This is a genomic window from Bacteroides sp. AR20, assembly GCF_964250605.1.
Classification (GTDB): Bacteria; Bacteroidota; Bacteroidia; order Bacteroidales; family Bacteroidaceae; genus Bacteroides; species Bacteroides uniformis.
Map to the genome: position 1 here is coordinate 57,672 of NZ_CAXUGK010000014.1, position 47,562 is coordinate 105,233.

Sequence of the window (47,562 nt, forward strand, 5' to 3'; positions counted from 1 at the left end):
GATGTATCAGTATTATACGCTGCTTTCGGAAATAAGTAAAGTACTTTTTGATGATGAAGTGGAGTGGAGCGGTAAGTACTGGAACCGTACTGGTGAAGCTTATCAAGGAAAGATGATGGGCTATGAAGATTTGGTCGGTGAATGGAAAGTAACTTCCAGTAACTCCCTCTTTACCTATGTGGATGAAGAAGGCAATCCTCGCTGGTGGGATTGGAAAGGCAGTCAGGATTTTGAGAAGAATGTAATTATAGAGAAAGATGAAGAAGGTACCGGATATGTGGTTTACAACTGGGGTACTTTCCCCGAAATTACCGGTAAGTATCCGATGCATTGCGATTACTATAACGGTGCACTGCTCATCTATCCGCAAACCATTCATGAGGGCGATGCTGAAGACCCTGCTACCTACAAGATGCATTTCGGTACTTATAGTAATGCCTTCCAGTGGAAAGCATATCCTAAGTATGATAATTATTCCATGGATGGCGATATTGCTCCTAACGGTGATATGCGTATCTATGGTTTGGGCAACAGATGGGCTATCAACCCTTATAAGTATGTAGGCGGTGAGATTGAGAACGACATCTTCCCCGATGTTCCTTACTTCGTGAGTGAGAACTATACGATGAAGAAGGTACGCTGATGCCATGTTTTCCGTAAACTGAGGTTTCGGAAAAATGGATGCTTGAACCTTTTCATACATGAAACAAAGGAGGGCTTTGCTCAAAGTAATGGGGCGGCCCTCCTCAAGCATTCTCATATAACAAGATTCTATTATGAAGCTATACACTTACTTATACAATAAACAATATGAAGAAAAACATGAAATCTAGTTCCATACTGTTGGGCGGACTTTTTCTGCTGGGGGCGGTTTGCAGCTGTACCCAGACGGCACCGGACTATGCGTCTTACGTCAATCCGTTCATCGGTACGGGCGGACATGGGCATACCTATCCCGGAGCGGTAGTTCCCAACGGAATGATTCAGCCCAGCCCCGACACGCGTATCTACGAGTGGGATGCCTGCTCCGGATATTACTATGCAGATACTACTATCAACGGATTTTCACATACTCACGTCAGCGGTACGGGTTGTGCCGATTACGGGGATGTGTTGCTGATGCCCACTGTAGGGCGGCAGGATTACCACTCTATGGGCTCGAAGAGCCAGCAGATGGCGTACGCCTCTGCCTTTTCCCACGAGAATGAAACAGCCGAACCGGGATATTATTCCGTATTTTTGGACCGCTACGGGGTGAAAGCCGAACTGACCTCTACCAAACGTGCGGCGATTCATCGCTATACCTTCCCGAAAGCGGAAGATGCAGGCTTTATCCTCGACTTGGATTATAGCATTCAGCGCCAGAAGAATGAACAGATGGAGCTGGAAGTAATCAGCGATACTGAAATCCGTGGACGCAAGAAGACTGTATATTGGGCTTTCGACCAGTATATCAACTTCTACGCCAAGTTCTCCAAACCATTTACCTATACGCTGGTCACGGACTCCATGGCATTGGACGAAGGCGGTCCGCTTCTGCCTACAGCTAAAGCTTTACTGCAATTCCAGACGGAGCCCAATGAGGAGGTATTGGTAAAGGTAGGTGTGTCTGCCGTGGATATGGACGGTGCCCGCAAGAATGTGGAAGCCGAAATCTCCGGATGGGATTTTGACGGTGTGCGCCGTGCTGCCCGCCAGCAGTGGAACACTTATCTCTCCAAGATTGACATCGATACGAAGGACAACGACCAGCGTACCATGTTCTACACGGCACTTTACCACACGGGCATGCAGCCCAACTTATTTACCGATGCCGACGGACGTTACTTTGGTATGGACTTGAAGCCCCATCAAGGCAGGGTGGACGAGCCTGTCTACACCATTTTCTCTTTATGGGACACTTTCCGTGCCTATCATCCGCTGATGACGATTATTGATCCTGAACTGAACGAGGCTTTCATCCGTTCGCTCATCCAGAAGTCCCGCGAGGGCGGCGTCCTGCCTATGTGGGAACTGGCCGGAAACTATACGGGTACCATGATTGGTTATCATGCAGCTTCCCTCATAGCGGATTCGTATGTAAAGGGATACCGTAACTTCGACGTGCAGGAGGCCTATAAGGCTTGCCTCCGTACGGCAGAATACGATACGATGGGCATTATCACGCATCCTTTGGTTGTGCCGCATCTGATGCCGCAGGCCAAGTACTGGAAGAACAAGATTGGCTACGTGCCTTGCGACAAAGACAATGAGTCCGTGGCAAAAGCGCTGGAGTATGCTTACGATGACTGGTGCATCTCTGTACTGGCAGGTGCCTTGGACGACGAAGTCAACCGCGACAAGTATGCTGCCTTTGCCGAGGGATATAAAGTTTATTTCGATCCGAGTACCCGTTTCATGCGTGGACTGGACAGTGAGGGCAACTGGCGTACGCCTTTCAACCCCCGCGCATCCAATCACCGTAACGATGACTATTGCGAAGGCACTGCCTGGCAGTGGACTTGGTTCGTTCCCCACGATGTAGACGGATTGGTAGAACTGATGGGAGGACGCGACGCTTTCATCGGCAAGTTGGATTCTCTGTTCACTGCCGATTCCAAGCTGGAAGGTGAATCGACTTCGGTGGATATTTCCGGTCTGATAGGCCAGTATGCTCACGGCAATGAGCCGAGCCATCACATTGCCCATCTCTACAACTACGTAGGCCAGCCCTGGCGTACGCAGGAGATTGTGGATGAGGTGCTGCATACGCTTTACTTCAACAACCCCGACGGACTTTCGGGCAATGAAGACTGCGGACAGATGTCTGCATGGTACATTCTGAATGCGATGGGCTTCTATCAGGTATGCCCCGGCAAGTCGGTATATTCCATCGGACGCCCGCTGTTCAACGAGGCGACCGTTCATCTGAAAGACGGCAAGTCGTTCAAGGTGATAGCCCACAACAATAGCCGCGATAACAAGTATGTGCAGAGCATTGTGCTGAACGGCAATAAGCTGGAGACTCCATTCTTCACGCATCAGGATATAGTGGACGGCGGTACACTGGAACTGACTATGGGCAGCGAACCGCTGAAGCCGGAAGAGTAAATGGATTATTATGCTCACAAGATTCCCTGATGAGCAATACCTTTAATAAGGTGGAGTCCTACCGGGGAATGAATAGCAGCAGCAACGGCATGTATTCTTTTAGCTCGTTGCGCAGAAATTCCAATGTTTTTTGTTTATAGCGGTTGACTGACTTCACACTAAGGTTCAGCTCTTCCGCTATTTCTGTATGCGTTTTTCCCTTGAAGAAGCTCTCGATGAAGACAATGCGGTAGCTCTCGGGAAGCTTGTTCAGGGTACCGTACAGCATCCGGTACATTTCGTCTAAGGTATATACACTGTCCGGTTCCGTTTCGTAGACAGGGGTTTTCTTTTTGACGACTTCCGCATAATTCCATTCATATTCCTGATGCTTCAGGTAGTTCAGGCAATTGTTCCTCACGCACATCTTGAGGTAACCCAATATCGTTTTCGGGTCTATCTCGAAGTTGTCCATGTTGTTCCATAGGGAGGCGAATACTTCGGAAACAATGTCTTCGCGAGTCTCTTTATTGTCAACAAAACGCTTGGCATACAAGCAGAAGGGAGCATAGTACTCCTCGTAGAGCTGCTTGAATACTTGTTTCTTGCTTTGTTCATTAAGAGATAGTTTCATAATATATCTACAGTATTTCGAAGGCAAATATACAATAAGAAAGTCAAATAAAAGGTTCTTTTTGAAATTTAAAAGAACAAAGCTGTGGCAATAGGCAAGTAGTATTTTGTTATTAAGGACCCAATTGAAAAAACTTTGTTTTAGCTGTCCCTTTTTGATTTCCCGATTGTATTATCTATGTAATTGCAATTATAAATAGGTTATAAGGTTTAGAGATTATGGAAAAATTAGATTCGGATTTATTGTTTCGGAAAGCACAAGCATTGGGAGATGATATCCGGGAAATGGAATCAATTGATGTGGCCAAAGCTTTTGAACGGACACAGCAGTTGATAAGGAAAAAGCGGGGTAGGCAGATGTATGATAGCTTGATGCGCTATGCCGCATTCTTGACGTTACCTTTGCTGATGATTTCGCTGACGTTGGGCTACTTATATTTCAGTGGACCGGAAGCGGTAGACTGCTACGCCGAAGTCACGGCTGCCAAAGGTTCGGTCATCCGTTATGAGCTTCCTGACCATTCGGTGGCGTGGCTCAATGCGGGAAGTACCTTGCGTTATCCCATAGTTTTCAGGAAAGACAATCGGAGCGTGGAACTGAAAGGGGAAGCGTATTTTGAAGTGCAGGCCGACAAGAAACGTCCTTTTTATGTGAACACACCAGATGGATTGAGTGTATATGTATACGGAACGAAGTTCAACGTGGCTGCCTACGAGGATGAAGAACTTATTGGTACGGTGTTGGAGAAAGGTAAGGTAAATGTGATAACCCCCAATCAGGAGACAATGGAATTGTTACCCGGAGAGCAGTTGCTTTACAATCGGAACAGTCGGAAATGGATTAAAAATAAAGTGGATGTCTACGAGAAGGTGGCTTGGAAAGACGGAAAGCTGATTTTCAGGAATGCGACGTTGGAAGAGATATTCAAAAGGCTTTCAAGGCATTTCAATGTGGATATTGAGTTTGACAATAGGTTGGGAAAGGAATACAAGTACCGGGCGACTTTCCACAAAGAGACCTTGCAGCAGATTTTGGATTATCTGGCAAAGTCGGCAGCCTTGAAGTGGAGGGTGGAAGATGCTGCGCAGCAGGCAGACGATACCCTTACGAAGGCTAGGATTATAGTAAACTTATATTAGTAACCCTTAAAACCATAAAGAGCCTATGATATAGCATAAGAAGAGCAAAAACAAAAAAGGAAGAAAACTGTCCCCACAGCTTTCTTCCCTACTCATTAAAAAACTCACGGATTTTGGTTTAGCAGACAAGAAGCCGTGAATCAAACCTTAGTTCATTTAGTAATAAACTTTAGTTAACCGCAAATGTATGAAAAATAATCATTCATTTAGTGCAGTATGCCTTAAATATACCTTAAAATTAAAACTTCCTTTACCTATGAGGATAAGTCTAATACTACTTTTTGCTGTTGTATTACAGCTTCCTGCCAGTAACGGGTACGCCCAGCGGACGCGAGGCTCCTTTTCTATGTCGAGTGTTTCCATAGAAAATGTATTGAATAAGATAGAGGAGAACTCCGACTATGTGTTCCTCTATAATAACAAGACGATTCAGGCAGACCGCATTGTTTCGGTAAACAGCCGGTCGGGAAAGATAACAGAGATCCTGGATGACATGTTTCGTGGAACAAATGTCACTTATACATTGGTAGACAATCAGATAATCTTGTCCACGAAACAGATAAAGCAACAAGAACCCAAAATCAAGGTGGACGGCGTGGTCAAGGATGCTACCGGCGAACCGCTGATTGGCGTCAACGTGAAGGTGAAGAATACCATTGCCGGTACCATTACTGATTTGGACGGCAAGTTCAACTTGGCGGTAAACAAGGGGGACGTTCTCGAAATCTCTTATGTGGGATATACTACTAAGGAAATCAAGATAATAGACGATCGAATCCTGAATGTGCTGTTGGAAGAAGATTCGCAGAAGCTGAACGAGGTAGTGGTCACTGCCCTGGGTATCAAGCGTGCCGAGAAAGCGTTGAGCTACAACGTGCAGCAGGTGAAACAAGACGAGCTGGTCCGTGTGAAGGATGCTAACTTCGTGAACTCGCTGAGCGGAAAGATTGCCGGTGTAAGCATCAACAAGAGTGCTAGCGGCGTGGGAGGAGCTACCCGCGTGGTGATGCGTGGAGCCAAGTCCATCGAGGGCGACAACAATGCACTCTACGTGGTGGACGGTATCCCTTTGTTCAACACCAATATGGGGAATACGGACAGCGGTATCATGGGTGAGGGCAAGGCCGGAACGGAAGGTATTGCTGACTTCAACCCCGAAGACATCGAAAGCCTCTCCGTGTTGAGCGGCCCTTCGGCAGCCGCCTTGTACGGTAGCAGCGCCGCCAACGGGGTGATTCTGATTACTACCAAAAAGGGCAAGGAAGGAAAACTTTCCGTCCAGTTCTCTTCTTCCACGGAGTTTAGCAAAGCCTACATGACACCGGAGTTCCAGAGCACCTACGGCAATAAAAAGGACATGTACGAAAGCTGGGGAGAAAAGCTGGCTACCCCTTCTGCCTACGATCCGAAGGACGACTTCTTCAATACCGGAACCAACTTCATCAACTCGTTGACATTGACCACGGGCACCAAGCAGAACCAGACGTTCGCGTCCGTATCATCCACCAACTCGGCCGGTATTGTGCCCAATAACTCTTACGACCGTCTGAACTTCACTATCCGCAACACTGCCACCTTCTTCAAGGATAAACTGCAACTCGACCTGGGCGCGTCGTATGTGAAGCAGAAAGACCGCAACATGGTGTCGCAAGGACAGTACTGGAATCCGGTGATGGCTGCCTACCTCTTCCCGCGGGGAGAAAACTTTGAAGACATCAAGACTTTTGAGCGTTATGATGACAGCCGTAAGTTTCCCGTACAATACTGGCCGGTGTCCGAACCTACCTACGCTTCGCAGAACCCTTACTGGACTGCCTACCGCAATGTGGCTACCAACGAGAAGAGCCGCTACATGTTCAACGTGGGGCTGACCTACAAGATTACCGACTGGCTGAACGCCGCCGCACGCTTCCGCATGGACGATACGCATGTGCTCTTCGAACGCAAGATTTACGCCACTTCCGACCAGAAGTTTGCCGAGGGAAAGAAAGGACATTATGGCTACAGCAACTATAACGACCGCCAAGAATACGCCGACTTCATGCTGAATGTCAACAAGCATATCCGGGACTTCAGCATTGCTGCTAACTTGGGCTGGAGCTATTCTAACTATTGGCTATTGGAGAGAGGATATAAAGGAACATTGAGCCTGGTGCCCAATAAATTCGTGGCAGTCAACATCGACCCGGCCAATGGACGTGTCTCCGAAAAGGGCGGTGATAGCCGCGTGCGCAACCATGCCGTCTTTGCCAATGTGGAATTAGGCTGGAAGAGTATGCTTTACTTGACGCTGACCGGACGTAACGACTGGAACTCCCGTCTGGTGAACACCGACGAAGAGTCCTTCTTCTATCCTTCCGTAGGTTTGTCGGCCATCATTTCCGAAATGGTAGATTTGCCCCGGTTCATTTCTTACTTGAAGGTACGTGGTTCCTTTACCGAAGTGGGCGCTCCAATTTCCCGTTCCGGTCTGACTCCCGGTACGGTGACAACTCCCATTGACGGCGGTACGGTGAAGCCTACCTATATCTATCCGTTTACCGACTTCAAGGCAGAGCGTACCCGTTCGTATGAATTCGGTTTAAGTTTGCGTTTGTGGAACAAGTTGAGTGCAGAAGTCACTTACTACCATTCCAATACCAAGAACCAGACTTTCTTGGGTAACTTGCCTGAATTTACCGGTTACAAGCAGATTTACTTGCAGGCCGGTAATGTGGAGAACCGCGGATGGGAAGCCTCTTTGGGTTACAATGACAAGCTGAAGAACGGACTGGCATTCTCCTCCACATTGACATTTTCGCGTAACGTCAACAGAATTAAAGAAATGGTGGATGGTTACCATACTGATTTGTTGGACGATCCCATCCAGATTTCTGAAGTTGTGAAAGATGGCGGACGTATCATTTTGAGGAAAGGTGGCAGCATTCACGACATTTACGCCAATACCTTCTTGAAGAAAGATCATCAGGGTTATGTAGAGATAAAGAGTGACGGTACGTTTGAACTGGATAATAGCGGTAAGCCCGTCTATTTGGGCAAGACTTCCCCCGACTTCAATATGGGATGGAACAACTCCTTGTCGTACAAAGGACTCGGACTCAGCTTCCTGCTCAACGGACGTTTCGGAGGTGTGGTTACCTCCTCTACCGAAGCATTGCTCGACCGTTTCGGCGTGTCGAAGCGTTCGGCCGAGGCACGTGACAATGGCGGTGCATTATTGCCGGGACAGGGCAGGGTAGATGCAAAGACCTACTACCAGATGATTGGTACAGGAGGTTACGAGACCTCCGGCTACTATGTCTACAGCGCTACCAACATCCGTTTGCAGGAGTTGACACTCAGCTACACCATGCCCAACCGCTGGTTTGGCAACGTACTGAAGGACGTGACGGTTTCCTTCATTGCCAACAATCCCTGGATGTTGTACTGCGAGGCTCCGTTCGACCCCGAACTGACTCCCTCTACCGCCACCTACGGACAAGGCAACGATTACTTTATGCAGCCAAGTGTGCGTAGCTTTGGCTTTGGTATTAAATTCAAATTATAACAGACCGACTTTTAATATGAAAAAGATAAATCAATATAAGCTTTTAGCGGGAATATATGCCCTAGCATTGTTGGCATCCTGCGATTACGAGGAAATCAATACCAATTGGGCTGAAATGAACGAGAAGGAAGAAGCCATGGACGGTGTTGCCGTCGGAGGATTGGTGACAACGATGGAGCAGACCGTCTTCCCGGTAGGGACACAAGCCGACGATACGGACATCATCAACATGTACCAGACCGACTATCATCTGTCTGCCGACTGCTGGAGTGGATTCTTCTCACAAAACAACTCTTGGAACGGTGGTAACAACAATACCAGTTATTATTTGATTGACGGATGGATTAAGGGTACTTATGCACGTTCTTATACCAATGCACTCGACCCGTGGAAAAAATTGAAAGCCGCTTCTGAAAAGAACGACACTCCCGAAGTCTTTGCCTTGGCACAAGTATTGAAGATTTCGGCTTGGCACAAGGCGTTGGAGAGTTTCGGGCCGATGCCTTATTCACATGCAGCCGATGCTACGATGAACATTCCTTTCGACTTGGAGAAGGACATATATGCTGCCATGTTCAAAGACTTGGCCGATGCTGTGGAGGTTTTGACCAAGAAAGCGGATGCCGGGGTGACCATTATGGGAGATTATGATGCGGTTTATGCGGGTGACTCTAGGAAATGGGTGAAGTATGCCAATTCGCTGATGCTTCGTCTGGCGATGCGCGTACGTTTTGCCGATGCCGAACTGGCAAAGCGGTATGCGGCTTTGGCCGTGAAACACTCCATCGGAGTGATGACCTCCAAAGACGAAGAGGCGCAGATGAGTTCGGGTGCGGGCATCACTTTCCGCAACAACATCGAGTGGTTGGCCGAGCAGTACAATGAATCGCGCATGGGGTCGTCCATGTTCTCTTACCTGATGGGTTACGAAGACCCACGTCTGAGCGCTTACTTCAAACCGGTGGATGACAAATGTACTTTGGGACAGTTGGCATTCGATGGCAAGAAATATCAAGCCATTCCTGCCGGGCATCTTTACGGGCAGAACGATGTCTATACGACATTCTCAAAGCCGAATATCAAAGGTGACACTCCGACCTATTGGATGCGTGCTTCCGAAGTCTATTTCTTACGTGCTGAAGCTGCTTTGGTGTGGGGAGGTGAATTCGGTAATGCCGACGAGCTCTACAAGCAAGGTATTGGGATGTCGTTCCAGGAAAACGGGGTGACAGCTTCGGTCGATGATTACATGAACTCCGGCAATGTACCAATCAAGCATGAGTTCGGTGGTTCTTACTCTTGCAGTTTTTCCGCCCCTCGTGCCGTTACAGTCAAGTTTGAAGGCAGCCGGGAAGAAAAATTGGAGAAGATTATTATCCAGAAGTGGCTTGCGCTCTTTCCCAACGGTCAAGAGGCTTGGACGGAGTGGAGAAGAACTGGCTATCCCGACTTGAATCCGGTGATGGCAAACAGAGGTTCGTTCCAAGGAGCCACCATTGAAAAAGGAGTGCGCCGAATGATTTATCCGACCAGTTTCCATCAGACAACGGAGGACGAGGCCAACTATCAGGCCATCCTGAAGTTGCTCAATAATGGGAAGGGTGGTGAAGACAAATCTTCTACCCGTCTGTGGTGGGATTGCAAGTGATAAACAATGTCTTACGTTAGAAATAAGAAAAATATGAAAAAATTGAAGAAACTATTATATATTGTTCCGTTGCTTGGTTTGATGGCTACTGCCTGCACGGATATTGAGAGCATTGAGATAGATCATATCGGTGGTAACAATACCAAAGATGACGTGGAGAGCGAAGCGTACTATGCCGACTTGCGCGCGTATAAAGAAACCGCCAAGAATTATGGCCGCCCCGTTGCGTTCGGCTGGTTTTCCAACTGGGCGCCGACGGGAGCCATGCGGAGGGGGTATCTCACTTCTGTGCCCGATAGTATGGATATCATATCTATGTGGAGCGGTGCCCCAGGACGTTATGAAATCACTGAGGCGCAGAAGAAAGACAAGGAGTTTGTGCAAAAAGTGAAAGGCATCAGGTTATTGGAAGTCTGCCTGCTTTCACACTTGGGCAAAGGGCGCACCCCTACTTCGGTATACGATGAAGTGGAAAAAAAAGCCATAGAAGAGGGTTGGAGCGAAGCTAAGCTGACAGAAGAAAGAAAGTTTGCTCGCTGGGACTTCTGGGGGTTTACTTCGCATGACTTGAACAACAAGGAAGAGCTGGAACGGGCTCTTTCCAAATTTGCCAAAGCCATCTGTGACTCGTTGGTGACCGGCGAGTGGGACGGATATGATATCGACTGGGAACCGGGTAACGGTTTCAATGATTCCGACGGTACTATCGGCAGCCATAACATCGGTTTCGTGGTGAAAGAGTTGGGCAAATACATCGGTCCTAAGAGCGACCCGGAGAACAAAGGGCATAAACTGCTATGCATCGACGGGCATATCAATGATTTCTTGCCTGAGATAGAAGATTATGTGGATTACTGGATAGCTCAGGCGTATGGGCAAGCTTCTCCTTATTTGCATTCGCCTGCCAATATCAATGAGAAACTCATTGTCACGGAGAACTTCGAATCGTTTGCTTCCAATGGAGGGCAATTGTTGAAACAGGCCGCCTGGATGCCGGAAGAAGGGTATAAAGGCGGTGTGGGAGCTTATCGCTTTGATAATGACTATGACAATGCACCCGATTATAAATGGATGCGTCAAGCCATACAGATTAATCAGCGTGTGTTCAACGAATGGAAAGAAAGCAAAGGAAAAAATAAGTAGTGAATCAAATTTTAGAATATGAAAGATATGAATAAATATTTGTTGAAATATATGGTGTTTTGCTTCATAGCCATGCTGTCGGTCAGTTGCAATGATAGCGAAAGTGATTTGCTGGAACCTAAGGTCTATTTTGAAGAAAGGGAGTACCGGATAGAGGTGGAAGAGGGCGAAGCGATGACCCATGAGTTGCGGGCACGTGTGTCATCCTTGTGTGCTTCGCAGGTAGAGGTGTCTTATGAAGTGGCCGATACTTCTGTAATTGAGGCTTATAACAAAAAGTATGGAACGGAATATGAGATGTTCGATGCTACTGCCGTAGATTTGGGAAATGCTGTTGCCACTGTTCCTTCCGGAGAGGTGTATGCCGGATCGGTATCGGTGAAATTTTCTAAGTTGGATAAGGTGGAAGAAGGTAAGTCTTATCTGCTTCCGGTGCGTGTACGGTCTGCTTCTCTACCGGTTTCCCAAGGGGGAGATGTGGTTTATTTTATCCTCCACAAGCCCGTGCGGATTATGAAGGTGGCTCGTGTGTATAACAATTATGTGAGGATACCTTTGCTTCCCGGTACCCAATTCACATCCGTTACTTACGAAGCATTGATTTATATTGATTTCTTTGGAAACAATAATACTGTTATGGGATGCGAGGGAACTCTGATTTTCCGTATCGGTGATGCACCTTTGCTGGAGAAAGACCATTTGCAGATTGCAGGCAAATCGGAATACAGCGTTTCTCAGGCTTTGGGAACCGGGAAATGGTATCACGTGGCGTTCACTTACAATCAGTCTACCGGCAAGACTGCCATCTTCATCAATGGAGAAAAAGCTTCCGAAGCGGTTTGGGATATTCCGAGCTTCGATTTCGGTAAGGGCGACTTCTTTATCGGTAAGGTGGCCGGATTCATGTGGGGCGAACGTCCGTTCTATGGTCGCATGAGCGAAGTCAGACTTTGGAATGTGTCGCGCACGGAGAGTCAAATCAAGGAAAACATGATTACGGTTGACCCGAAATCGGAAGGCCTTGCTGCTTATTATAAGTTGAACGGAACCGACCAGTTCCAAGACGGAGAGACGTGGAAAGTGAAAGATGCTTCCGGTCATGGAATGGACGGATTGGTGAATGGAGGCGATAAAGCCCTCGGCATCGTGGAATTGGATGAACCGATAACTATTAAATAGCAGGATTCCGGTTTGGATATGAATGCAAGTTCTTGCAACTACCAATTACAAGAACTTGCATTCTTTCTTTTACCGACATGTCTTTATTCTTTATCCTTCTATTCTGCTAATTAAAATTAAAAAATAATCTGCAGTATTAGTGTTTTTGCCGAGTGAATTGTTTTATTAACCAATAAAAGGCAAAAGAATGTGTCTCAATAAACTTAAATTTAGGATGAAAAACATGAAATCTATTGCATGGCAAGCCGGATGTCTCTTGTGGTTGGGCATGGCGGTATGCAACTGTACTCCGGCTTCTTCAGGGGAAGACTATGCATCTTACGTAAATCCGTTTATCGGTACGGGTGGGCACGGACATACCTATCCGGGCGCAGTGGTACCCAACGGGATGATTCAGCCGAGCCCCGACACGCGCATCTTTCAGTGGGATGCTTGTTCCGGTTATTACTATGCCGATTCCACCATTAACGGATTCTCGCACACGCACCTCAGTGGAACGGGTTGCGGTGATTATGGCGATGTGCTGCTGATGCCCACCGTGGGCCGTCAGGACTATCATGCGATGGGGAAGAAGAGCCAGCAAATGGCATACGCCTCGCCTTTCTCGCACGGGCGGGAGAAGGCAGAACCGGGATATTATTCCGTATTCCTCGACCGTTATGGCGTACAAGCCGAGTTGACCTCTACCAAGCGCGCCGCCATTCATCGCTACACGTTTCCCAAGTCTGGGAAAGCAGGATTTATCCTTGACCTTGACTACAGCCTCCAGCGTCAGAAGAATGAAGAGATGAAGCTGGAAGTCATCAGTGATACAGAAATCCGCGGACATAAGAAAACCGTTTACTGGGCTTTCGATCAATACATAAACTTCTATGCCAAGTTCTCCAAACCGTTTACTTATACAATGGTGACCGATTCCATGGCATTGGACGAAGGGGAACCGCTGCTGCCCACCGCCAAGGTGCTATTGCAATTCCAGACGGAGAAGGATGAGCAGGTGATGGTGAAGGTGGGTGTTTCAGCTGTGGATATGGACGGTGCCCGCCGGAATGTGGAAGCGGAGATACCCGGATGGGATTTTGACGGAGTGCGTCGGGCAGCCCGCCAATCATGGAATGAATACCTTGCCAAGATAGATATCGAGACGGAGGATGAAGACCAGCGTACCATGTTCTATACGGCGCTTTATCATACGGGTATGCAGCCCAATCTGTTTACCGATGCCGACGGGCGTTATTTTGGCATGGATTTGAAAGTGCATCAGGGTAGCGTGGAAGAGCCCGTCTATACCATTTTCTCTTTGTGGGACACGTTCCGTGCCTACCACCCGTTGATGACGATTATCAATCCGGATTTGAACCAAGCCTTCATCCGCTCGCTCATCCAGAAGGAGCGCGAAGGCGGTGTATTTCCCATGTGGGAATTGGCGGGCAACTATACGGGCACGATGATAGGCTATCATGCTGCCTCCCTTGTGGCAGATGCCTATATGAAGGGCTATCGCGACTTTGATGTACAGAAGGCATACCGTGCTTGCCTGCGTGTGGCGGAGTATGACACTACTGGTATTATCACCCATCCTTTGGTATTGCCTCATTTGATGCCGCAGGCCAAATATTGGAAGAACAAGGTCGGTTACGTGCCTTGCGACAAGGATAATGAAGCAGTAGCTAAGGCCTTGGAGTATGCCTACGATGACTGGTGCATCTCTGTGCTGGCCGGTGAGTTGGGCGACACGCTGAACCAACGGAAGTATGCTGATTTCAGCAAGGGCTATCAGAACTATTTCGATCCAGTTACCCGTTTTATGCGTGGACTGGATAGCAAAGGCAATTGGCGTACGCCGTTCAATCCCCGCTCTTCCAACCATCGCAGTGATGACTATTGTGAGGGGACTGCCTGGCAATGGACCTGGTTTGTTCCTCACGATGTGGAGGGACTGGTGGAACTGATGGGAGGCCGTGAAGCTTTTATCGGTAAGTTGGACTCGCTGTTCGTGGCCGATTCTTCACTGGAAGGTGAACTAGTGTCTGCCGACATTTCCGGCCTGATAGGGCAGTATGCCCATGGTAATGAGCCGAGTCACCATATCATTCACTTCTACAACTATGTGGGCCAACCCTGGCGCACGCAGGAGTTGGTGGACGAGGTACTGCAGACGCTTTATTTCAACAATCCGAACGGGCTTTCGGGTAATGAAGACTGTGGGCAGATGTCGGCATGGTATGTACTGAATGCCATGGGCTTCTACCAAGTTTGCCCAGGCCGTCCGCTCTATTCCATCGGTCGCCCGTTGTTCGACAAGGCGACAGTGAACCTTAAGGATGGAAAGAAATTCACGGTGGTGGCCACGGACAACAGTTGTACGAACAAGTATGTTCAGAAGATGTTGTTGAACGGCGAGGAATTGGTACGCCCGTTCTTTACGCATCAGGACATAACGGACGGTGGCACTTTGGAGTTGATAATGGGCGACAAGCCGGTAAAGACAAACAATTGATAACGTGCGATTAGTTATGAATCACAATAATTACCGTAACCCGGTTTCCTGGGTGCCTTCCGTTTATTTTGCCATGGGGCTGCCTTTCATTGCAGTCAACCTGGTCTCTACGTTCATGTTCAAGGATTTGGGCATATCCGACACGCAGATTGCCTTCTGGACTTCTATCATCATGATGCCCTGGACGTTGAAGTTCCTTTGGAGTCCGTTCCTGGAGATGTACCGCACAAAGAAGTTCTTTGTGGTTATCACCCAGTTGTTGAGCGGATTGCTGTTCGGACTGGTGGCTTTTTCGTTGAAGTTCGATTACTTTTTTGCCATTAGTATTTCGACAATGGCAGTCATCGCTTTCAGCGGAGCCACGCACGATATAGCCTGCGATGGCGTGTATATGGCGGAACTGTCACCTGCCGACCAAGCCAAGTACATCGGTGTGCAGGGGGCTTTCTACAACATCGCCAAATTGGTGGCGAACGGGGGACTGGTGGCGATGGCGGGTATGCTGGCCCAGAGTTTCGGGGCGATGGAAGGCCGTTCTATGCAGGAGAACATGTCTGCTTATAAGGAAGCGTGGATGATTATCTTTATCGTCATTGCCGTGTTGCTGTTGCTGTTGGGGGGGTATCATTCACGGATGTTGCCGTGCACGCAGAAGCGGCAGGACGCCAAGCGTTCGGGCGCGGAGGTGATGCGGGAACTGTGGGCGGTGATAAGGAATTTCTTCACAAAGCGCCACATCTTCTATTACATTTGCTTCATTATCCTCTACCGCTTTGCTGAAGGGCTTGTGATGAAGATTGCACCGCTCTTCTTGCGCTCCTCGCGTGAGGTGGGGGGATTGGGGCTTTCGCTTACTGAAATCGGTACGTTGAACGGTGTCTTCGGTTCAGCGGCTTTTGTGCTGGGATCCTTGTTGGCAGGCATCTACGTGTCGAAGCGCGGGCTGAAGAAGACGCTGTTTTCGCTCTGCATCGTGTTCAACTTTCCGTTCGTGGCCTACACGCTACTCGCCATTTATCAACCGGAGAACCTTTATCTGATAGGTGCGGGCATCGTGGCGGAGTATTTCGGTTACGGCTTCGGCTTCGTGGGGCTGACGTTGTTCATGATGCAGCAGATTGCTCCCGGCAAGCATCAGATGTCACACTACGCCTTTGCTTCCGGCATCATGAATTTGGGAGTGATGCTTCCGGGGATGATGAGTGGTTTCTTTAGTGATTTGTTGGGGTACGAGAAGTTCTTCACTTACGTGCTGTTGGCCGCCGTACCGTCGTTGCTGATAACATACTTCATTCCCTTTACGCATGACGATGAGGTGAAGTAAGCTTTGCAGCATGAATGAGACTTGTTGCATAAAAAACTATTGAATAAAAGAATATAATCTGTGCCCATCTGTGTAATCTGTGGTGCAAAGATAAAAATCCAAAATATTATGAACAATAAATTTACTTCAATCCCTTGGGAAGAGCGTCCGGCAGATTGTGCGGACGTGATGTGGCGTTATTCGCAGAATCCCGTTATCGGACGTTACCATATTCCGACGTCCAACAGTATCTTCAATAGTGCAGTGGTGCCTTTTGGCGACGGATTTGCCGGTGTGTTCCGTTGTGACAACCGGGCGGTGCAGATGAATATCTTTGCCGGTTTCAGCAAGGACGGCATCCACTGGGAAATAGAGCATGAGCCAATCAAGTTCAAGGCCGGGAATACGGACATGATAGAGTCCGAATATAAATACGATCCGCGCGTGACATGGATTGAGGACCGCTACTGGATTACGTGGTGCAACGGCTACTACGGTCCCACCATCGGCATCGGCTATACTTTCGATTTCAAGGAGTTCTTCCAGTGCGAGAATGCTTTCTTGCCTTTCAACCGCAACGGTGTGTTGTTGCCTCAGAAGTTCGATGGCAAATATGCGCTCTTGAGCCGTCCCAGCGATAGCGGACATACTCCTTTTGGCGACATCTACATTAGCTTCAGCCCTGACATGAAATTCTGGGGCGAACACCGCCATGTGATGGCTCCTACGCCTTTCCCCGAAAGTGCCTGGCAGTGTACCAAGATAGGGGCAGGTTCGGTACCGTTCCTCACGGACGAGGGTTGGCTGATGTTCTATCATGGCGTGATAACCACTTGTAACGGTTTCCGTTACTCCATGGGAGCAGCTATTCTGGATAAGGACAATCCTGCCAAGTTGCTCTACCGCACCCGTGAGTATCTGCTTGCGCCTGCTGCTCCTTATGAGTTGCAAGGTGATGTTCCCAACGTGGTGTTCCCTTGCGCAGCGTTGCAAGATGGAGAACGTGTAGCTGTATACTACGGTGCAGCCGATACGGTAGTGGGGCTTGCCTTTGGGTATATCCGCGAGATTCTGGAGTTCACGAAGCGCACAAGTATTTTGTAAGTACCAAGCAGTTGGCAGGCGCTCGGTATTGCTGAAAAGCGCCTGCCGTAACTGCCTTATACTTAGTGTAATATCACTGCAAAGATACTGCATGCTTTTTGCAGTGCTACTGCAAAGCCGTTGCAGCGCCACTGCAAAGCTGATGCAGCGCTACTGCAAAGTAGTTTGCAGTGTCACTGCAGACCGTTTGCAATAACTTTGCAGAGTGCATGCAATGACACCGGCATGGGTAGCGTGCTCACTAACTAATAAAGAACAAATCCTTACTATATTATGAAACGACTGATTACTTTCTGTATCATCTCCTTTGGAATGCTCACGGCATCTATGGCTGCGGAGAAGCATCCTGCGGACTATGTGAATCCTTTTGTCGGTACCACTAACTTCGGTACCACGAATCCGGGAGCCGTCTGTCCCAATGGAATGATGTCCGTAGTGCCCTTCAACGTGATGGGTTCGGAGGACAACAAATACGATAAAGATGCCCGCTGGTGGTCTACTCCCTATGAGTATCACAATTGTTTCTTCACCGGATACTCGCATGTCAATTTGAGCGGTGTGGGCTGTCCGGAATTGGGTTCTCTGCTGCTGATGCCCACTACGGGAGAGCTGTCCGTAGATTATAAGGAATATGGAAGCCGCTATAAGGACGAGCAGGCATCCCCCGGATATTACAGCAACTTCTTGACCCGCTACAATGTGAAGACGGAAGTGACGGCAACTCCTCGCACGGGTGTGGCGCGTTTCACCTTTCCTGCCGGGCAGAGCCATGTGCTGCTGAACCTGGGCGAAGGCCTGACCAATGAATCGGGAGCTTTTCTGCGCCAGACGGGTAAATGCGAGTTTGAAGGTATGAAGCTGCTGGGTACTTTCTGCTACAACCCACAAGCCGTTTTTCCCATCTACTTTGTGATGCGTGTCAACAAGCAGCCCGCCGCTTCGGGCTACTGGAAGAAGCAGCGCCCCATGACCGGTGTAGAGGCCGAATGGGACCCCGATAACGGACGCTACAAACTTTACACCCGCTACCAGAAGGAACTGGCGGGAGATGATATCGGCGCCTATCTTACATTCGATACCGAAGAAGGCGAGCAGGTGGAAGTACAGATGGGAGTCTCTTTTGTGAGCATGGAGAATGCCCGCCTCAATCTGGATACCGAGCAGCAGGGAAAGAACTTCGGTCAAGTGCTGGAAGAAGCCCGTCGCCGCTGGAACGATGACCTCTCGCGCATCCTTGTGGAAGGAGGTACGGAAGAGCAGAAAACCGTTTTTTATACGGCACTCTATCATACGCTGATACATCCCAATATCCTGCAAGATGTGAACGGGGAATATCCCGCTATGGAGAGTGATAAGATTTTGACTACCCAAGGCGACCGTTATACCGTCTTTTCTTTGTGGGACACTTACCGCAATGTGCACCAGCTTCTTACGCTGGTATATCCCGAACGGCAATTGCAGATGGTGCGCTCCATGCTCGACATGTACCGCGAACACGGCTGGCTTCCCAAATGGGAACTCTACGGACGTGAGACGCTGACCATGGAAGGTGACCCTTCCATTCCCGTCATCGTCGACACCTGGCTGAAAGGTCTGCGCGACTTTGATATAGAACTGGCCTACGAGGCCATGTGCAAGGGAGCCACCCTGCCGGGAGCGGAGAATCTGCTCCGTCCGGACAATGACGACTACGTGTCATTGGGATATGTGCCCCTGCGGGAGCAGTATGACAATTCCGTTTCGCATGCCCTGGAATACTATATTGCCGACAATGCCTTGTCGCGCATAGCCGCTGCGCTTGGCAAGAAGGAGGATGCCCGTCTGTTCCACGAACGTTCGCTGGGCTACAAGCATTATTACTGTAAGGAGTACGGTACTTTCCGTCCTATCCTGCCTAACGGTGAATTCTATGCTCCTTTCGACCCGAGGCAGGGAGAGAACTTTGAGCCGAACCCTGGATTTCACGAAGGTTGTGCCTGGAACTATACTTTCTATGTTCCCCACGATGTGAAAGGGCTTGCCCGGCTCATGGGTGGAAAGAAGCCGTTCGTAGACAAGCTTCAGCGTGTGTTCGACGAAGGACTGTACGACCCTGCCAACGAACCGGACATTGCATACGCCCATCTTTTTTCTTATTTCAAGGGTGAGGAGTGGCGCACGCAGAAAGAGCTGCACCGCCTTTTGCAGAAGTATTTCAAGAATGCCCCCGACGGAATTCCCGGCAATGATGATACCGGAACGATGTCCGCTTGGGCTATCTTCAATATGATGGGCTTTTATCCGGATTGTCCCGGAGAACCGGCTTATACGCTGTCTACTCCGGTATTTGATAAGGTGACCATAAAGCTCGACCCTAAGTATTGGGGACGCGACCAACTGGTGATAGAGACGGAACGCCCGTCGGCAGAGTCGCTTTATATCCGTGAAATGGAACTGGGAGGAAAAAAACTGTCCCGATATCGTATCACTCATGAAGAACTGGTGCAGAGTGGAAAACTGCGATTTAGGCTTCGATAGGTATTGTGAGTCAGGATAGCATCGGTGATGGTTTAGGTTGCCCGTCGTTGACAGAGTTCATGTCAGTGGCGGGCTTTTCTATGCAGGTTGGCTTCCGGTAGGTTGATAGGGTATTTCGAACCAGAATTCGGAACCTTTCCCCGGAATAGAGCTGACGCCCACTTTTCCGTTCATTTTCTCGGCAATCATGGTGCAGATGGAGAGTCCGAGACCCGTGCCTTGTTTAAAACTGTTTAGCTTGACAAAGCGTTCGAATACATCCTTTTGCTTTTCAGGAGGAATGCCGCAACCGGTATCACGGACAAAGAAGCGAATCCTGTCTTCTTGCGGCAGGTGATAACCAATGTCGATGAAACCTTCTTCCGTATGCTTGAGGGCGTTTGACAGATAATTGTTCAGTACTTGTCTTACCCGTTTGGGGACTGTGTGAATAATACAGTAATCCGCACCGGGCAGGAGACGTATACTGACTTCGGACGGAAGTTTCAGTTTTGCCATCGTCTGCATTTCATCAAGCGTCTTGTTTACATCCATATCTCCTTCTGTGAATTCGAGAATGCCAGCTTCGATGCGTGACAGGTCGAGAATATCGTTAATCAGTTGCAGCAGCAGCTGGGTGTTTTCTTCGATGATATGTATGTATTCCTTTGTATCTTCGTCTTGTATTGCATCGGAAAGTATGGAGGAGAAGCCGACAATGGCGTTTAGCGGAGTGCGTATCTCGTGGCTCATATTGGCAAGAAAAGCCGATTTCAGGCGGTTGGCTTCTTCTGCTTTCTCTTTGGCTGCCAGCAGTTCGGTGATGTCCAGTGCAGAACTGACAATCCACCTCTCTTTCCCTTTGTTGTAGGACACCAGCGTTTTGTGAAACGACAGAATATACTCTCTGCCTTTGGGATTGACAAAGTGTTTGATGTAGGACTGGGGAGTTTCCGACTCTTCAACTTCTTTGTCTGTCTCTTGGATGAAATTATCTTGCATTAGGGGTTTGAACTCCTCTTCATAGTGTCCCACAATATCCTCAGCGGGGACTTCCATCATCTCTGCCGCTTTTTTGTTCCATATCAGGTAGCGTCCTTCATCGTTTTTGTCTTTTACTGTCGTGGCGATGGGAAGGTTCTCCAGAATACTTTCAAGGAAGAAACGGTATTTTTCGTTTTCCCGGCGTTGGACTTCATCTTCCGTAATGTCGCGTATGAAGGCCATGACATTATTTCTGTTGAGGTAGACCATGCGCACTGCGATATATAGTTTCTCACCACTTTCTATTCTTATCTTTAGGGTCAGGCTGTCCGAAGTGCGGGTATTCAGTACGCGTAACAGCGACGTCATGTATTTCCGGCATTCATCGGCGTCTGTCACCAAATCTTTGATGTTGAGAGTTCCCAGGTTTTGGAACGGAAGTCTGTTCGCCTTTTCGGTAGGTGTATTGAGCAGTTTTACGACAAAACCTTGTCTGTTCAGCAGATATACCGGAATGTCTATTGCCCGGATAATCTGCCTGTTCAGACTTTTGTATTTATAATTTATCCAGTATAGAAAGCTTGCAGATGTAGCGGCAATCAACAGAAATAACTGTATTTCTCCAAATAATGTAAGATGCATACGCGGTATCTTTCATTTCGTCTGTCCCCGTTGACGAAGGTTATTATATAAAAAGCGCGAGGACTGTTATTGCCTATCTGCATTCGAGGCTCTGGAAAATGCCCACGTCATAAATAGACAACAGTCCCCACGCCTAAGTATATAATAACATAGACGTGAAGAAACTGTTGCTATCATCCCATGACGTTTATTGAATTTTCCAGATTCCGAATAGGCAGGGATAATAACTTTCGCTTCTTGCGTTCTTATCGAATCAAGTCAAAAATGGCCGTTATCACTATAACTGCCAAGACTTTGGTGCAAAAGTAGTATATTTTTTTTGGATGTACGATATGATGAGGAGAATAAAGTGTATATGCAAACAAAGCGTGATGGTATTTGACCGTCACGCTTTGTATAGTCTGCCATTAAAAGTTGTTGTTAGAGAGAATTGTTAGAGGATTTATTTCATGGCTTCTATGGTATATCCTTGTTGTTTCAGAAGGTTCAACACTCCATTGTCTCCGGGCAGGTGTCCGGCACCGACTACGAAAAGGGTGGGGGCTTCCGTCATGATGGCAGGCATCTTTTCAACCCATGCCTTGTTGCGGTTATCCAGCATGGCTTCCATCTCACCGGGCAGCGGGTCGCATGAATTGCCGTCGCGCTCTTCCATCAGTTGCAACATGGCGTCCAGGTCTTGCTTTTCATAAGCGGTAATCAGGCGTTTGCTTTGGTCGATACCTTTCTCAATGTCGCTGATGGCGCAGTAGAGGAGGCTTGCCTGGCGTTGCAGCGTCTGGCTGTTGAACAGAATGTCTATTTGTGACTGGGCTGTTTCCAGACCGCCAATTTTCTTGCCTTGCTGTGCGGCCTGCTGCTGGAAGTAAGTGTCAAGCTGTTCTTGCGGGTTGAAGCCCGGAGTGTGTTTCATGTAGAGCAGGACGACAAGCTGCTGGTTGATGGCAGCCGGTTTCAGTTGTGCCAGCATGGCAATGTCCACCATCATGTTTTCCTTGATGGCTTTGCCTACTTCTTCGTATTGTTCGGGAGTAAAGAGGCTTTGCAGCGTGGTGTCTTTGGGCATCATCATCTGCTGTTGCATGCTTTGCATGAAGGCGGGAGTCGCCATTTCGCTCATCACAACTTCCCCGTAGACTTGGGCGGTTTCGCTCATGGCCTGCGGCATGGCGGCAATGCTGTCCTTTATACTGAGTGGAGAGAGGTGATAAGTACCGAAAATATAGGATGGTTTCTCTAATCCTTTACCGGATACTTTCCATAAAAGTTGTGCATTGGCGCTCAGCGCAATGCTGATGAATAAGAGGATGCCTAAAAGTTTCTTCATTGTTTTCTTCTTTTAATAGTTTCTGGACTATCAGTCGGGACAGAGTAAAGAAAATCACAAGAAGGGAAAAATTAGTATTATTTTATTCTTCCTCCGCAGAGCCAGTGTTGGGTGTAATATTTTTCCCGGAGGTTGCTGACTATGACTCCCTGGCTGGTGCTGGCATGTATAAACTTGCCGTCCTTGAGGTAGATGCCTACGTGTGCCACTTTTTTGCGGGAAGCACGGCTGGTGAAGAACACCAAATCTCCCTCACGCAAGTTGCGGCGGGAGATTTTACTGCTCTCTTTCAGTTGCCCGTCTGTGCTTCTCGACAGACGGGTGTGGTAAACTTTCTTATACAGTTGCGATACCAGTCCGGAGCAGTCCGTTCCACGTTTGCTGTCGCCACCTGCGCGATAGGGGGTGCCTATCCATTCGGAGGCATGGATGTACAGCTTGTGGTTGTCCTGCAGTTCAATATCCACTCCCAAACGGACGGATGCTTGCGCCAGGGCTTTGTAGTCCAGGCGTGGCGCGGAAGTATGGCAGGAACTTAAGCCTATCAATATGATGGTAAGAGCTACTATATAAGAAAGATATTTTTTCATGCTTCCGAATTTTTTTCTTCTACCGTTTTATCTTCTTTTTCCGTTATTTCTTCTACGGCTGCTTCTACTACCGTTTCTTCTACCACGGCTTCTTCCTCCACACCGACGTTGAAGTAAGCTTCCAATTCCTGCTCGGCAGAGTTGTTCTCATTTCGTATATCGCGGATAATAACACCGTTTTCTAACAATGCAATACGTGGACAAACGTCTACTGTGTGATTCAGGTTATGGCTGGAAATGATGACGGTGGCTCCGTGCTCTTCATTGTATCTTTTCAGCAAGTGTTTGATTACAGACTGTGAACTGGGGTCAAGGAAGTTGAACGGTTCATCCAGAATCAACAGTTGCGGGTGATGTAGCATAGCGGAGATGATGCCGATTTTCTGCTTGTTTCCGGCAGAATAGTTGCGTATGAATTTTTTCTGCCCCATCACTTCGCCGTTCATGAAGCGTTCGAAGGGAAGCAGGCGTTCGTCTACCTCCTCTTTCTTCAGACCGTACATCTTACCGATGAAGTAGAAGTATTCTTCGGGGGTGAGGTAGTCTATCAGGAAACCGTCGTCTATAAAGGCTCCCGTGAAGTTCTTCCAGTCCTCGCTTTTGCTGACGTCAATGTCATTGATGGTTACATTGCCCCGGTCTGCCTGCAGTAAGTCAAGAATAAGCCGGAAGAGGGTGGTCTTGCCTGCACCGTTGTTGCCTACCAGTCCCAGCATATCGCCTTGCCCGATGGTGTAGTTCTCTATATCTACGGCTTTTTTTGTGCCGAAATTCTTTTGTAAATTGTTGATGCGTATCATGTTAGTGATTGATGTTTAATGATTTCTATTTCTGTCTACTGTCCCTGAAGCCTTCCATATTCTTGTAGCGGCGTTTCATGAGTCGGTGATATACATTCATCAGCCAGAATTTGGAAGTGGCGATGAATGCCACGCCGATGCCGATAAGTATCCAGGGGGTGACCTCTTTGCCAAAGATGGCATTCAGTGCAAAAAGCAGCAGTAAAGGTATGCCGAAAGCACCTCCTGAAATCAGATTCTGCAGACCGGTGCCTATATTCTGCCGGCTGGTCATCTTTGAATTCAGGTCGGTAGTCTTGTTGTTGTAGACTGCCAGTTGGAACAGACAGCAGTATACGGCTCCCGGAATGAATATCAGCCATGCAATGCAACCGAGTACGGATACCTTCCCGGTAACCATACCGGGAATCATCAGAATCGTAGGAATGAGCAATGCAATGCTGTACAGTATGTATTTGGCACGCAGCAGCGAGTAGATAGATTCCTTGCGGCTCATCAGTCCGTCAATGTAATTGCCTTCGTAACCCATCAGTGTGCTGAGGAACATGATGCCGAAGATAATGTAATTATAAAGGACGAAGAAATCTCTCAGACCTCCGTCATACACATCGGAAAAGCTAATGATACTACTGAACATTATCACTACACCGGTGATGGAATAGAGCGAACGCTTACAAATCTTGTTGCGTAGCAATAACTTGAGTTCCAGTCTCATGTATTCGCCTATTTCGCCGTAGCGGTCGAGGAATTTGTATTCGGATACATGTTTTATCCGTGTATCTTCCACTTTGTTCAGTTCATTGTAGATGAGTTTCTGCATCAGGGTGCGGTTGATGAACCACATGAGGGCGATGGCAGCCAGTACACCGATGAATGACAGTATATTACCGGTGATGAACCCTTCTCCCAGATTGACAAAACAGTCGAAAAGCGGACTGTTGTCCGGAATGAATAGTGCGGCGGCAATGCCACCATATACTACTACCGGTAATGCCAGCCACCAGATGCGCTCACCCATCAGTGTGCGGCACAACAAGAACCAGTAGTTATTGAATACCATCAGCAGCCAGATGCCAATGCAATAGGTCAGCACACCACTGATTCCATAGAATTTGGTGACGGTGATGATGGAAAACGGAACAAACAGAAACAGCCAGAACAGATTGAAGCCATCCAGTCCGGAACGGATCAGCAGGAAGTCTATAAGACGATTCCGTTTGATGGGAAGCAGCAGGTAGGGCTTCACTTCCTGGGTGGGTGTTTTTTGGAAAGGCAGGCGTATCAGGAAATCCAGCACAAGGACAAATATCAATCCGGAGTTCATTACGTGATAGGCTTCTGTGGCACCACCGTCAAAGGCGAATGCAAAGGTCGTACCGAAGAATATCAGGTAACCGGCCCAGAAGACGAACATGAAGTACATCCAGAATTTTCCAAATTTACTTTTTTCGTACATCGGATTTCGTTTTTCCGCCAGTTTTCCGTGCTTGCGCAAATCTAAGAAAAGACTCATAGTATTTGTATATATAGAGTTTGTATAAAAAAAGCTGCGCTGCCTTTCATCGAACAACGCAGCCTTCTGTGTGTATGGCTCTCTTATTCTTTGTCAGGAGTTTCAGGACTGATCATTGATACCTCAATCTCATTCTTCTGCTTGAACAAGTCGTCGGTGAACTTTTGGATGTCCTTCACGGTGATGCTGTTGACAATCTGTTCGTAATCCTTTATCGGATTCATACCGGTGAACAGGTATTCGTCAATGCTTCCCAGCCAGTAGCTGTTTTCCTTCAAGTCTTCGGCGTGTTTTTTCAGCATGAACTCCTTCACTTTATTCAGGTCTCCTTCCGACGGACCTGCTTTGGCGATGTTGTCGAGTTCTGTAAAGATAATCTGCATCAACTTTTCTCTTTTTGCCGGAGCGGTTTCGAATATAATTTGCAGAAGGGCCTTTTCTTTCGGATATTTGCTTAACTGGCCGCCTACATATACACCGTAAGTGCCACCTTCGTCTTCACGTACCTTGGCTGTATAAACCAAGTCAAGAATCTGGCTGGTCATATCCAGCAGGATGTTATTTTTCAGGTCGTACTTGCAGTCACCGTTCAGCAGGACAAAATTCGACGCTTTAGCAGTTTCCTGCTTCCTTACGAACTCATTCTTATAAACTCCCTGGCGCATGTCGACTTTATTGTCCTTGAATGTTTCCTTGCGGTTGATGGCAGGCAGTGAACCCAGGTACTCGGCGATGAGTGGTTTCATTTCCTCCACATTCACATTTCCTACAAAGATAAAGGTAAAATCGCTGGCATCTTTGTAGCGGTCTTGATACATGGACAGAATCTTGTCATAATCCATCTTGTCAATCATGTCCGCCTTTATTCTGGCTCTTCTGGGATGGTGCATGTAAATACCGGCCGAGACAGAGTCACTGAACGCCACCTGGGGATTCATTTCCATATTCTGCAAAGCAGCTTTGTTGCGGTTCTTGTAGGATGCGAAGGCATCGTCGTCACGGCGTGGAGCGGTGAACGTCAAGTAAGTGAGCTGCATCATTGTTTCGAAGTCTTTCGGTGAACAGCTGCCATTGACGGTTTCTGTCTTGTCACCGATACCATAGCTGACGGAAGCTTTCTTGCCGGCCAGAACTTTTTCCAGGTCTACGGCACTGAAATTACCCAGACCACCGACACTCACTGCATCCAGTCCGTTGATGTTGATGATTTCCGAGTCGGGGAACAGGGAACTACCGCCTAGGCTGACTCCCTTCATGCGGATTTCGTCTGCCTTGAAATCTGTCTTCTTGATAATGACCTTGACTCCGTTGGAGAGTGTCAGCGTTGTAGTGCCGAATGTATCATCTGTCTGCTCGGATACAATCTTTCCGCCTTTCGGGGCTTCGGCCATCAAAGGTTCATCCGACACCTTGTCTACGTAGGCAGTCAGTTTTTCAGCTTTAATATCTTTCAGAATCTTCTTGATTGCATCTTCTGTCGGCATTTTCAATCCTTCCTTATCCGGACCGAGAATTGCGACTACCTGGTTACTGTCTGTCACGAGGGCTTGCATCATCTGGTTCAGTGCGGCAACCGGAATGGCGGGAGCTATCTGATTGATGATGGCGTATTCGTTTTCGATGCCCGGAATCGGTTCGTTATCGAGGAAATGACGGACATATTCATCCACGTACTCTTCATTCTTGCGTTTGTCACGCTCGTTATAAGCAGATTCCAGTTGGCGCAGATATTCGGCACGGGCACGGTTGTATTCCGTTTCCGTAAAGCCGAATTGGCGGGCGCGTTCTGTTTCGCGCAGGAGAGTGGCTATTCCATTTTCTATGGCATCTTCCTTGCAGACAACGACACCGGTGAAGGCATCTTTGGTTTTGGCAACAAAGAAATCATCGTCATAAGTGGCGGCATATATATAAGGAGGATTGGCGGTCTGTACCAATTCGTTCAGACGCGCATTCAGCATATTGTTGATGAGCGTGGTTGCATAATTCTGTACCAGATAGCCCATGTCGCCTTTCTGCTCGTCAGGAGTGGCTTCGTGCTTGTTGAAGATGAGGGCTTGTACATTGGACTGTTCCTTGTCCTGATAAACCAATACAATAGGCTCCTTGTTGTCGTTTACCGGATAGTACTCGCGTTTGGCAGCATTGGGCTGGGCGGGAATATCAGAAAACATTTTCTTGATTTGGGCTTCGATGGCGTCCACATCTATATCGCCAACTACCACAATACCCTGAAGGTCCGGACGGTACCACTTTTCATAGTAGTCTCTCAAAGTTTGCGGTTTGAAGTTCATAACGACCTCCATCGTTCCGATAGGGAAACAAGTGGCATACTTCGTTCCTTCGAACATGACTGGAAGCATCTTCTCCTGGAAGCGTTGTATGGCGCTCATACGGGTGCGCCATTCTTCGTTGATGACTCCGCGTTCCTTGTCTATTTCCTTCGGGTCCAGGGTCAAATCGTTACTCCAGTCGTGCAGAATCAGCAGGCAGGAGTCGATGGCTCCCGGAGTAGTGACCGGCACATTGGAAATGTTGTATACGGTTTCGTCTACGGAAGTATAGGCGTTCAAGTTCTCACCGAATTTCACCCCGATACGCTCCAGGTATTGCTTCAGTGCATCACCGGGGAAGTGGGTCGTTCCATTGAAACACATGTGTTCCAGGAAGTGGGCAAGGCCGCGCTGGTCGGCTTCTTCCTGAATGGAGCCTACCTTTTGGGCAATGTAAAAGTCGGCCCGGTTTGCAGGCTGGCTGTTCTTGCGGATATAATAGGTCAATCCGTTGTCCAACTTTCCGATACGGACATTTTTGTCGACCGGGATAGGCGGCATTTGCTGTGCAAATACCTGCTGAAAATTGCAGCAAAGAATTAACGCTACAATCCATAAACCACGTAATAGATGTTTCATATTATTATGAATTTAAATTGTTCTTGAACTATCTGTCGGACAGCCCTTGGATAAATCACAACTTCTGTTGTTTTTTTCGGATTCCATTCCGGATAAATGGAATTTATCTGACTGCTTCCCGGATGCGGACCAATTTGGTCAGCAGGTCTTCCAGCAGGTCGAGTTTCAGCATGTTGGCGCCGTCACTCTTGGCTACGGCGGGATTTTCGTGGGTTTCGATGAACAGTCCGTCTACACCTACGGCAACACCGGCTTTGGCTACGGTCTCGATAAGTTGCGGCATACCTCCCGTGACGCCACTGGTCTGGTTGGGCTGTTGCAGGGAGTGGGTTACATCCAGGATGACGGGGAAACCGAAGGTCTGCATTTCGGGGATGCCGCGATAGTCGATGACTAAATCCTGATAACCGAAAGTAGTTCCGCGTTCTGTCAGCATGACGTTCCTATTGCCTGCTTCCACTACTTTATCAGCCGCAAAGCGCATGGCAAGCGGAGAGAGGAACTGCCCTTTCTTGATGTTGATGGTTTTTCCGGTTTTGGCGGCGGCTACAAGCAGGTCTGTCTGCCGGCAGAGGAAGGCGGGAATTTGCAGAATATCCACATATTCGGCAGCCATGGTGGCTTCTTCGGCGGCATGAATGTCGGTCACGGTAGGTACTCCGAAAGTGTCGTGTACCTTTTGCAGTATCTTCAGCGCCTTTTCGTCACCGATACCCATAAAGGAATCCAGACGCGAACGGTTGGCTTTACGGTACGACCCTTTGAATACGTATGGGATTTGCAGTTTTTCTGTGATGGTCACGATACGTTCGGCAATGCGCATTGCCATTTCTTCTCCTTCGATGACACATGGACCTGCCAGTAGGAAGAAGTTTCCGGCAGGATTATTCTTTAATTCAATCATAGGTTGTTACTGATTAAGTATTTTCAATTGGGTATAATCAATGTTATTGCTTCATGCAGTACGCTGATGTCCAGTGGAAAATGACGGTCGAGAATACGTCCGTCCAAATCGACAGAGGCATTTTGCGCACGCAGCACTTTTACTTTTTGCGTACGGTAGGGCATCACTACCTTATGGTTCAGAATCCGCCCTTGGATAAGCATCCACAATCCCGACCATAGTTGCAGCAATTCGGGACGGTAAATGACGGAAACATCCAGCCAGCCGTTATAGGGCACTGCACTAGGCGCTTGTCCGTATCCCCACGCACTGCCTATGCAGACAGTCATGATGCGTCCGCGTATATGCTCGCCGTTTATCTTGAGATGCATGCGGTACAGCTTCCGTTCGAAGATAATGGATAGCAGTGCCATGAAGTAAGAGAGGAACTTCACTCCCCAGAAACGCTTGCACTGGTCGGTGATTTTCACGATACGGGCTCCCAGGCCTATGTTGATGGCATTGAGAAAGTAGCGTGTCAGATGCTTTTCACCGTCGTAATAATAGCAGGTACCCACGTCTATTTTCCGGCGGCGGTTGTTGATAATGCAATCCACCGCTTTCTTGTAATCCGAACTCATTTCCCAATAGTCGGCAAAGTCATTTCCTATACCATTGGGGATGATGCCGATGGCTATATTCTCCTTGTCCGGTGCATTGGAAAGCATGATGCCGTTAATGACGTCATTCAGTGCGCCGTCACCGCCTACTACAACAATGGTGCGGTAGCCGTTGTTGGCGAGGATGCCTGCCAGACGCTCTACCGAACCGAACCCTTCGGACTGCACATAGTCGTAAGGCACACCTTTGCTGTCCATGTATTCTTTGATTTCTTTCCACCGTTTCTGCACTTTCCGTGTTCCGGCTTTGGGGTTGTATATCACTCCCAACTTTTCGGGTTCTGCACTCATGATTCTATTTACAATTTGACTATTTACTATTTACGATTTAAATCACCCGGTCACTTTATCATTTCATCATCCTTCCAACTTCTTCTTTACAAAAGCTATCTTTTCTTCCATCGGCCACCGGGCATTCATCCAATGGATGGTAAATCCACGCCGTTCCATACGGCGGAACCAGGTCATCTGGCGTTTGGCAAACTGGTGGATGGCTGTTTCCAGTTGCGTGAACATCTCTTCATAGGTCAACTTGCCGATGACATAAAGTGTCAGATACTTGTATTCCAGTCCGTAATAGATGAGGTCATCCGGTTGGATGCCTTGCTCTATCAGACGTCGCACTTCGTCTATCATTCCTTCTTCCAGGCGCTGGTGCAGGCGGCGGGTGATTTTCTCCCGACGCAATTCCCGGTCGATGTCCACACCTATGATGAGACTGTTCATCTGGGGGAAGGAACGTTCGTCTACTGGGGTATGGGCATAATACTCTTCGATTTCGATGGCTCGTATGGCACGTTTGGCTGTGTCCACATCCGTAGTATTGTGCAGGCTTTTGTAACCTTTCAGTATGTCGGTCAGTTCTTCCAGCGATTTGTCCGCCAGACGGGTGCGCAACTCAGGATTCTCGGGTACGGGCAGCAGACGGTAGCCTTTCAGCACTGATTCGAGATACATTCCGGTTCCTCCACATACAACGGGCAGGCAACCTTTTTGTTTAATAGTCTCGTAAGCATTCAAGAAATCACGCTGATACTCGAAAACATTGTACTTATAGCCCGGGTCGGCTATGTCGATGAGGTGATAGGGAATCTGTTTCCCGTCGACGGTATAGTCGGCAAGGTCTTTGCCGGTGCCCAGGTCCATCCCCCGGTAGATTTGCCGTGAATCGGCACTGATGATTTCCGTATGGAGTTCGGCGGCCAAGGCGGCTGCAAATGGAGTCTTTCCTGAGGCGGTAGGCCCTAATATGGCGATTAAATCATAGTCTGGCATATATAAGTTCTTGTTAATCTCATTACAAAGATAGTGCAAACCGAATGCAGAATAAAATGAACTCGTTCATTTTTTATGCTGAGGTGCAGCTTATCTTCGTGTTAGTGCAAAGATAATGCAAACTGGGAGTATAATGGAAAGAACTTGCTTATTTTTTTACGTGATGCTATACCTCCTTTTCTATTTTGAAGCAGAAAAAGTGAAAAAGGACGTGAAAACGAGCATTTATCTTATTAAAATGTGTTATGAAAAATGCTTTTTTTCTTGGAAAGTTTGTCAATGTCCCAAAAGTCCGTACCTTTGCAATGTGTTTTTCATAGTATTAGATTTAAGGTTAACAAAGGTTGGAGTACAGCGGTACTCCTTTTTTTATGCCCTAAACTGAACTTTGGCACATTTTTTTCTGTACTTTTGCACTATATCTTGAATGAACAAACATATTCACCTTTTATGAAGCTCTGTATATAGCTACGCTCAACGAATAGCCCTGCTTGATAAAGCTATTCAGCTATCTGGCAAGCGATGCCCCGTTTGCCATAGAGATTGTATATCCTTTTATTCATGAATTTGCAGGATAGCATGCTGTACTTGTACAGTGTGTTGTTTTGTGCTATTTTATTGTTGAGCAATGCATTATACATATAAACAGATATGGCTTATCAACTTTCCGGTAATGATGAGCATTTTGATGGAGCAGCTGATAAATATAACCGATGCTGTTTTCTTAGGTCACGTTGGCGAGGTGGAATTGGGAGCATCTGCCATTGCAGGGATTTATTATTTGGCGATCTACATGCTTGGGTTTGGATTTAGTATCGGATTGCAGGTGATGATTGCCCGAAGGAATGGAGAATGTGATTATGGTAAGGCTGGGAAGATATTCTTTCAAGGTTTCTTCTTTTTATCGGGATTGGCCATTTTGCTTTGTCTGCTGATGCAGGCAAGTTCTCCTTTCATATTGGGAAGGTTGATTTCCTCACCGGAGATTTATCGGGCTGTAATTCAGTATCTGGACTGGCGCAGTTTCGGTTTGCTGTTTTCGTTTCCGTTTTTGGCTATCCGTTCTTTTCTTGTGGGAATAACATGCACTCGGGCATTATCGTGGGCTGCAGCCGTTGCAGTAGTGATTAATATTCCTTTGAATTATATTCTGATATTCGTTGGAGGACTGGGAATATCGGGAGCTGCCATTGCTTCTTCTCTGGCAGAGATGGGTTCTTTGGCGATGCTTCTTTTCTACGTATGGCTGAAAATAGATAAAGGGAAATATGGATTGAAACCGGTATATGACGGAAAGCTGTTGGTAGATGTGCTGAGCTTGTCGGTATGGAGCATGCTTCATGCCTTTATCAGCGTAGCTCCGTGGCTCTTGTTTTTTGTGGCGGTGGAACATTTGGGTAAAACGGAATTAGCCATTTCCAATATTACGCGAAGTGTATCTGCTGTCTTTTTTGTAATAGTCAATTCTTTTGCGGTCACTACGGGTTCGCTGGTCAGTAATGCGATTGGGGCTGGAGAAAGGAGGGCTGTTTTCATTATCTGCCGTAAGATACTGAGGTTGGGCTATTCTGTTGGATTTCCACTGATAGGGGTAGCTGTATGCTGTAATCGCTTGATAATAGGAATCTATACAGATAACGAACTGTTGACGGAGCAGGCTTTCATCCCTTTTGTTGTGACGTTGCTGAATTATACCTTTGCCTTGCCAGGCTATGTATATCTCAACGCAGTTGGAGGGACCGGTAAAACCCGGATTACTTTTCTTTTCCAAGTGACTACCACTGTCGTGTATTTGGGGTATCTTTATTGGTTAAGCGCTTGCACTCATGCATCCTTGGCTATTTACTTAACGGCAGAATACCTTTTTGTGATTTTGCTGGCACTGCAATCGGTTTTCTATTTAAGAAGTAAACAATATTAGAAACATATCGAATTATGATGACTAAAATATATCCGCGTACGGGAGATAAGCAAACCGTATATCTTAATGCTGTTGTAAAGGATCCTCGAATAGAGGTTGGTGACTATACTATTTATAATGATTTTGTAGCTGACCCTTTGTTGTTCGAGAAAAACAATGTGCTGTATCATTACCCCATCCATCAGGAGAGGCTGGTTATTGGTAAATTCTGTTCCATTGCTTGCGGTACGAAATTTCTGTTCAACTGTGCCAATCATACGTTGAAATCTCTGTCTACTTATACATTTCCTTTATTTTACGAAGAGTGGGGATTGAAGAAATCGGACATAACGGATGCATGGGATGACAAAGGAGATATTATAATAGGTAATGATGTTTGGATTGGTTATGAAGCGGTGATAATGGCTGGTGTTCATATAGGAGATGGGGCGATTATTGGTGCACGTGCTGTTGTGACTAAAGATGTTCCCCCTTATACAATTGTAGGGGGAACTCCTGCCAAAGAAATCAGGAAACGTTTTGATGAGGATGTGGTGAAGAAATTATTGCGGCTGCAATGGTGGGATTGGTCGATTGATGAGATACGCTGTTACTTGCCGCATCTTGTACAAGGCTGTTGGGATAGATTTCCTTAATAATCCATCATCAGTGAGTTGCCGGTCTTGCCTCGTGAAATGTCAAGGTTAGGCGGTGCATAGCTCTGGTTACAGCTACATAAAGCATACTCTTGTCAATCTCCGAACGGTAATTTCTCTCATCCGTCTGTGGAATAATGACTTCGTCAAACTCAAGCCCTTTTGCCATGTGGGCAGAGGTGATGACGATGCCTTGCACAAATGCGGAGCTTTGACTTGATAGGAAGCTGATATCATTGGCATATGATTTCAGCATGTCTGCCATCTTCCTGGCTTGCTGCTCCGTCTTGCATATGATGCCAAGAGACTTATATCCGGATTTCCGGTAAGTGGAGATTAGCCCCATAATGCCGGACAGTTCTTCTACGGCACTGCCGAACTGCAGGATTTGTGGCTTTTCTCCATGCCGGGCAACCGGTTCCAGCTCTGCGTTAGGATGAATCTTTTGCGCAAAATCCGTAATCTCGAAGGTGGAACGATAACTCTTACACAATTTCATGATTTCACTTGCAGTAAGTGACTTTTGGATAGTTTCTGCTGTGGATGAGCCATAAGGATTCACGGACTGTCCTGCATCGCCCAACACGGTTTTCCGGCATGGAAAGAGTTTCTGTATTACCTTGTACTGTATGGGCGAATAGTCCTGCATCTCATCTATCAACAGATGTTTGACTCTGAATGGCTGGTTCCCGTTTCCCTCCAATGCCAAGTGTAGGTATGCCAGCGGTGCCAAGTCTGAGTATTCGAGTGTATGTCCCTTTCGCATTTTGAACATTCCGGGATTATTTGTCCATTTAAAGAAATCTTTGTAGACTTGAATGTCGTTATTGCCTGCAAACATTAGTCTGATTTCTTTTTTCAAAAGGTTTCTGCCGGCGGTGGTTACCGTAAAGGCGTATTGTATTTTCAACATATCCAGCATATAATCAGCCATAGCATCAAATCGTCGGCGTATGGGATAACGGTTGAAACGTAGGTACTGTTCTTCAATAAACGGGGCAGGTATGGTGATGTATTTGGTCAGCTTCACGTCTGCTGCCTTGAAGTAGGTGTTCTCTATGTGGAGGATAAACTTGTCAAGCTCTGAAATGAAGCCGAAAGAGGCTTTATAGGCTATTCTGTCGATGAGGCTTGAGGATGGCTTTTCTAACAGTTCATTCACTAGCCCGAAGTATGTTTGGTACTTATATTTGTGTTCCAACACTCCGGAGAGTATTTGTTCCATACTGGTTTCGGGCACGGTTTCTTCCCCAAGTTCGGGGAGGACGTTGGAGATATAATCGGAAAACACTTTGTTGGGGGAGATAATCAGAATATCTTTTGATGAGATGCTGTCTCTGAAGGTATAGAGCAGGTAGGCTATGCGGTGCAGGGCTATGGATGTTTTTCCAGAGCCGGCCACTCCTTGAATAATAAGCGTGCGGATATCTTCGTTGCGGATAATCCGGTTCTGTTCCCGTTGGATGGTGGCAACGATATTTTTCATCTTGTCATCTGCATTGGAACTTAACTCTTTTTGCAGAATGTCGTCATGGACGGTCAGGGCACTTTCAATCATAAATTCCATTTTGCCGCCCCGAATTCTGTATTGGCGTTTTAGGGAAATTACTCCTTTAATCTCTCCCGATGGAGACCGATAGACTGCTTCTCCTAATTCATGGTCATAGAACATGCTCGAAACGGGTGCTCGCCAGTCATGGATAAGGGTAGCTCGACTTTCCGGGTCATAGAAGGTATGGATACCTATATAGATAGGCATCACTTTGCTGTTTTCTTTCTTTTCCAAAAAATCAATTCGTCCGAAGTAAGGAATGGCAAGTATCTTGGTGAGCCGCTTATGCTTGTTGATTACACTTTCCCCCAAGGCAAAATGGTTCAGGATGCTTTCGCGCATGGAGCGTATCTCGTGTGGGTCGATGTCTTTGTTGGACCAGATATAGTCTTTGTATTCTGCCAAGGTGTCGACGTGGTCTTTCACGGATGCGTCGGTATTACCGATAACCTTTTTCAGAAAACTGATTATTTGCTTTAAATATTCTTTCTCTTGTTTCTCTGTTTGATTGAATGCCATAATTAGTTGTTGCTAAAAGATAAGACAGTGTGCAAAATTAGTGTATTGTATCGGGAAGGGAAATGGCTATTTATAGCTATATACTGGGAAGTTTTATATCTTTGCACATTCAAAAAAGTGGAGGTAAATGGACATTCATGAGCTTGCAAGGCAGAATCAGCAATCTGCATGGAAAGTATTGGAAGATACCTGTATTATTGAAGCATGGGAGCGCATTGGAGCAACCGTTCGTTTGGTGGGCTCACTCCGTACTGGGCTGTTGGTGAAAAGTAGGGATATAGATATCCATATTTATACCGATAGGTTGGATGTAGGAGAGAGCTTTTCGGTCATCCGGGAACTTGCGGAACGGTTGCCTTTGCAGGAAATACAATATAGGAACCTTATCCATACGGAGGAAGAGTGCATGGAGTGGCATGCTTTATATAAGGATAGAGAACAGAATATTTGGAAGTTTGATATGATTCACATCCGGAAAGGTTCCAGGTATGATGGTGTTGTAGAAAAGGTGACTGCCGCTATTGCGGAGCGCCTTACTCCTGAAATTAGGAAAACGATATTGCAAATCAAATTCGATGTGCCGGATGGTGTAACGATTCCAGGTATAGAGATTTATCATGCTGTCTTTACGGGAGGTGTCGGCACTTATAAGGAGCTTGAAGAGTGGCGCAAAACAAATCAGTTGGCGGATGGTCTCGGTTGGCTTCCGTAATCTTAGAGGTAGATACCAAGATTTTCTACTATATGGATGGCTTCCATTATATTGTTGGCATTTAACTTGCTTAGGATGTTTTTCCGGTGATTGTTCACAGTATAGATGCTCACTCCCAGCTGGTAAGCGATTTCCTTGCTTAGAAAACCTTGTCGGATGAGTCGTAATATTTCTTTCTCCCGGTTGGATAATTGTTTGTCGGGAGAAACAGTGCATGTTGGAAGCATCTCTCCCGTTTTTCTGTTCACCACCGTCCGTTTGATTCTTTCGATAGGGGTCTGGTCGGGAAGTATATCCATTACTCCCATAATTATCCAGGCTTTACCATTCCGGTCTGTTTCTATGACTTGTTGCCGGCTGCTTACATTGATATACTGTTGCCGTGCATTCAACATACGGAATTGAAATATTTGCCGGTAATCATTTCTTTCTTCCGGTGGGAGTGAGTAGATGAACTGTCCATGCTCGATTTGGCATTCCGTGAGTTGCATTCTGTCATCAGGATGTATTCTCTCTTCCAGTAAATCGCCTTGTTGCCTGATTGTCTTTATCCAAGTGGGATTGTATCCGAAAAGATGGGCAAAACTGTCGGATGCAAAATCGTATCTCTCTTTAAATACGTCAACTGTAAAAATACAGCTCTGGCTCATTTGTGAGAACGCTTGCACGGATATTCTTTTCTTGTTCCACAAATCATAGTCCACATCGGGACCGCTAATCTGCTGTCTTGCCCATAATTCTTTGGGAGTTGTCTTGTTGGTAGTCATGGAACAAAGATAACTGATAATTTTCTTTTGAGCTTTATCTTTTACGGGATAATATTATTTCTAAGAATATGTTGTAGGGTTGGATTAAGTGGCTACCTTTGTAGGCCGTGTCATTGGGGACGTCGTGAATGAAAAGCAAACGAGTAATAAATTCAATATGTGATAAGATGAAAGATATACCGGCAGACAGCTTAATAAAGAATTATTTTCCTGTAGATTATATAGATTCTTTTTCTAAAGTGATGGTCACTGGGCAGGCTTTGACACCGGAAGATTTTCGCAATCTTGCCTTCAGCCGATTTCCTAAGTGGATTGGTTGGCTCATGAATTTTAGGAATGCGATTGTAAAGCCATTAGGACTGGATACAGCAACTAGATTTACAGATATGGTCTTGGATAAAAATCTGCATGAAGAAATTCTCGGAATGCCGGATAAGCATCTTGATTTCCATGTGTCCATGTGGTGCGGGGAATATCACGAAGGAAAACAAGAACTTCGGATTACTACTGTTGTGAAGTACAATAATTGGCTGGGAAGGGCATATTTCTTTATTATCAGACCTTTTCATGGGATAATAGTAAAGTCTATCTTAAAGCATGTTGCTGGGGATAGGGGGAGTGGGTGTAAATAAATACTCCCATTGAAATATTATCATTTCAATGGGAGTATTTATTTGAGTGGTGCCACCAGAACCGAAAGTCGGTTTGTATGGCACTATTTCTCAATAAGTTATATCTTTATCACGATGTTAGTCCCTTGAATAAGGTTTTCACAGCTTTGCACCGTTCAACACAAGTTTGTATCTTGGGTACGATTTCTAAATGCAAAGGTAATATTTCTTTCTAAAATTAGTGCTTTTGCATAGAAAAAATTTATCTTTGCAAAAAAATATGCCACAAACTATATCATTATATAAATTGTTCTTGGCATCACCAAGTGATGTAAAAGAAGAACGTTTAATTGTAGAGAACGTTATTAACGATTTTAATAATACATATTCTTCGCAGTTAAATGCAAGAATAGAATTATGTAGTTGGGAAAAATCGAGTTATCCTTCTGTCGGTGAATATCCCCAAGCTGTGATTAATTCCCAAATAGGTGATGAATATGATATTTTTTTAGGAATATTATGGACTAGATTTGGTTCAAAGACACTAAATTATGAATCTGGTACGGAAGAAGAGTTTTATAGAGCATTAGAGCGTAGCCAACAAGCCGGTAAAGTACATATAATGATGTATTTTAATATTGAAGGAGTACCTTTAGATTCTTTAGATATTGAACAATATTCTAAAGTTAGAGCTTTTCAAAAACAAATAGCAGAATTAGGCTGTTATTATTTTACATATGTAAGTTCAGAGAATTTTAAAAATGATTTGCGTGCTCATTTATATAAAGTTATAGAGAATTGGAATGTTAATAGTAAACCTTTAACTACACAAGTAAATTTGTCCAATTTACCTGTCATTATAGAACCCATTGAAGATGAAGTCTCCGAATTAGGATTATTAGAATTTCAGGATATTTTAAATACTAAGTCTGCGGAAGCTGTAAAATCTTTAAATGAAATAACCGTTTCAACTATTTGGATAGGTGAACAAATTTCTGAATCTGCCCAAAAACTGAATATGATTAATGAACAAAAGCCTGTAAATCAGATTCAATTAGCTAGAGCTGTTATTAATACTTCTGCTAAAGCGATGAATCAATACGCTATGAAAATTGAACAACCAATTCAAAATTGGATTATTTCTTTTGAAGAAATCGTAGGGGCTTTTAAAGGATTATTGCAAGTTTCTGATAATATTATTCCGGAGGAATCTTGGCAAGAGAATAAAGAAGCACTTCGTTTATTATTGAGTAATGTGGATTCGTCATATGGGCAATTAGTCGAATTTTACAAATCAGTTAAAGGGCTACCTAAAATGACTCAATATATTATATTGGCAAAGAAAAATGTTTGCTCTAAATTAAAAGAACTATTAGATAGTATAGATAGGTGTAAAATATCTGCTAATGAAATGATTGATTTGATTAATAAAAAGTTATTTGATTCAGATAATTTATAAATATTGTAATCCATTTTTTGTAAAATATCCTCCAGTTTTGGGCGCACCCCTAAACTCTATTAAGTCTTTGTCTTGTAAAATCTTGATATATCGCATAGTCGTTCTTAAGCTTTTGTTGATATGCTTACTGATTTCAGAAGCATTTAAGCCGGGAGTAGTTACCAGTAGATTGAGAATAGCTTGTTCATTCTCGTTTATAGTATCATTTACTATGTCATTTACTATGCCATTTACTGTGTCATAGTTGGCAGAGTTAGAGATTTGGCGTTTGAATACTGCTGTAAACATCCCCTCTGTATGGAATTCCGGTTCGGGCAGATTTGCTTCCCTCATGGCTTCCTGCATACGAGGAATACCGGATGCAACTCTTTCTACTAAGTGCATACGGGTAAATAAACTGAAAATTAGTGGATTACGTGTCATGCTTTTATGCCCGAAATCTTTAGCCACAACAGGCAGAAGTCCTCCGGGATTGGAAATCTCTACCCGGTCGTCAAACATTTCTATCATAATGCTTGCACCTTGTTCATAGTAATCACGATGTGACAGAGCGTTTATAATGGCTTCTTTAAATACGGTCAGAGGTATTTCCCAAATTTCTTCTCTTGGTCCTGTTCCCTCTATTTTATAGGCTACTTGCAGTTTACTTTCCAACCAAGCTATAGCCTGTAGATATTGCTGGTACAATGAGCCTCCGAATGTTTTATCATCTATAATATAGACTTTATTCGTTCCCTTGAAAAGAACACACCTTGTGATAGCATGTGGAAACTTTCGTTCAGGTTGCTTGCCGAAGAACATCGCTGCACCGTTCTTTGCCGTTCCATTCTCGGTAAACAGTTCCAAGTTTTCAAATATTTGTTTGTCGGGTGTGGACGGACTTAGTTTTGCTTCTGTTCGGAAATCCTTAATCATCTGTTCATCTGCATCTGTGTAGATATTGAACCAATGGCAGGGTATATGGTCGAAGAAGATTTTGTTACACTCCTGAAAGAAGCTGCGCATTTCTTCGGCTGTGCGAAGTTTCTGTGAGTTTGCCCCCTCACGGACATAGATAGAACCGGAAAATATATAAGGTTTATCCTTGCCGGACGGAACATCAATCACCCAAACAGTTTTATTCACAATATTTACGGAATACAATTCACAGTGGAGTGCAGGAGATATTTCGCTGATAGAACCTTGAATAGCAGAACGCTTATCGTTTTCTAAGTTAGTATCTACCACTTGTCCGTTATCATCTACTCCAATAAGCAAATATCCTCCGTCTGCATTGGCGAAAGCACATATTTCCTCTGTCAGTTCACGCACCTTTGAAGGAACACGAACCTTAAATTCTACATTGTAGCCTTCTCCGCTATCAATAAGTGATTGTATGTTTTCTGTATTTAGCATGAATTTTATCTTAACAATGCAAATTTACGGATAAATCAGTGAAAACAAAATAGTTGTCATAAATTCCTTTTCCTAAATTCAGAGGGTATGACGCCTTTATATTTTTTGAATAGCTTGTTTAAGTGGCTTTCATCTGTAAAGCCTAATTCAGCAGCAATCTCATTGATTCTCATTTCGCTATGCAATAATCTGTTTTCTACTAACTTCAACTTATATTTGATGATGTATTGTTGCATTGTTTCATTTGTATGCTTTTTAAAATAGCGCCCCAAATAATTTTGCGAGATGCCAAAATGCTGGCTAATAGTGTCTGCCTTTATTTTATCGGGATTATATATATTGTTTTGGATATATTGCAAAATATCCAATGTCTTTTCCTCTGAACGTTCATCAATCTTTTCAGGCAGATACTTGGCAATGTTACGAGTAACGATGACTATCAATGTATTTATTAATTGTTGTATCAGTTCTTTGTTATACAAATCTTGATTTACATATTCTCTTATAAGAGCTTCTATTATAGACTTTATAAGCGGTTTATCCGTGATGTTTTTTAAGATACAACCCGGTTGATGATTGGCATGTTGAAGAATAAATTCTAAGTTCTTAATATTTTTAGTTCCAAAGAAACCAGAATGAATATATATATATATCATTAAAACGAATGAAAAAGAATTTGGTAGTAGTATGAATATCAAAAGAATGGCAATCTTGAGGGGTTATTAGAAACATATGTCCCTCATGATAATCAAATTTATTATTATTGATGCATTGTAAACCTGTTCCGGAAAGGATATAAACCAATTCAAAAAATGTATGTTCATGCTCTTTAAGAGGAGATTCTTCGAGCTCTTTTACGCTGATTTCCAAAAAAAGTATTTGCAACCAGTTATTACTCAATATTTTGTGAGTTATAAGTCAGAAATATGGGCATAACCTTTAGGGGTACATTCTAAAAGGTGAAGATTTAACCTTTTTATTATTTCTTAACACTCAAAGAGCGGTGGTAGAGGGTATTTTCCCTCTTTTCGGTACTTTATTGATGGTTCGATGTTCCCATCTTTCCACATTGCTTGGCTCGTTCGCACAAGCCACTACAAAGGTACTACAATTTCCAATAAAGGCAAGAGGACAGCAATTCAAATCTATTATTTTTGAGGGAGTGAAATCTGCCGCTTGCCAAATTTCTCTCTGTCGAAAATAATAGTCCTCTGAAAAGAATGAAAACAGCATTGATAAAATTGCCTTATTAAGGGGGGGCTATGCTGTTTTATGCTATTATTTCGTCAGTCGTTTATCTCCGTTGCCGGATGCAGTTTTCAGCCAAGCCGATGAATAAGAAAAGGTTTTGGAGCTGTTTACTCTCCAACGGAGGACGAAACTGCTCCAAATGGTTTACCGCTTGAACTTTTCGTTTTCTAAAAGAGGCTTGGCAACCTTTGCATCCGACAAAAGGAGATAAATGACCAGATATATAACAGTAGTATTACATTAAGGTAAAGAACAACCATGGTATAGTATTATTGCAATTTAACTATTTAAAGTTTGTTTATAATCAAATCATTTAAAGATTTTTGTCCTTCTATGATTTTTTGTATTTGATAAATGTCGTAATTAAATAAAAAATATCACGCATAATGACTTTTTCTTTTTTCTAAATTTCTTCAAATGACAAATTATTGTTACCTTTGTAATGTAATGTAGTTAATGGTTGCGCTTATAAAGTCCTTGGAAAGGATTTATGTATAAAAGAGGTAGATGTTTACTCTGTTCTTGCCTGGATTATCAGCATCACTGATATGAAATAACAGAAAAAAATATACAATGGCTAAGCGGACGGACAGGCAGGGAAATAGTACAGATTCCCAATCCCCCTCTTTATAATACATTGCGTATAAGATTTATTAACTGTCTGGTCTGGGGAATCTACAGAGATTTAACGAATCAAGATGGGAAGAGTCAGTCTTTGTCTTGTCATAATGTTCTTCATCTGTAGTGCTCAAAAAATTGATGCACAAGTACAGAATATCAGAGAGAAACAAGATACCATTTCGGCGACTAAATCATTAGAGCATATCAGGCCCGAGAATATCAAGAAGGGACCATTGAATAATGCTTTGGATGTATTGAGTGGTCAGTCTGCCGGTGTGAACGTCACCACTAATGGGACTGACAGGCTCACTATGCTGAATAGTATCCGTGTGCGTGGTACCACATCCATTATGGGTGGCAATGACCCGTTAGTAATTATTGACGGAGTGACATCTGACATCGCTATGCTATCTACCATATATCCCGCAGACATCGAGAGTTTCACTATTTTGAAGAATGCTACCGAAACGGCAATGTACGGTTCCCGTGGTGCTTCAGGTGTAATTGAGATTAAGACCAAGAAAGGAACGGGGCGAGGTTTCGAAATATCATATGATGGCAACTACGGATTCGAGTCAATGTATAAACATCTGCAAATGCTCAACGGCCCGGAGTATATAGCTACAGCAGAGGCACTTGGATTAGATTACAATAATGGTGGCTACAACACCAATTTTCACGATGTAATTACTCGTACGGGCTTGATACATCAGCATCACTTGGCTTTTAGCGGTGGTTCGGAAAACTCAAACTATCGAGCATCGTTCGGTTTTATGGATCATAATACAATTGTCAAAGTTAACGATTACCGAAATTTAGTGGTAAAACTTGATGCTACACAAAAGGCTTTCGATGGTCGCTTAGTTGGCGATTTTGGTGTATATGGCTACTCGTCAAAGATACACGACATTTTCGATACACGAATGCTGTTTTACTCGGCAGCTGCACAGAATCCTACATATCCAGCAGGAACTGATGTTAATGGCAACTGGGTGAAGAACTCGGCTGCATCACACATCAACCACCCCGGAGCACTCCTCTATGAGAAAAATGACTCCGAAGAACGGAATTTCAATACACATTTGGGGCTGAAATTTAATATCCTTGACAATTTGATATTGTCGGCTTTCGGCTCTTATTCATATTCATCTACGGGAAATGCTCAATTTTGTCCTACATGGGTGTGGGCGCAAGGCAATGTTTATCGTGGAGAGTTCAAGGGTGAAGACTACTTTACAAATGTGTCCCTCTCATATAACAATGCTTGGGGAGACTCACACCTTGATGCTGTTGTTGGCGCAGAATATCTTAAACAGGTAAGGACTGGTTTATGGGTGCAGGCAAAAGGAATAACAACAAATGATTTCTCCTATAATAACATCGGAGCAACATCATCGCGTCCTTTCGGTGGTACGAGCAGTAGCTATGAAGACCCGTCACTTGCTTCAATAATGGGTAGTGTCACATATAGTTACAAGGATAGATATTCTATTGCGGCAGCACTCCGTGGAGATGGCTCTTCAATGGTAAGCGATAACAATACTTTCGGATTCTTCCCATCAGTATCACTGGGTTGGGATGTAAAAAAAGAAGGCTTCCTCTCTGATACTGACTTTATAACAATGTTGAAACTAAGAACCGGATATGGTCGGTCAGGAAATCTTGGAGGTATAACATCCTATACAACACTTAATACCGTAAAGGAGAATGGTATCGTATCCATCAACGGTGCACCTACCGTAACAATGGGAAGTATACGCAACACGAATCCGGACCTTAAGTGGGAGACTCGTTCAACATTTAATATCGGTTTTGACTTAGGTATATGGGATAATCGGTTGATGCTTACCTCGGAATTATATTACTCAAAGACAACGGATATGCTCTATGAGTATGATGTTCCCGTTCCGACCTTTGCGTTCGATAAACTGATGGCAAATATCGGCTCGATGTCTAACCAGGGTGTCGAACTAGGAATCTCGGTAGTTCCCATTCAACGAAAGGATATGGAGATGAATATCAACTTCAATATGTCCTACCAGAAGAATAAGTTACTTTCGCTTAGTGGAGAGTATAATGGTATGCATATGACAGCTTCAGATATTACTCCGATTGGCTCGCTTTATGGTGCAGGTCAGAACGGTGGAGACAATAATGTAGTATATCAGACTGTAGGTCAGCCATTGGGGGTATTCTATCTACCTCACTGCAAAGGGCTTAAAGAAAATGAACTTGGTGGCTACAGTTACGATATTGAAGATTTGAATGATGATGGCGAGATTGATTTTAGCGATGGCGGAGACAGGTATATAGCAGGTCAGGCAACCCCCAAGGTAACTATTGGATCAAACATCAGTTTCCGTTACAAGTCCTTTGATATTGCCATGCAGATAAATGGTGCTTTCGGTCATAAGATATTCAATGGCACGGGCTTGGCTTATACCAATATGTCTATATTCCCTGACTACAATGTATTGAAGGGTGCTCCTGAAAAAAATATTATTGATCAGAATGTTTCAGACTATTGGTTGGAAAAAGGTGACTATGTAAATATTGAACATATTACCATAGGCTACAATATTCCAATGAAATCCAAGGCTGTGAAGTCATTGCGTCTTTCGGCAGGCATTAGCAACCTTGCAACAATCACAGGCTATAGCGGTCTTACTCCAATGATAAACAGTTATGTAGTAAGCAACACTTTGGGCATTGACGACAAACGCACCTATCCTTTATATCGTACCTATTCGTTAGGTCTTAGTATTCAATTCTAACCGCTTACAGTTATGAAAAGATATATAAACATATTGATGGTTGCTTTGGCAACGATGATGACCTCTTGTCTTACTGAAGACCCTAGAGATCAACTTTATGAAGAAGACATTTACAACAATGCCAACAACATATATATTAATGCAGTGGCTGTGCTCTACAATTACATTGGTGGCAGTGCAGACAGTGAGGGTTTACAGGGGACCTGTCGTGGGATTTATGACTATAACACACTTACTACAGACGAAGCCATGATACCTATTCGTGGTGGCGACTGGTACGATGGAGGTTTGTGGACGAATATGTATCAGCATAAGTGGAGTCCTAATGATTTACCACTCTACAATACTTGGAAATACCTCTACAAGGTTGTTGTGTTATCGAACAAATCTCTGCATATCATCGATAAGTATAGCCATAACCTATCTGAGGAGCAGAGAGTGGCCTACGAAGCTGAGGTGCGAGCTCTGAGAGCACTTTTCTACTACTACATTATGGATATGTATGGCAGAGTGCCCATCGTAACATCCTATGAACAACCGCAGGATGAAGTTGTGCAGAGCGAGCGTAGCGAGGTTTTCCGTTTTATCGTGAATGAGTTGCAGGAGGTTGCCGAGTTGTTGCCAAATGAGCGTAGTAATAAGATGGGTAACTACTATGGTCGTATAACAACACCTGTAGCTAATTTCCTTTTGGCTAAGTTGGCTCTTAATGCCGAGATATATTGTGATGATAATTGGACTGATGGCGTTCCACGGAACGGTAAAGAGATATTTTTCACCGTCGATGGTGAGAAACTCAACGCTTGGCAGACCTGTATCAAATATTGCAATAAACTTGCCGAGGTAGGTTATCGGTTGGAGGACGATTATAGCTATAATTTCTCTGTGCATAACGAGAACTCCAACGAAAACATATTCACCATTCCGTTGGATAAGAACCTCTATGCTGCGCAGTTCTGGTATCTCTTCCGATCACGACACTACAACCATGGCGGTGCGTTGGGTGGCTCATCGGAAAATGGTACCAGTGCCAATATCTCAACAGTCTTAGCCAACGGATACGGCACAGATGATGTAGATGCTCGCTTTGAAAAGAACTTCTATGCCGGCATCGTAGAGGTTGATGGAAAGCCTGTAATGATGGACAATGGACAGCAGTTGGAGTATTTCCCATTGGAGCTAAAGTTGAATCTTACGGGAAGCTCCTATGTCAAGACAGCTGGTGCTCGTATGGCAAAATATGAGGTTGATAGGACCTCACATTCCGACGGTAGACAACCGGATAACGACATCGTGCTATTCCGCTATGCCGATGCTCTCCTGATGAAGTCCGAGGCAAAGGTACGTAATGGTGAGGATGGCTCGTTGGAGTTGAACGAAGTCCGAGGTCGTGTTGGTATGCCATATCGAGAAGCTACGCTTGAGAACATATTGAAAGAGCGTTTGTTGGAGTTAGTATGGGAAGGCTGGCGACGACAAGATATGGTGCGTTTTGGAGTTTATCACAAATCATACGATCAGCGAGTCCAACTGGCTGATGAGAAAAATGGGTATACCACAGTTTTTCCTATTCCACAAAAAAGTATAGACTTGAACCCAAAATTGAAACAAAATGTTGGATATAAATAACTTTAGCCTATGAGTATTCAATTTGACATTGCAAAACAGATTATAGCTGAAACATGCCCTAATCGCAAACTTAAGTTGGAGAATATTCGCCTTTTTGCAGATATTATTCAGCCTAAGAAATATCAAAAAGGTGATATAATTCTAAATGAAGGTGATATCTGTAATTGCCTATTTTATATAGAAAAGGGATTTATTAGACAGCACTACCTAAGGCATGATAAGGATGTGATAGAACATGGAAAATCCAGTGTAAGCTGCCCCCTAAAACCAAGCGATTCTGCCCCCTTAAAACATTCAACAATGCCCCCTTAAAAAGTCTTGACCGATGGGGTTATTATTATTTTAGTT

The 47,562-nt window shown here is 45.3% G+C and carries 32 protein-coding genes and 1 pseudogene (1 of these 33 cut by a window edge); 19 read left to right on the top strand and 14 right to left on the bottom strand.

The genetic code is table 11. The annotated features are described in order from the left end of the window. Together ACESTD_RS09125 and ACESTD_RS09130 are read left to right on the top strand one after the other, a co-directional pair. A protein-coding gene (locus tag ACESTD_RS09125; RefSeq protein ID WP_117958558.1) for a BT_3987 domain-containing protein crosses the window boundary here: on the top strand, window positions 1-643 show its final stretch. The gene continues 1,340 nt to the left of window position 1, outside the view; the window shows 643 of its 1,983 coding nt (coding positions 1,341-1,983); its start codon lies off the left edge, out of view; the stop codon is at window positions 641-643. Between the two features lie 167 nt (window positions 644-810). Then, window positions 811-3,090 carry a GH92 family glycosyl hydrolase gene (locus ACESTD_RS09130; RefSeq protein ID WP_117958557.1) on the top strand — a complete coding sequence of 760 codons (2,280 nt, stop codon included), beginning with the start codon at window positions 811-813 and terminating at the stop codon, window positions 3,088-3,090. A 58-nt stretch (window positions 3,091-3,148) separates the two neighbouring features. On the opposite strand, the gene ACESTD_RS09135 is transcribed toward ACESTD_RS09130, so the two are convergent. Next, a complete protein-coding gene (locus ACESTD_RS09135) occupies window positions 3,149-3,703 on the bottom strand; it encodes an RNA polymerase sigma-70 factor (protein WP_117958556.1) in 555 nt (184 codons plus the stop codon). A gap of 218 nt (window positions 3,704-3,921) precedes the next feature. Here ACESTD_RS09135 and ACESTD_RS09140 point away from each other — a divergent pair, with 218 nt between their 5' ends. The 9 genes from ACESTD_RS09140 to ACESTD_RS09180 all read left to right on the top strand — a co-directional run bounded on the left by ACESTD_RS09140 (window position 3,922) and on the right by ACESTD_RS09180 (window position 19,783). After that, the gene (locus ACESTD_RS09140; RefSeq protein ID WP_117958555.1) at window positions 3,922-4,842 is read left to right on the top strand and encodes a FecR family protein; all 921 of its coding nucleotides are present in this window, start codon (window positions 3,922-3,924) and stop codon (window positions 4,840-4,842) included. A 256-nt stretch (window positions 4,843-5,098) separates the two neighbouring features. Continuing rightward, entirely contained in the window at window positions 5,099-8,389 is a 3,291-nt protein-coding gene (locus ACESTD_RS09145) for a TonB-dependent receptor (protein ID WP_226791310.1), read from the top strand. 16 nt (window positions 8,390-8,405) lie between these two features. Next, window positions 8,406-10,037, top strand: a complete 1,632-nt coding sequence (locus ACESTD_RS09150; RefSeq protein ID WP_117958554.1) for a SusD/RagB family nutrient-binding outer membrane lipoprotein — start codon at window positions 8,406-8,408, stop codon at window positions 10,035-10,037. Between the two features lie 33 nt (window positions 10,038-10,070). After that, window positions 10,071-11,180 (top strand): glycoside hydrolase family 18, encoded by a 1,110-nt coding sequence (locus ACESTD_RS09155; RefSeq protein ID WP_373158813.1) that lies wholly within the window; start codon window positions 10,071-10,073, stop codon window positions 11,178-11,180. Window positions 11,181-11,207: 27 nt separating this feature from the next. Continuing rightward, window positions 11,208-12,359: a DUF1735 and LamG domain-containing protein gene (locus ACESTD_RS09160; RefSeq protein ID WP_174646283.1), complete on the top strand. Its 1,152-nt coding sequence runs from the start codon at window positions 11,208-11,210 to the stop codon at window positions 12,357-12,359. Between the two features lie 214 nt (window positions 12,360-12,573). Beyond that, entirely contained in the window at window positions 12,574-14,859 is a 2,286-nt protein-coding gene (locus ACESTD_RS09165; RefSeq protein WP_178285354.1) for a GH92 family glycosyl hydrolase, read from the top strand. 16 nt (window positions 14,860-14,875) lie between these two features. Beyond that, window positions 14,876-16,183: an MFS transporter gene (locus tag ACESTD_RS09170; protein WP_117588977.1), complete on the top strand. Its 1,308-nt coding sequence runs from the start codon at window positions 14,876-14,878 to the stop codon at window positions 16,181-16,183. A gap of 108 nt (window positions 16,184-16,291) precedes the next feature. Then, on the top strand, window positions 16,292-17,266 hold the full coding sequence (locus ACESTD_RS09175) for a glycoside hydrolase family 130 protein (protein WP_178285355.1): 975 nt from the start codon (window positions 16,292-16,294) through the stop codon (window positions 17,264-17,266). 273 nt (window positions 17,267-17,539) lie between these two features. After that, entirely contained in the window at window positions 17,540-19,783 is a 2,244-nt protein-coding gene (locus ACESTD_RS09180; protein WP_005835493.1) for a GH92 family glycosyl hydrolase, read from the top strand. 78 nt (window positions 19,784-19,861) lie between these two features. Here ACESTD_RS09180 and ACESTD_RS09185 read toward each other — a convergent pair whose 3' ends face one another. The 9 genes from ACESTD_RS09185 to miaA form a co-directional block, all read right to left on the bottom strand. After that, the gene (locus ACESTD_RS09185; protein ID WP_005835495.1) at window positions 19,862-21,388 is read right to left on the bottom strand and encodes an ATP-binding protein; all 1,527 of its coding nucleotides are present in this window, start codon (window positions 21,386-21,388) and stop codon (window positions 19,862-19,864) included. A 442-nt stretch (window positions 21,389-21,830) separates the two neighbouring features. Then, the gene (locus tag ACESTD_RS09190) at window positions 21,831-22,715 is read right to left on the bottom strand and encodes a TraB/GumN family protein (protein ID WP_009037042.1); all 885 of its coding nucleotides are present in this window, start codon (window positions 22,713-22,715) and stop codon (window positions 21,831-21,833) included. Between the two features lie 77 nt (window positions 22,716-22,792). Continuing rightward, window positions 22,793-23,305 (bottom strand): C40 family peptidase, encoded by a 513-nt coding sequence (locus ACESTD_RS09195; protein ID WP_005828855.1) that lies wholly within the window; start codon window positions 23,303-23,305, stop codon window positions 22,793-22,795. Further along, entirely contained in the window at window positions 23,302-24,105 is an 804-nt protein-coding gene (locus ACESTD_RS09200) for an ABC transporter ATP-binding protein (RefSeq protein ID WP_005828854.1), read from the bottom strand. Before ACESTD_RS09200 ends, ACESTD_RS09195 begins: the two co-directional genes overlap by 4 nt. 25 nt (window positions 24,106-24,130) lie before the next feature. Then, complete coding sequence (locus ACESTD_RS09205; RefSeq protein ID WP_005835497.1) at window positions 24,131-25,618, bottom strand: DUF5687 family protein; 1,488 nt, start codon at window positions 25,616-25,618, stop codon at window positions 24,131-24,133. A gap of 83 nt (window positions 25,619-25,701) precedes the next feature. After that, the gene (locus ACESTD_RS09210) at window positions 25,702-28,530 is read right to left on the bottom strand and encodes a pitrilysin family protein (RefSeq protein WP_120139134.1); all 2,829 of its coding nucleotides are present in this window, start codon (window positions 28,528-28,530) and stop codon (window positions 25,702-25,704) included. A gap of 103 nt (window positions 28,531-28,633) precedes the next feature. Beyond that, on the bottom strand, window positions 28,634-29,434 hold the full coding sequence (gene kdsA / locus ACESTD_RS09215; RefSeq protein WP_009037040.1) for a 3-deoxy-8-phosphooctulonate synthase: 801 nt from the start codon (window positions 29,432-29,434) through the stop codon (window positions 28,634-28,636). Between the two features lie 23 nt (window positions 29,435-29,457). Beyond that, window positions 29,458-30,384, bottom strand: a complete 927-nt coding sequence (locus ACESTD_RS09220; protein WP_005828845.1) for a diacylglycerol kinase family protein — start codon at window positions 30,382-30,384, stop codon at window positions 29,458-29,460. A 66-nt stretch (window positions 30,385-30,450) separates the two neighbouring features. After that, a complete protein-coding gene (gene miaA / locus ACESTD_RS09225) occupies window positions 30,451-31,368 on the bottom strand; it encodes a tRNA (adenosine(37)-N6)-dimethylallyltransferase MiaA (protein WP_005835499.1) in 918 nt (305 codons plus the stop codon). 628 nt (window positions 31,369-31,996) lie between these two features. Between miaA and ACESTD_RS09230 the strand changes: the two genes are divergently transcribed. Next, entirely contained in the window at window positions 31,997-33,289 is a 1,293-nt protein-coding gene (locus tag ACESTD_RS09230; protein WP_034523111.1) for an MATE family efflux transporter, read from the top strand. A 14-nt stretch (window positions 33,290-33,303) separates the two neighbouring features. Beyond that, the gene (locus ACESTD_RS09235; protein ID WP_005828836.1) at window positions 33,304-33,924 is read left to right on the top strand and encodes a CatB-related O-acetyltransferase; all 621 of its coding nucleotides are present in this window, start codon (window positions 33,304-33,306) and stop codon (window positions 33,922-33,924) included. A gap of 10 nt (window positions 33,925-33,934) precedes the next feature. On the opposite strand, the gene ACESTD_RS09240 is transcribed toward ACESTD_RS09235, so the two are convergent. Next, window positions 33,935-35,995: a 3'-5' exonuclease gene (locus ACESTD_RS09240; protein WP_373158812.1), complete on the bottom strand. Its 2,061-nt coding sequence runs from the start codon at window positions 35,993-35,995 to the stop codon at window positions 33,935-33,937. 127 nt (window positions 35,996-36,122) lie between these two features. Here ACESTD_RS09240 and ACESTD_RS09245 point away from each other — a divergent pair, with 127 nt between their 5' ends. Next, entirely contained in the window at window positions 36,123-36,707 is a 585-nt protein-coding gene (locus ACESTD_RS09245) for a nucleotidyltransferase domain-containing protein (protein WP_373158811.1), read from the top strand. A 2-nt stretch (window positions 36,708-36,709) separates the two neighbouring features. Here ACESTD_RS09245 and ACESTD_RS09250 read toward each other — a convergent pair whose 3' ends face one another. Continuing rightward, a complete protein-coding gene (locus tag ACESTD_RS09250) occupies window positions 36,710-37,474 on the bottom strand; it encodes a LuxR C-terminal-related transcriptional regulator (protein WP_005828828.1) in 765 nt (254 codons plus the stop codon). A gap of 167 nt (window positions 37,475-37,641) precedes the next feature. Here ACESTD_RS09250 and ACESTD_RS09255 point away from each other — a divergent pair, with 167 nt between their 5' ends. Then, complete coding sequence (locus tag ACESTD_RS09255) at window positions 37,642-38,106, top strand: DUF2867 domain-containing protein (RefSeq protein ID WP_005835508.1); 465 nt, start codon at window positions 37,642-37,644, stop codon at window positions 38,104-38,106. A gap of 259 nt (window positions 38,107-38,365) precedes the next feature. Next, window positions 38,366-39,544 carry a DUF4062 domain-containing protein gene (locus tag ACESTD_RS09260; protein WP_347072967.1) on the top strand — a complete coding sequence of 393 codons (1,179 nt, stop codon included), beginning with the start codon at window positions 38,366-38,368 and terminating at the stop codon, window positions 39,542-39,544. Here the strand turns inward: ACESTD_RS09260 and ACESTD_RS09265 are convergent. Both ACESTD_RS09265 and ACESTD_RS09270 read right to left on the bottom strand, forming a co-directional pair. After that, window positions 39,539-40,939 (bottom strand): helix-turn-helix domain-containing protein, encoded by a 1,401-nt coding sequence (locus tag ACESTD_RS09265; protein ID WP_057097188.1) that lies wholly within the window; start codon window positions 40,937-40,939, stop codon window positions 39,539-39,541. The two genes, ACESTD_RS09260 and ACESTD_RS09265, sit on opposite strands and share 6 nt — an antisense overlap. Window positions 40,940-40,995: 56 nt before the next feature. Next, window positions 40,996-41,824, bottom strand: a pseudogene (locus ACESTD_RS09270) (AraC family transcriptional regulator). A gap of 1,064 nt (window positions 41,825-42,888) precedes the next feature. Here ACESTD_RS09270 and ACESTD_RS09275 point away from each other — a divergent pair. Genes ACESTD_RS09275 through ACESTD_RS09285 form a run of 3 tightly spaced genes read left to right on the top strand, consistent with a single transcriptional unit; the run spans window position 42,889 to window position 47,526 of the window. Continuing rightward, window positions 42,889-45,585: a SusC/RagA family TonB-linked outer membrane protein gene (locus ACESTD_RS09275; protein WP_373158810.1), complete on the top strand. Its 2,697-nt coding sequence runs from the start codon at window positions 42,889-42,891 to the stop codon at window positions 45,583-45,585. Window positions 45,586-45,597: 12 nt separating this feature from the next. Next, entirely contained in the window at window positions 45,598-47,214 is a 1,617-nt protein-coding gene (locus ACESTD_RS09280) for a RagB/SusD family nutrient uptake outer membrane protein (protein WP_005641955.1), read from the top strand. A gap of 9 nt (window positions 47,215-47,223) precedes the next feature. Further along, entirely contained in the window at window positions 47,224-47,526 is a 303-nt protein-coding gene (locus tag ACESTD_RS09285; RefSeq protein ID WP_225982676.1) for a cyclic nucleotide-binding domain-containing protein, read from the top strand. The last annotated feature ends 36 nt before the right edge of the window (window positions 47,527-47,562 follow it).

Excerpts from the sequence above, each read along its gene's own strand:
- ACESTD_RS09145 (WP_226791310.1), top strand. The coding sequence starts at position 5,099 with ATGAGGATAAGTCTAATACTACTTTTTGCTGTTGTATTACAGCTTCCT.
- ACESTD_RS09130 (WP_117958557.1), top strand. The coding sequence starts at position 811 with ATGAAGAAAAACATGAAATCTAGTTCCATACTGTTGGGCGGACTTTTT.
- ACESTD_RS09230 (WP_034523111.1), top strand. The coding sequence starts at position 31,997 with ATGCATTATACATATAAACAGATATGGCTTATCAACTTTCCGGTAATG.
- ACESTD_RS09250 (WP_005828828.1), bottom strand. The coding sequence starts at position 37,474 with ATGACTACCAACAAGACAACTCCCAAAGAATTATGGGCAAGACAGCAG.
- ACESTD_RS09280 (WP_005641955.1), top strand. The coding sequence starts at position 45,598 with ATGAAAAGATATATAAACATATTGATGGTTGCTTTGGCAACGATGATG.
- ACESTD_RS09260 (WP_347072967.1), top strand. The coding sequence starts at position 38,366 with ATGCCACAAACTATATCATTATATAAATTGTTCTTGGCATCACCAAGT.
- kdsA (WP_009037040.1), bottom strand. The coding sequence starts at position 29,434 with ATGATTGAATTAAAGAATAATCCTGCCGGAAACTTCTTCCTACTGGCA.
- ACESTD_RS09285 (WP_225982676.1), top strand. The coding sequence starts at position 47,224 with ATGAGTATTCAATTTGACATTGCAAAACAGATTATAGCTGAAACATGC.
- ACESTD_RS09210 (WP_120139134.1), bottom strand. The coding sequence starts at position 28,530 with ATGAAACATCTATTACGTGGTTTATGGATTGTAGCGTTAATTCTTTGC.
- ACESTD_RS09185 (WP_005835495.1), bottom strand. The coding sequence starts at position 21,388 with ATGCATCTTACATTATTTGGAGAAATACAGTTATTTCTGTTGATTGCC.
- ACESTD_RS09200 (WP_005828854.1), bottom strand. The coding sequence starts at position 24,105 with ATGATACGCATCAACAATTTACAAAAGAATTTCGGCACAAAAAAAGCC.
- ACESTD_RS09175 (WP_178285355.1), top strand. The coding sequence starts at position 16,292 with ATGAACAATAAATTTACTTCAATCCCTTGGGAAGAGCGTCCGGCAGAT.
- ACESTD_RS09190 (WP_009037042.1), bottom strand. The coding sequence starts at position 22,715 with ATGAAGAAACTTTTAGGCATCCTCTTATTCATCAGCATTGCGCTGAGC.
- ACESTD_RS09155 (WP_373158813.1), top strand. The coding sequence starts at position 10,071 with ATGAAAAAATTGAAGAAACTATTATATATTGTTCCGTTGCTTGGTTTG.
- ACESTD_RS09205 (WP_005835497.1), bottom strand. The coding sequence starts at position 25,618 with ATGAGTCTTTTCTTAGATTTGCGCAAGCACGGAAAACTGGCGGAAAAA.
- ACESTD_RS09140 (WP_117958555.1), top strand. The coding sequence starts at position 3,922 with ATGGAAAAATTAGATTCGGATTTATTGTTTCGGAAAGCACAAGCATTG.
- ACESTD_RS09150 (WP_117958554.1), top strand. The coding sequence starts at position 8,406 with ATGAAAAAGATAAATCAATATAAGCTTTTAGCGGGAATATATGCCCTA.
- ACESTD_RS09170 (WP_117588977.1), top strand. The coding sequence starts at position 14,876 with ATGAATCACAATAATTACCGTAACCCGGTTTCCTGGGTGCCTTCCGTT.
- ACESTD_RS09195 (WP_005828855.1), bottom strand. The coding sequence starts at position 23,305 with ATGAAAAAATATCTTTCTTATATAGTAGCTCTTACCATCATATTGATA.
- ACESTD_RS09165 (WP_178285354.1), top strand. The coding sequence starts at position 12,574 with ATGAAAAACATGAAATCTATTGCATGGCAAGCCGGATGTCTCTTGTGG.
- ACESTD_RS09180 (WP_005835493.1), top strand. The coding sequence starts at position 17,540 with ATGAAACGACTGATTACTTTCTGTATCATCTCCTTTGGAATGCTCACG.
- ACESTD_RS09135 (WP_117958556.1), bottom strand. The coding sequence starts at position 3,703 with ATGAAACTATCTCTTAATGAACAAAGCAAGAAACAAGTATTCAAGCAG.
- ACESTD_RS09160 (WP_174646283.1), top strand. The coding sequence starts at position 11,208 with ATGAATAAATATTTGTTGAAATATATGGTGTTTTGCTTCATAGCCATG.
- ACESTD_RS09235 (WP_005828836.1), top strand. The coding sequence starts at position 33,304 with ATGATGACTAAAATATATCCGCGTACGGGAGATAAGCAAACCGTATAT.
- ACESTD_RS09275 (WP_373158810.1), top strand. The coding sequence starts at position 42,889 with ATGGGAAGAGTCAGTCTTTGTCTTGTCATAATGTTCTTCATCTGTAGT.
- ACESTD_RS09265 (WP_057097188.1), bottom strand. The coding sequence starts at position 40,939 with ATGCTAAATACAGAAAACATACAATCACTTATTGATAGCGGAGAAGGC.
- ACESTD_RS09220 (WP_005828845.1), bottom strand. The coding sequence starts at position 30,384 with ATGAGTGCAGAACCCGAAAAGTTGGGAGTGATATACAACCCCAAAGCC.
- ACESTD_RS09240 (WP_373158812.1), bottom strand. The coding sequence starts at position 35,995 with ATGGCATTCAATCAAACAGAGAAACAAGAGAAAGAATATTTAAAGCAA.
- miaA (WP_005835499.1), bottom strand. The coding sequence starts at position 31,368 with ATGCCAGACTATGATTTAATCGCCATATTAGGGCCTACCGCCTCAGGA.
- ACESTD_RS09245 (WP_373158811.1), top strand. The coding sequence starts at position 36,123 with ATGGACATTCATGAGCTTGCAAGGCAGAATCAGCAATCTGCATGGAAA.
- ACESTD_RS09255 (WP_005835508.1), top strand. The coding sequence starts at position 37,642 with ATGAAAGATATACCGGCAGACAGCTTAATAAAGAATTATTTTCCTGTA.